Origin of the sequence: Clostridium thermopalmarium DSM 5974 (assembly GCF_002995795.1) — a bacterium.
Taxonomy (GTDB): domain Bacteria; phylum Bacillota; class Clostridia; order Clostridiales; family Clostridiaceae; genus Clostridium_H; species Clostridium_H thermopalmarium.
Map to the genome: position 1 here is coordinate 1 of NZ_PVXN01000004.1, position 57,671 is coordinate 57,671.

A 57,671-nucleotide genomic window follows, 5' to 3' on the forward strand; every position below is an offset into this window, starting at 1 on the left:
TTAATACTTATAGGTTTTATTATAGTATTAGCCTAAAACAGCCACTTTACAATATAAAAATATCATTAGAAAAATGTATGTATAAAAATCCTATATTCATAATAAAAAAATAGATTTCTAAGCTTAATTGGATTTTTTAATTCGACTTAAGCTCAGAAATCTCTATGCTATACTGCATTCTTATATAATTTTAAAAAAACTGTCTTTAGTATTTTGTAATTTCTAATTATCAAAACAACTTTAGTGTCTATTAAGATAGCTTAAACTTACTTGTTTCTTCATTAAGTTGCTTCACTACCTCATTTAATTTTTCTGCAAGCCTAGCAACTTCATATGTGGCTGCAGTCATTTCTTCTGAAGATGCTGAAATTTCTTCTGAAGAAGATGTGGTTTCTTCAACAATAGCACTTACCGATTCTATCTTACTCATAACTATATCTTTAGATTTTATTGTATTTTCTAATGATATATAAGTATCATCTACTAAAGGTTTTATGTTAGATACAGCTTCTAACATATTATTAAAAGATACTATTGTATTTTCTACTATATTAACCTGTTCCTCTATAAGATTATTTACACTATCAGATGTAATTAATACATCAGAGGTTTCGTCACTAATGGTCTTAATCAGCTTTTGTATTTCTTCTGTGGATTTTTTTGATTGTTCAGCAAGAGCTCTTATTTCTTCTGCAACTACTCCAAATCCTCTTCCTGCCTCTCCAGCTCTTGATGCTTCTATAGCTGCATTTAATGCTAAAAGATTAGTCTGCTCTGATATACCATTTATAACATCAGCTATATTTCCAATTTGCGACACACTTAAATTTAAGCTATTGGTCTTTTCATTTACAATTTTAAATGAATCCTTTATATTATCAATAGATTTTAAAAGAATATCTATTTGCTCTTTCCCAATAATAGCCTTTTCCTTTGTTTTATCTGAACTTTCTTTAACATTTAAAATTTTATTATTTATATTTTCAAGTTCCTTAGCTAAATCAGACATATTATCAACTGCTTCTGTCAAATCATTTGATTGCTGCGCTGAACCTTGTGCTACATCTTGAATTGCACTTGCAACTTCATTAGATATTCCATTCATTTGTTCTGCATCACCAGCTAATTCTGCTGCCATATTACTTACTTTGGCCGCTTCATCTTTTATTACTCCAATTGTTCGCCTTAAACTATTTGTCATATATTTAAAACTTGATGCTAATACTCCTATTTCATCATTGTTTTTAATGTTTATTTCATTATTAAATTCTCCATTTGCTATATTTTCAGAAACTACTACTAAATGTTTAAGAGGATTTATTATATTTGCAGCTGCTCTTACCATAATAAATGAAGCTACTACAAATGTTATTATAGCTATACCTACAATTCTCCATATCATATTTGTAATAGTCTTTGAAACATTATCAATATCAAGTCCTATATCCATTACTCCAATGTTAGTACTATCTTTATAAATGGGAACTATTACACTATGTATTCTTTTACCATTTTGTAAAACAGATTCTTGTGAATGAACCTTTTTACTTAATATACACTGCTTTATATTATCATTATCAATAGTTTTTCCTATTGATTCCTTATTGGTACTAGCTATTATACTCAAATTTTTATCTAAAAAATTTGCATAAGCTACACTTTTATCTTCCGTTAGTTCTTGAAATAAAGATTGAATATCTAGTTTCTCACTTAATTCTTGAATTTTATTAGAGAGTATTCCTATTTGCACCATTCCACCATCTTTTTTTCTTACATATCCATACTTATAATAATTATTAGTCTCCCTACTTTTTCTTATATTCTCCATAAGTGTAGACTTTTCACCCTTTAAGACTGAATATGAAATATGATCACTACCAAAAACTGCACCAATACTTGTAGGTAGGTTAGAGTAAATTACTTTCCCATGGGAATCTGTTACATTTATTTCATCTACCTCAAATTGTTTTGCTAATGCTGTTAAATAATTATTATCCCATTTGCTGCCATTAACTAAAAAGTTTCCTAAAGTCCTTATTCTGGCCTCTATAACTTCATTTAACATAGTTACTGCACTGCTACTTTTTTCTACTTGTTTGCTTATTTGATTAGCAAGATTAATTCCATTTTCATTTACCTGACTTGTCAATCTTGTTTTAATTAAGTTTATTGCAGCTATTGATATGGATATAACTATTGCAAGTATTATAATTATTGGAATCATAAGTATTTTAAATTTAATAGACTTCTGACTTGATTGTAATTTATGCTTCACTATAATCTCTCCTTTTGTAATATCATCTAATTGCCATCACAAACTCTTAACAGTTTAATATAGATACCTTATCTATAATATCACTTTTTGTAGTAAAATTCCAAATTTGGTATGCATATTTGACAATAATAAAATTACTTTATATCTTAAATTTTCTAGATTATATTCAAATAGCATACATATATTACATTATTTTTCTTATTTTTTGCTCAACTTTTTAGTTGAATGTTTATCTTAATCTTTAAAAATCATTGTTACCTTATATATAGATAGAACATAAAATATTATAGCCATAAATTTAACGGAGGTAAAATAATGTTTTATAACCATGAAATATCATCTTATTACCCTTATATTCATTCTAATCCTTATTACAATAATGTCTACTTTAGGAACTCACAACATAATTTTATTCGAGAAAACTGGGCAGTTGCAATTATAAAAGGAGGGCCTCTTGCCCCTAATATTAACGGTATAGTTTATTTCAGAGAGGTTTCTAACGGAACAGAAATTTATGTATATGTAACTGGCCTTCCAGAATATAAACCTGGAAAAGGAGATAAACCACCTATAGGTCCTCACGGATTTCATATTCACGAGAATGGTTCTTGTGAAGTAGGTAATGTAAAAGATCCTTTTAAAGCAGCCGGCGAACATTGGAATCCTACAAATCAACCTCACGGAAATCATGCGGGAGATTTGCCAGTTTTATTTTCTAATAACGGAATAGCTAGAATGAGTTTTTTTACTAATAAGTTTAAAGTAGATGATATAATAGGAAAATCTATTATCATACATGAAAACCCAGACGATTATAGAAGCCAGCCTTCAGGAAATGCTGGGAAAAGACTTGCATGCGGAGTAATAAGAGCAGTATAGAATTTACAAGAGCAATGGTGAAGTGGAAGAGTTTAGATCATGTTCTAAGGAATGAAATAATTGAGTAAAGCTCAGTTATTTCATTCCTTAAAACTTTATTTATTCTTTGTAATTAGTATCTATAGATTGTCCACTAGTTATTTCAAAATTAATACTACAGGACAATGATCTGAGCCCGTGACTTCATTTAAAATTTCAGCATCTAGTATGTCATCTTTCATATTGTCAGATACAAAGTGGTAATCAATTCTCCATCCCGCATTGTTTTTTCTTGCATTAAATCGATAACTCCACCAAGAATATTTAATTTCATCTGGATGAAAGTACCTAAACGTGTCTATATATCCTCTTTTTATGATATTATCTATCCATTCTCTTTCAATAGGTAAGAAACCTGAGGTCTTGCTGTTAGCTTTAGGGTTTTTTAAGTCTATTTCTTTATGAGCAGTATTATAATCTCCACATATTATAAGCTTTTTGCCCTTTTCTTTTAGATTATCGCAATATTTAAATAGAGCATCATAAAACTCTAACTTATAACTAAGCCTTTCTTCACTGCTTTGTCCATTAGGAAAGTATATATTAAATAACATAAAATTATCATATTCACATATTAGTATTCTGCCTTCATTATCAAACTTTTCTATACCAATGCCATAAGAAACGGAAATAGGTTCTTCTTTTGTGTATGTTGCCACCCCACTATACCCTTTTCTCTCAGCACATGAAAAATAAGATCTATAACCTTCTATATTATTTAACTTGTCATTTATTTGTTCCCTTTGAATTTTAGTTTCCTGTATACATAAAATATCTGGCTGTTCTTCTTTAATCCAATCTATAAATCCCTTTTTTTCTATGGCTCTAAGCCCATTAACATTCCAAGAATAAATTCGCACATATCTCTCCCCTTTGTTTTAACTTTTGTTAATTATATTGTACCCTTTTATAATATTTATTCAACCTTGGAGAAGATAGTTTAGAACCTAAGGATTATAGATTATCTTCTTATAACATTCATATAGCCTATTTGCATATTCTTCCCAGGAATAATTTTCTTTTACAAATTTTTTTAATTCTTTATTTTTAGGCTTTCTAAACCCTTCTTCTACAGCATTATATATGCTTTCTTCATCATATGGATCGCAGTACAAGGCCATATCTTTAAAGTATTCTTTTGCGCTTCCCTCCATAGTTGATACAATATTACATCCACTAGCTGCTGCTTCTAGTGAAGAAAATCCTGGAGTTTCTACATAACTTGGAAGTGCGTGAAGCTTAGCAAATCTATAGGCATTATAAATATTATAACTATCTATGAATCCTAGATACAAAACATTTTTATACTTTATACATTCCTTGTAATATTCTTCATCTTTTATTCTTCCAATAAGGACCAGTTGTATTCCTAAATTGCTACATACCTTTGCCAATGTAAGTTGATTCTTTTTAGGATGTATCTTTCCTACACATAAAACATATGAATTTAAATTATATCTTTCCCTAATGCCATATAAAGGAACGTTTTCATCTTCTATCTCTACTCCATTATAAATGACCTCACACATCTTATTTATATTAAAATCCTTCTTTATACTTTCACTTTCTATATAACTATTTGTTATAATGACATTGCTTCCTTTAAGAATTTCCCTTCTATATACGTTACTTCTTTCCCACAGTTTTAATTTTTCAATATTGTTTTTATACTTGAAATACTTAGTTAAATTATAGTATATAGGAGATACCACTATTTTATTTTTATATTTTTGGGCCATTCTAAAATAATTATATACATCCCATACTTTATTTATATTAAATAAATGAACTATATCATATCCAGAATAATCAAATATGTTTCCATTATTTATGCGAACCTCTGCTCCTAGCCTTTTTAGGTATTTTGCAGTATTTAAAACCTGAGAAGAATCTCCGCTGTAGTTTCTATAGTAATCCTGCCTTATGCATAAAAGTACCTTCATTTTTAACTTGTCCCCCTAAACTATTTTGTAAACCATTGTTTCTTAACTAATATATATCTATGCATAATATTTTAAATGTTGCACAAAATAAAAAACCTGCTTTAAACAGAGACTTTTACTTATAACTTGATGCTGTATAAGCTAAAGTCTCTGCCTTTTGCAGAGACTATTATTTATCTTATAGATTTATTTTTAGCATACTTTTCTACATCCACAAGTAAGTCTAAACTCTCCAGTAAAAATTATATTTTTAAAGTTTGGACCACATGGAACAATATTAGCAACAAAATTTCTTGGTTCTATGGTTACTCCTTCGATTTCTCCTCCGCATTCGCTGTCCTTTCCGCTGTTGAAACAACCACAAGGGTCTTCCTCTATAACGTCGCATGAGAAACATTCATCTACGCATACAGAGCCAACATAGGAAACATTACTAGCTCCTCCTGCACTTGAGCAAGCATCATTACCATTAACAGATTTGCTTACAATAAATTGTATACACCCAACTATTCTTTTTACACATGCATCTACAGTGCCACAAGGTCTATTTGAATTCGGACAAAATACATCTATTGGTTCGATTGATTCTACACATCTTAGGCAGTTTACCCATGCTACATTAGCATTTCCAGCTCCTGCAACAAATCCTGCTGGAACTGTAACTGTAGCGCAGACTGGAACTACTATTGGTTGTGGCTCTGGTTTGCATTTTGGTTTTATCTTAACTTTCTTTTCTTCTAATTGCTCTTTTCCTTCTAAGCTAGCTTCTTCCATTTCGTTTATTATATCATCTACAGCTATTTCTCTCCAATCGCTCATTTTTTAATTGCTTCCTATTAAAAATTTATAGATTTTTATAGTAAGTAATACCTTTCACTATCATGATATGAAGTGTACTAAAAAGTGTGATATATTATTAATTCTTTCAGCATATTTATATAATAATAACTCTGCGGGGAGGATCATTAAATGTCCTTAAATGAAGATTATAATAACGGCACATTTTACTTTAATGATTATTGGGATTCTATAAACAAAAAAATGATAATGTATGAAGAAGAATTAGAAAAAAAAGAAGAACTTATTAGTAAGTTTAAGCAAAGTCTTAATATAGAAAAAGCTAAATCTCATTCTTATGAAACGAAATTTAAAAATATAAAGGATCAATATGATAAATTTCAAGCAGGAAAAGCCAAATTAAATAATGCTATAAATCTTCTAAAAGAAAACTTACAATCTTATGAAGAAAAAATTAGGGAACTAGAAGAAATAAAACTAAACAATGAAAAAGAAATTAATAGACTGAAAGAGCAAATTAACAGCCTGACTTCACAGCTTAATATGGCAAATTCCAAATTATCTTCTATTATTTTAAATAAAACTTCACAAAATATAGGGAAAAAATTTCATATTTTAGATGAAACAAAAAAATCTCTAAAATTTTATAAAGTTTGATTTACTGAATAATAAATGAATATGCCTCAAAGTGATTTTATAATCTTTGAGGCATATTCATTTATTATTCGCAAATTGACCTATAGCACTTAAATTTTTATTAACGAATATAATAAATTGATAACTAATAAATGGAGGTGCTATTATGGAAACAGTTTATATAATAACTTTTACTTCTGCTAACAGCAGTTTAATGTTATATAAGATCCTAAAAGATGCTAGAATAAAAGTTACTATGATACAAACCCCTTGCAAACTATCAGCTGGATGTGCCAGATCTTTAGAAATTAAAAAGTCTGATTTTAATAAAGCAGTTGATATAATTAAAAATTCAAATATTAAAATCCAAAAGATTTATAAAAGATTCATAAATTCTAAGACAAGACGATATGAATATATAGAAGTCTCTTATTAATTATAGATAATGGAGGATATATGATGTATTTAGATAATGCAGCAACCTCATTTCCTAAGCCTTTGTGCGTATATGATGCTGTAAATGACTGCCTAAGAAATTATTGTGCAAATCCTGGCAGAGCATCTCACGCACTATCTCTTCAATGTGAACTTAAAATAATTGAATGTAGAGAAAATTTAGCAAAGCTTTTAAATATAGATAATCCAATGAGAATTGTTTTTACTTCAAATACTACTGAAGGGTTAAATATTGCCATTAAAGGTGTATTACACACTGGAGATCATGTTATAACTACAATGATTGAGCATAATTCAGTTTTACGCCCTTTAGAAAGTCTAAAAAAAATTGGTATTGAAGTTACAATGCTTCCCGTTGATTCAGATGGTTATGTATCTTTGTCTAAAATTAAAAGTTCTATAAAAAAGAATACTAAAGCTTTAATAATAAATCACGGTTCTAATGTTCTAGGTACCATACAAGATATTAAATCTATTGGTAATTTAACAAAATCTCTAGGCATACTACTAATTGTTGATGCTGCACAAACAGCAGGCTATGTAGATATAGATGTTAAGCAGATGAATATAGACTTGCTTGCTTTTCCTGGGCATAAATCTCTTTTTGGAATACAAGGTACAGGTGGATTATATATTAGTGGAGATTTAGATATTCCACCTCTTAAAGAGGGTGGCACAGGAAGCATATCTAATAGTCTTATTCAACCTGATTTTATGCCTGATAAAATGGAAAGTGGAACACTAAATACTCCTGGAATAGTAGGTTTATGTGAAGGAGTTAAATTTATTTTATCAAAAGGACTTATAAATATAAGAAATCATGAAATATCTCTAATGGAGCAACTTACTGAAGAATTATCAAAACTCCCATTCATTAAGCTTTATGGAGAACTAGATGCTAGTAAAAAAACTCCTGTTTTATCTTTTAATATGGACGGCTTTGACAGTTCTGAAGTAGGAAGATTACTTAACGATAAAAATATTTATATTCGATCTGGTTATCATTGTGCTCCTATGATTCACAAAATTATAGGTACAGAAAGAATAGGAACTGTACGAATTAGCCCTGGTTATTTTACTAATCATGAAGACATTGAAAATTTAGTTATAGCTATAAAAAACATCTATAGATTGCATTCTTAGTACTTTTCCTTTTTTAGTTGCTCTTAATAAAATATAAATTATTTACAAAAAACAAGCACTTATATTTATCATATTAAGTACTTGTTTTTTTTCATATCTTAAATTGCTAATCTGTAATTTTAAATAATTTTTTAATAAAAGATTCATTGTTTTTTTCTTTTAAAGCTGCAAATTGGTTTTTTAGATTCTCAACTTCTTCTGTCTTATCCTTTAAAATATTGTTCAAATTATCTATCTGATTTCTTAGTTCTTTTGTTTCATTTAAATAATTAATTTTTTCTGCATTACTTTGAGCTACAATTTGTTTTAATTCTAATACTTCAGCTTCTTTTTCTTCTAATTCATATTTTCGAGCTTCTAACTCTTTCATGGAATCCTTTAATTCTTTTATCTTGTTTTCATAAGATGCTATTAAACTCTGTTTCTCTCCAAGAGCTTTCTCTAATACATTAATTCTATTATACCTTTTAGTCATCTCTTCATGTAAAGATGCAATATTTAAACGCAGCTTATTCTTTTCCTTATCACTTTGCCTACTGCGCATAGAAACAATTTTAAATCTTTCTTCATACTGTTTTAGTCTTGCAGTTAACTCTTTGATAATTTTTTCTTGTAATATATTTGATCTTATATCTTCATTTAATATTTTATTATAAATATCCTCTTGTTCTATGGCTAGTAATCTTTCATCTAAAGATTTGTTTGGTGATATATGCTCCCTATTTCTATTATTTAAATATTCTTCATAAAAACAAGAATCTGTATAAATTATTTTTTCATCACATATAACTATAATTATAAAGTTTGTAGAAATTTTATTATCTGATTGAAATGGATATTTTTCTATATCTAAAACTTTTATAAGATTTAATTCACTAATGTTTCTTGTTTTTTTAAATAAATTCATTTCTTTTAATTTTATTGTATTATTCGCTATATATTCTACATTCATCTTATCATTAGAATATAATATTATATTGCTGCCATATATTGATTGATTTCTTTCTTCAATCATATCTCTTTTTATATCATCATTATCACCAAATCCAAATCTTATATACCAATTTTCATTTTTAAAAAATGTAAACGCATATGCTATAGTATCATTTAATGTAGCAAAACAATAATCTTCTATTTCATAATAAGATGAATCTAAAAGATAAAAATTGCTCCAACTATTTTTTTTACAATCAAACTTTCTATAGCCTATTAAATTTGGATATGAATTTTTAATGTAACAAACCGATAATTGATTATTATTTACACTTACTATAAACGGAAAATCTCCTTTTATATTTATTGTATCTAATATTAATGGTGGAGATAATACAAGTCTATTGTTTAGTATTCTAAAGCAAAGAACTGCTGTATTATTGCTATTATAAGTTACATAAAATATATTCAAAGAGTTATTAACTGAAGCTACTTCAATATACTTTGTATTTAATAAGGATTTCATTAGTGTAATCTTATTAGATATTTTCTCTTCAAACATTGTACAAAGAATTAGATTTCCTGTTTTATTAGTAAAAATAATAGATATGTTATTATCTTTGGTAAGAATCACATTATTTAAATAATAACAATTATTTAATATAGGCTTTTCCTCAACAATTTCCCTGTCCTTATACTTCACTAGAAAAACTTCTTCATCTTTTCTATAAAACTTAAGCAATTCGTTATTTATTTCAACGAAAAAATTTTCTCGTTTAAACGAATTCATACTATTCCTCCACAATATTACTAATATATACTATGCTTATTAAAATATGTATATGACCTTGGAAAATTGTTAAATATTAAGTAATTTAAATATTATTCTATCCTTCTCTTCAATGATATTCACTAAGTTATTTATAGTATTTAAATACTCTCTGCATATATCTTCATAATATATTTCAGTCCTTTGTATTTCTTCTAAGGCTTCTAATTTTAAATTTAAATATCTTTCTTTCAAAAACTTTGTTTTTAACTTATAGCAATTAATCTCATTCATTATATCATTTTTATTAGCAATGTTTTTATAATTGTCTGTGTTTCCTTCAAATATCTCATTTCTTTCATCATTATTACAAAGTTTGAATAATTTATATAACTGAGAAAAATTTATGTAGGTTTTAATGTTTTCACACTTATTATCAACTATTTTCATAATATTTGCTTTAACTAAATTTCGTGCATTCTTTTTACTTAAACAGCTAAATTTCCATGTATTCAAATCATTTGATAAAGCAATATTTACATTATTAGTATTGTTCCAAATTACATATACATTCCCCATATAAATTGATATTTGTGGCTTTATAATATTTTTAGGCAGCGGTAATTTATGCTCATTATCCAAATATCCATTACCCTCGTTAATGATAACATTTCTATATTTTATAGATAAATCTCTCTCAATTAATCCATTATAAAATATTAACGGTTTCTTATTATAATTTATAAAAGAAATATTGCTTATATTTGGCAAATAAAAATCGTTAATATGTTTATTAGTAAGTAGATCATATAAAACATATTCTCCTTCTTCAAAGTTCTTACATATGAGTATGAGATCTTCATTATCTGTTTTACAAATCTTAAAAGAACTATTATAATCACTGATGTCTATTATACTTGGACTAGTACACATATTTATATTGCTTTTAAAAATATATATTTTGCCGCTGTGCCTATCACATCCTCTAAAAATTATATCAATATGATTATCTTTTATAAGTAAACTTAAAGAATCTAAACTTTTTAGATTTTTATTGCAAAGAAATAATAAATTTGTTTCTATTTTCTTTCTTATTCCCACTTCTAGTTCTATCTTGCTAATAAAAACAGAATATTTTTCATCATAGTAACAAATCCATAAAGAATCTTCATAATATTCCATTGTGTAATATAAAACTCCACTATGAATTTTAATAATATTGTTGTTTTCACTAATAAACAATGTTCTATTATTAGTAAATAACCTATAACATTTATTTTTATAAATTATTATATTTAAATCTTTTATATTTAAATCTTTAACCATAAAATCACCTAAATACATTTTTTTATACATTATATAAATACTAAAGTAATTCTGATTAATATGTAAAATTTCTTAATTTTATTGAATATAAAATTTATCACAATTTCAATCACATCTCATATTATATTAATAGATAATTAGTAAACTAAAAAAGGAGGATGTCCTTATGCAAGACAATTTTGAAGTAAACAACAATGAAATACAACAAGTTAGAACTGATGAATGCATTATCGCGGGAAAAGTTTACGGAAAATGTAGACAACAAGATTGTTTAAGACCTATTGATGCAAATACTACTCCTACCCCTGGAATGATTCAAATTGACTCTTCTAGATTAGGAGAAACAGAAGAGATTTCAGGTGGACCTTTAACTGGAACAATTACGCCAAACAGCATAATCAGCTTTGATGACACAGTTGCCGGAGTTCAACTAGTCCCTAATACATTTAGACTTTCTGACATTAGACTACAAAGTATTCAACCTAGTATATTTTCACAAGATGGTTTCTATGATGTTACTATTAGATATACATTCTCATATCAAATTAACTTATTGGACGATAATGGAGATCCAATACCAGTAACACAAGGAACTGATGAAATAACTGATATTGCTGCTTATACAACTTATACAAAGACAGTTTCCTTATTTGGCGGTGAAGCTTCTACATCAACCATAGCTACTTTAAACACATTATATTCAGATACTGCATCTATTAATGAAGGAAATATACCTTATGTTTCTGTTCAAGGTATTGCAAATCCACTATCAATAAATATAGGAACTTATGTTGTTAATGGAGATACGGAATATCATGCTGATGTTACAATAGGATTATTTACTATAATTAAATTATTTAGACTAGTTAATATGCTTGTGGCTTCTGCTGGAGATTGTGATATACCGGTTTGCGAACCATTCCAAACTAGTGACCCTTGTGAATATTTTTCTAGTTTACCATTCCCATTTGATGACTTTAATCCACCAAGCAACGTTGTATAGTTTTAGATTCCAACATAAAAAATATGTTGGGCCTCAAAAAAATACTATGCTTAAAGCGTAGTATTTTTTTATATGCACTTTATAAAAATTAGCTTTATATTTTGGACAAGTATCGTCACCACTTATACATAGAGTCATATACTATATTAGGATTAATAAACCCAAAAAGGAGATGAATTTTTAATGGCTACAACACTTAATTTTGATGCACCTAAATCTAGTACCCAACGTGAAGTTGAAGTTACTGGACTTGTTGACGCTTATAGCTATGGTTATTTAACAATTAGACTTAATGTTACTAATCCTGATGATTCAGATAGAGATCGTTCATTTTATAGAGTAGTAGAATTTGATAATACAGGTAGCAGTACACCTTTAGAGGTTAATGACTCTTATACTTTGTCAATTGTACCAAAACTTTCAGGGGCAGATACCGTTACTGCTGTAGCTGCTTGGTCATATACTCCTAATGAATAATTCTAATTATTTTATATGGAGCCATTTATGGCTCCATGCTTTAAGTTAATGCTTTAGAAAGAGGTGGAAATTTGTCAATCATATTAATTCCTTCTACTAAAAGTCTCACAGTAACAAATAAGATTCCAAATGGAAATATAAATAATGATATTATAACTGTGGGCAGCGATGGAAAATATGACTATATTAGTTATTTATTTTTTGATATTTCCACTATACCCATTAATGTTTCCATTTTGGACGCAGAACTTGTATTATTTAAAGTTAACAATTTTTATAATAACCTCATGGAAGAATTCTGCATATATCCTATAAGTGATTACTTTAGCACTTATACAACTTTTAATAATCGTCCTAAAGTAAATACAATTATAAAAAAAGTTTTTCATCCAATAACTTCAAAGGTAGCCGTAACAATAAATTTGACTTCTTTTGTTTCATTATGGATAAAAAATCAGTTAAATATAACCGGCATAGCTCTATTAGGTAAAAACACTAATACTCTTGCAGAATTCGGCTCTTCCATATGCAAGGATAACTATCTTATTCCTTTTATTAAAATACTTGTTAATCCTATAAATTGTAACAATTATTCTAATAATACTTCTATAGAAGGGAGTATGAAACGAATTAAAGTTGTAGGAAAAGTAGCTCCAGAATCAAAATACGTTGCCATTGTAAATATTGGAGTTAAAAGAAAAAATACTGGTCATACAGATAACTATTATGTTGCAGATGAATACGATAATTCACAAAATCTAAATCCACTTAAAATTAATAAAACTTATAATATAGCTATTATTCCAAAGAAAAATCCAGGAGATATAGAAAATATTAGTTTTTATGGTTCTTATAAGGAATAAAATATTATGATATACAATTATTTTATATGGGAACAAAAAAATAGTAGTTAGTATGTGCTAATACTCTTTTTAAGTATTAGCACATACTATTGGAAAAAATTCTATTAATACTTTAGTATCTCTAATCCTTCTGAATCGTATACTTCAAATTCCTTTATTGATCTTATTATTTCTTTTTTAGCAAAATTAATATATCCATGCTTATAGTATAATTTCCCAAGATTGAGTAAGACAAATTTGTTATCTATTAAATTTAGCAAATTTAATGCTATTCCAAACTCATCAAATTTATCATTTACTAGTAATATTTCGCAAATTTCTAAGATTATTTGAAGATAATTATCTTCATTTTCTTTTTCAGATATTATTTGAGTAGGTCTTTTTATAAATAAATTTATAAGTTGTTTATATACTCTCACTAATTTTTTATTATAATCTGATAAATTATTTTCTTTAAAGCTGCTTAATAGTGATAATGCATTATCATAATCTTTAATCAATATACTACTTATAACTTTATACATTGTGAGATATACATAAGATGGACTTTTTTTATCCATACACTTTATATTAATACAATCATTAAATGCACCAATCATTACAAAACATTTAGCTTTAAGTCGTAAAAGTTCTGTTGTAGTTTCTCCTGCTTTTTCGCATTTATATATATATTCTAGAGATGTTTTATAATAACTTTCATTATAAAACAGGGTTGCAATAATAAAATCTGATTTTGTTGAATCTATGAAAAATTCTTCTATAATTTTCTTAAAATCACTTATAGGAGTATTTTTTATTTTTAATATATGAGCAATACAGTATACTGATTGGATAAAATCAGGCTTTGCCTTAATTGCTTCAATATAATAATTGTATGCAGTATCACAATCTTTAAGTTTCATGTATATGTTGCCTAATTCATAATATGCTTTAAAAGTACCTACACCATAAAAACACTTTAATTCAGAAGGCGCTTCTCCTAATTCAATGCATTTTTCTAATGCTTTTATCTGAAGCATAGGCATATCCATATCTCTAAATATAAGAGACTTTAAAAAATATAAATCAGTAAATTTAGGAAAGTGCTTAGTACCAATGTCTATAAACTTAAGTGCTGTATCATATTTTTTTATTCTATAATTTAAAATTGCTATTCTTAAGATGAGCAAAAAACTATATCCATTGCATGGGTCAAATTTTTCATAGGACTTATAATAGTGCTCTAAAGCCTTTTTTTCATCATTTAATATTGCATATTCAGTGCCAAGATTAAAATGGGCAAAAGCATCTTCTGGATTACTTTTAATTTGTTTATTTAGAATAGTTATATTTCTGTTTCTTTTGTTTTTATAATTTATATTATTATTCATATATCCATAATGGTGAATCTTAACATACTTGTAAATTACATTGTATATATCATTTGAATGAATTAACTGATTATGAATTTCTCCTTCGTAGTGAGTTCCACGATTATTCTTAAAAAGTCTAGGATTTAAATTTATGGTTACAGAATTTTCATCAATAGTACTGCCATAATAGTTTACTGTTTCAAAAAAATAAATAGCATTTTCATCTAATTGTTTATTTAATAATTCTTTAAGATTTTCTCTATCCTCAGGATATAATTCATCATCCGCATCTAAAATTAATATCCAATCTTTAGTTGCATACTTCAATGATTCATTTCTAGCTTGGCTAAAATTATTATTCCATGGAAAATAATAAACCTTAGCATTAAAGCTTTTAGCAATTTCTACAGTTCTATCTGTTGAGCCAGTATCCACAATAATTATTTCATCAACTATTTCTTTAACGCTATTAAGGCATCTTGAAAGATATTGTTCTTCATTTTTTACAATCATGCATAAACTTACTTTATTCTTCATAGCCTTGTCCTCCAATTATGTGACAGTAAAACTTTTACTATATATACTATGTAGAATAAAATAAAATGTGATATATGCTATAATGGCCTTCTTCATCTATTCTTATTGATAAAAAAAGTAGATATCATGTTAATACATGATATCTACTTTATGTTCAGCAATGGATTTTCCTTTTTTTTAATTTTTGCTAAATCAATCTGATTTTCGATTAATCTGTTTTGAAGATCCATTATCTTATACTTAGAAGACTGCACTTGGAATTTTAATTCCTTATTTTCTGATTTTAAATCACTTTTTTCCTTTAAGTGCTTTTTTATAGTTTCTCTCAAAATTTCAATTTCATCTCTTAAGGCTGAATTTTCTTCCTCAACCTGCTTTATATATTCTCCTCTCTTAGCACTCTCTAACTTATTTTGTAGTTCAGCATTATATTCCTCTAGATTTTTTATATGCTTTTTCAAGTCATCTATTTGAGTCTGGAGAGTTTTCTCTTTATTTTTAGCTTCATTAACTTCCTTTTGAAAAGTTTCACAGCATTCATCGCTTTTAAACTTTTCATCTACTATGTTTATAGCTGCTAAAACAGAAGCATCTGATATGCTAAGTCTGCTGTTTTTCTTTAATATTTCCGCTATTTTTTTATCTACATATCCTGCTACTTTATGTAAGTATTCTTCTTTTTCTTCACCCTTAAGATTATACTCTGAACCGTTTATCTTAACAGTTACTATATTCATTTGAACACCCTCTTAGATAAATTCCTTAATTATTACATACATTTTAACATATTTTTTTAATATATGAAACATGAATTTATCTAAATTCTAGTGATGTTTATTTATCTAAGTTCTGCTCCTAATTTTTGTTCAAGTGCTTTTATTATCTTATCATGTACTTTAGATACATCATTATCAGTCAAAGTTCTATTTTCTCCTCTATACGCTAGGGCGTAAGCTACACTCTTCTTTCCTTCTGGAACTTGTTTTCCTTTGTACACATCAAATAATTTTGCACTTTCTAAAATCTTTCCACCTTGGTTTTTAATAATATCTTCTATTTCCTGAACAAGAATACTTTCATCTACTAATATAGCTATGTCTCTTGTTACAGCAGGAAACTTTGGAAGAGGTGTATAGCTTTTCTCCATAACAGCATTTTTATATAATACATCAAGGTTAAGCTCTGCTATATAGCATCTTTCATCAATTCCATAATTTTCAGTTACATCTGGATGTACTTCACCGACTACTCCTACGTACTGTTTCTTTATATAAAGTGCAGCTGTCTTTCCTGGATGAAAACTTGGATTCTCACTTTCTCTTTGGAATTTAATTTTATTTACTCCTAAAGCATCTATTATGTTTTCAACTACTCCTTTTAAATCTAAATAGTCTACATTTCCATACATACCTATAGTAACTATATTTCTCTCTTCAGGAAGTTCATTTTCGTCTTCTGTTGGTATATATACTTTTCCTATTTCAAATAATCTAACTATTTCATTATTTCTTGAATAATTTCTAGCTAAAGCTTCCATCATTGAAGGTATTGATGTAGTTCTCATTATGCTGTAATCTTCTCCAAGAGGATTTTTTATAGCTACAGCCTTTCTTAAAATGCTGTCTTTTGGTATTAAAACTTTATCAAAGACCTTAGGACTTACGAATGAATATGTTATAGCTTGATTAAGTCCGCTAGATATTAAAGTTTGTAAAACTTTATCATCTAAAACTTGCTTTGTATTTTTTCCTCCTCTTATGTTTTCTACGCTTGGAATAGTAGATGAAATATTATTATATCCATAAATTCTTGCAATTTCTTCAGCTATATCTTCTCTTATGTTTATATCGCTTCTAAAAGTAGGAACATTTATAACTAATGTGTCTCCTTCAATATCAGTCTTTAATTCTAATCTATCTAGATACTTTTTCATATCTTCCTTTGTCATATCTGTTCCTAAGAACTTATTAATCCAGTTTGAATCTACCTTTAATACATGCGGTTCTACCTTCTCTGGATATATGTCAATAACACCTTCCATAACTTCCCCAGCACCTAATTCTTGAACTAGATGACAAGCTCTATTCATAGCAATTTCCACAAGGTTAGGATCTAAATCTTTTTCAAACTTGCTTGAAGCATCTGTTCTTAATCCCAGATTTTTAGAAGATATTCTAATGTTTGTTCCATCAAAATTAGCACATTCAAAAACTATTGCTGTAGTATCATCTTTAACTTCTGAATTTAACCCTCCCATAATACCAGCAAGACCAATAGTTCTATCTCCATCTTTAATATTTAACACTTGTGAGTTTAAAATTCTTTCCACACCATCTAGAGTTGTAAACTTTTCGCCTTCTTTAGCTCTTTCAACTACTATTCTATTAGAAGATATTTCTCTTCTATCAAAAGCGTGCATTGGTTGACCAAGCTCTATCATTACAAAGTTTGTTATATCAACTATATTATTTATTGGTCTAACTCCAGCTTCTATAAGTCTTTCCTGCATCCATTGAGGTGAAGGAGCAATTTTTATGTTTTTAACACCTTTTGCCATATATCTTCTGCATAATTTATCTTTTATCTCTACTTTTATATCGTCTTCTATATTATCTTTGCACTTTGAACTATACTCAAAATTTGGCATTCTATATTTTTTTCCTAAAGTTGCCGCTGTTTCTCTTGCTATACCAACTATGCTTAAACAATCTGGTCTATTTGAAGTTATTTCAAAATCTATAGTAGCTTTTTCTAAATCTATGACTTTCTTTATATCTTTTCCAATTGGTGTACCCTCTGGGAGAATCATAAGGCCATGCACTGGTTTATCCCCAGCAATTCCAAGTTCTTCTTCCGAGCAGAACATACCATTTGATACGGCTCCTCTTAACTTGCTTTTTTTAATCTTTGTTCCATCAGCTAAAGTGGAACAATGCAGTGCAGTTGGAACTACATCTCCTTCCTTCATATTTTTTGCTGCTGTAACTATTTGAATAGGCTCTTCTTCTCCTATATCTACCTGACATATAGACAATCTCTCAGCTTCTGGATGTGCTTCGATCTTTAGTATCTTTCCTGTGACTACCTTATCAACAATATCTCCAGTTACTATAATCTCTTCTACTTTTGAACCTGAAAGAGTTAAAGCATCACCTAATTCTTTAGGAGTTATATCTATATCAACATAATCTTTTAGCCAATTTACTGGTACTTTCATTAAAATTCCCTCCTATATCATTTAAAATTGATTTAAAAATCTCATATCACTTTCATATAATAATCTTATATCATCTAATTCATATTTTTGCATAACCATTCTATCTAGTCCAAATCCAAAAGCAAATCCGCTATATACCTCTGGGTCTATTCCACAATTTCTTAAAACATCAGGATGAACCATTCCACATCCTAAGATTTCAATCCATCCACTGTTTTTACAAACATTGCATCCCTTTCCTCCGCACACAAAGCAAGTTGCATCCACTTCAGCAGAAGGTTCTGTAAATGGAAAATGATGAGGTCTAAATTTAGTTTGCATTTTTTCTCCAAACATCTTTTTAATAAATAGTTCAAGGGTTCCTCTTAAGTCCGCAAATGTTATACCTTTATCTACTACCAGCCCTTCTACTTGGTAAAATATTGGTGAATGAGTAGCATCCACTGCATCTGAACGATAAACCTTTCCTGGAGCTATCATCTTTATCGGTGGTTTTTGATTTTCCATAGTTCTTACTTGTATTGGTGAAGTTTGAGTTCTTAAAACCACATTTTCATTTATGTAAAAAGTATCTTGTTCCCCTCTTGCAGGGTGATTTTTAGGAATATTTAAAGCTTCAAAATTATAATAATCCTTTTCTACTTCCGGCCCCTCTTCTACAGAAAAACCCATAGAAATGAATATATCAATTATGCTTTCTAAAGTAAGTTGAAGAGGATTTTTCTTTCCTATAAATTGCTTTCTCCCAGGCATGGATATATCTATTACTTCACTTTTTAACCTTGCCTCTTTTTCTTTATTCTTAATATTACTTGATGCAGCCTCAATTAAACTTTCTATATGTTCTCTTACCTCATTAGCAAGCTTTCCAACTATAGGTCTCTCTTCTGGAGACAATTTCCCCATTCCTCTTAAAATCTGAGTAAGTTCACCTTTCTTTCCCAAATATTTAACTCTAATGTTTTCAAGTTCTGTTTTGCTTGAAACTTTATTAAGCTCATCCAAAGCAGTATTCTTGATTTGCTCTAATTTTTCTCTCATATTTCTTCTCCTTTCATAACTTATATAAATAAAAAACTCCATCCCTTAAACTTAGGGACGAAGTTACTCCGCGTTACCACCCTTATTAGCTGCAAAAACTTACAGCTCTCTTATTAAAAGTTATCGGATTTACCGCTAATTGCTACTTTTAATTTTCACAATTAGAACTCCAGAGCGAACTTCGATATACTCCTTCTTAAAAAGGTTTCCAGCCTATGACCTTTTCTCTCTGCAAGAATTAGTCTATCTACTCTCTCCATCATAGTTTATCAATTTATTATTTTAATCTATATCTATAAACTTACATAATATTATAACCACAATAAATCAAAATTTCAAATATTTTTTTGTTTTTCTTTTTGTCTTACCGCTTCATACATCATAATGCTAGCTGCTACAGCTGCATTTAAAGACTCTGCTCCTCCAGGCATAGGAATTTTCACTTTCTCATCATTTAATTCGTATAATTCCTTACTTATTCCATTTCCTTCATTACCTACACATATTACAACCTTACCAGTTAAATCCACATCATAAAAGTTATTTTCTGTGTCCAATGAACTTACTATAATTTTAAAACCATTACTTTTTAAATCTTTTATAATTTTAAAATTATCGTCTTCAATAATAGGAATATTGAATATTGAACCCATTGTAGATCTTAGAGTTTTATCATTGTATACATCAACAGTTCCTTTAGTAACTATGACTCCTAAAGCTCCACTTGCATGAGCACTCCTAATGATAGTTCCCATATTGCCTGGATCCTGAACTTTATCAGCTAATACATAAAATCCTTCCTTATTAGCTATATTAACTTTTTTATTATTAACAACAGCTAAAATTCCCTGAGGGTTTTCTGTATTACATAGTTCTTTTAATAGTGATGCCTTTATACAATTTATCTTAGTATTATTCTGTATTAACTTATCAATGCCAAATTCTCTATATTTATCTAGTGCATTTTCACTTATAAAAATATATGGCACTTCAAAAGAAGACTTTAGAGCCTCTTCTACAAATCTAAAACCTTCTATAATAAATTGTTGATTTTCTATTCTATATTTTTTTTTATTTAATTTTTTTACTTCCTTGATTAGAGAATTATCTTTACTTTCAATAGTATCCACAAAGTCACCCTCTAACAATCTATTTTTTCCTGTATAATAAAATAAAATGCAGCTCTAAGGCTGCATTTTATTTTAAGCGTTTAATTGTTTTTTTGCAACTTCAACTAAATCAGCAAATGCCTTTGGATCATTTATAGCAATCTCTGAAAGCATTTTTCTATTCATGTTTATTCCAGCAAGCTTAATTCCATTCATGAATCTTGAATAAGAAAGACCATTCATTCTTGTAGCTGCATTTATTCTAGCTATCCAAAGTCTTCTAAAGTCTCTTTTCTTTAACTTTCTGCCAACGTATGCAAATGCCATTGCTCTCATTACAGTTTCGTTAGCAACTCTAAATGTCTTACTTCTTCTTCCATAATATCCTTTTGCAAGCTTTAATATTTTTTTATGTTTTTTACGAGCATGCATAGCTCTTTTTACTCTAGCCATTAGATAAACCTCCTTTTGTTACCATTACCACTATAGATATGGTAGTAATTTTTTCATTACTTTTTCTTGTGCTTCAGATACAAGTGCACCTTTTCTAAGATTTCTCTTTGTTTTAGAAGATTTCTTAGTTAATATGTGGCTCTTAAAAGCCTTAGCTCTCTTAAGCTTTCCACTTCCTGTTTTCTTAAATCTCTTTGCTGCACCTCTATGACTTTTCATTTTTGGCATAATAAAATTCCTCCTTTCAATTAAGCCTTTTTGGGAGCTAATATTAAAACCATATTTCTCCCCTCAAGTTTTGCAGGCTTTTCAATAACACAAACATCTTCTATCTTTGATACAAATAAATTTAATATGTCATTTCCTTTATAGGAATAATCAGCTTCTCTTCCTCTAAATCTTACTGTAACTTTAACTTTATCTCCATCTTTTAGGAATTTTTTTGCTCTGTTAGCTTTTATTTCAATATCATGTTCTTCAATTGTTGGACTTAATCTGATTTCCTTAATATTTACAACCTTTTGATTTTTCTTAGCTTCTTTGACTTTCTTAGTTTGCTCATATAGATACTTTCCATAATCCATTATCTTGCAAACCGGTGGAACTGCATTTGGGGATATCATTACTAAATCCAATTCTTTTTCTTCAGCTGCCTTCAAAGCCTCTTTAATGTTTACGATACCACACTGTTTTCCATCTTCACCTATAAGTCTTACTTCCTTTTCTCTAATTTGTTCATTAATAAGACACTCTTTTTTTATATTCTTTCACCTCCGAAATAACTTTAAAGCCTTTAAACATACATTTCTATATTTCTATCTTAAGAATTATAGACCATATTAAAATTGATTTAACAAATAAAAAGGGACAGCTCAAAGCTGTCCCATACATTTCATAATCTAAAAATGCTTAACATAGCATAATGAATGTATAACCTTACTAGCGATGCTGTAAGGTGAGAAACAGCTTAGTTTCTTCTTGACAAATAGTATTCTACTAGTATTAGCTCATTATGTCAATACTTTTTTATAAAGTATTAATTCTTTTTTCTATTTTATTCATAATATCCTCTACAAAAACATCTAAATTCATTGATCCTAGGTCTCCTTCATCTCTTGACCTTACTGATAAATTATTTTCATTCATTTCCTTTTCTCCAATAATCAACATATAAGGTACTTTTTCAAGTTGAGCTTCTCTAATCTTATATCCTATTTTTTCAGCTCTCTCATCCATTTCTACTCTAATTCCCTTATCAAATAGATAATTTCTAACCTTTGTTGCATATTCAATATATTTATCTGATATTGGGAGAATCTTAACTTGGACTGGAGCTAACCATACTGGGAATTTACCTGCATAATGCTCAATCAATATACCTATAAATCTTTCTATACTTCCAAAGGCAACTCTATGGATCATTACAGGTCTATGTTTTTCTCCATCCTTACCTACATAAGTTAAATCAAATCTTTGAGGCATTTGCATATCTAATTGAATAGTTCCGCATTGCCATGTTCTTCCTATGCAATCTTCTAAATGGAAGTCTATCTTAGGTCCATAGAAAGCTCCATCCCCCTCGTTTATTATATAATCGAGTCCTAAATCTTCTAAAGCCTCTCTTAATCCATTTTCAGCTCTTTCCCATTCTTCATCAGTTCCCATTGAATCTTCTGGTCTTGTAGACAATTCCACGTGATACTTAAATCCAAAAGTCTTATAGACTTCATCTATTAATTTTGCAACACCTTTTATTTCATCCTTTATTTGCTCTGGAAGCATGAATATATGAGCATCATCCTGGGTGAAAGCTCTTACTCTCATAAGTCCGTGTAACGCTCCTGAAAGTTCATGTCTATGAACTCTTCCCAATTCTGCATAACGTAGTGGTAATTCTCTATAAGAGTGAATTGCTGTCTTATAGGCAAGCATACCACCTGGGCAGTTCATTGGTTTTATTGCAAAATCTTGATCATCAATCTTTACTGTATACATATTATCTTTATAATGATCCCAGTGACCTGAGTTTTCCCAAAGATGCCTACTTAAAATAATAGGAGTTTCTATTTCAGCATATCCAGCTTCTCTATGAAGTTCTCTCCAATAAGCTAAAAGAGCATTTTTAAGTTCAATTCCTTTAGGTAAAAATAATGGGAAACCTGGTCCTTCATCTGGAATTATAAATAACCCTAACTCTTTTCCTAATTTTCTATGATCTCTTTTTTTAGCTTCTTCCATCATGCGAATATATTCATCTAACTCACTCTTTTTAGTGAATGCAGTTCCATATATTCTTTGAAGCATTTTGTTCTTTTCATTACCTCTCCAATAAGCTCCTGCAACTGAAAGCAATTTTACTGCTTTAACATCTTTAGTTGAAGGAACATGAGGACCTGCACAAAGATCAACAAATTCTCCCTGCTCATAGAAAGATATAAGTGCATCTTCTGGTAAATCTTCAATTAATTCAACCTTATAATCTTCATTTCTTTCTTTCATAAATTTTATAGCTTCTTCTCTTGGAAGTATAAATTTCTTTAACTGAAGATTTTCCTTAATTATCTTCTCCATCTCTTTTTCAATCTTTTCTAGTATTTCTGGAGTAAAAGAAAAATCAGCATCAAAGTCATAATAAAATCCGTTGTCTATTGCTGGTCCTATTGCAAGCTTTACATCAGGATACAATCTTTTTACTGCTTGAGCTAATATATGTGAAGCAGTGTGTCTTAGAGTAGCTCTTCCATCTTCGTCTTCAAAAGTTAGTATTTCTAAAGTACAATCTTCATTTACTTTATCCATAAGCTCAGCCTTGTTACCATTAATCTTTGCTCCTAAAGCCTTTTTTCTTAAAGAAGGGCTTATTTTAGAAGCTATTTCTCCAACAGTTAATCCTTCTTCAACCTCAAGAATCTTTCCATCTTTTAGTGTAATTTTAACCATAATTTTTCCTCCTTGTTCATATATTCATTTTATTTTCCCAAAAAATAAAACTCATCCCAAAATGGGACGAGTAATATCGTGGTTCCACCCAAATTAACAATAGAATATTAACAACAATATTCTAAAGTCATCTTGATAATTTTAACGCTTATTAAGCGGATAATATCTACTAAATTTAAATTATATTTCGATATTCAACTCAAAGGTGGTTTTCAATAGTACTTGCACAGAAAATCTTTCAGCCTACGGATTTTCCTCTCTTAGAACAGTATACTATCTACTCTTCCTTATCATCGTCTTTATCTTATCTTTATAACGTTTTAATGAGCATATCTCTATTTTTAGTAAATTATATTATTAAAAATTCTAAATGTCAACTACTTATACCTATATTTTTATAGCATTTTTTATTTTATTGCAGATTTCACAATTATTACATATTGTAACCCTGTTTTCGAATACCTTTTTAATAGTATCTATTAATTCTTTATTTCTGCAATTATCTTCGCAGTGAATTATTATTTTTTCTGGACAATATGTTATGAGTCCACTTATAATTAAATCCTCAGTACCCACATTTCCTATATATTTGGTTTGAGATAGATCATTTAATATTTCATCCATTATGTCACTGCCATTACCGTCTTGTATATTATAGCTTCCATCCTCTCTAATAGCTATATTAATTTCACTAATTTTACTTTCTTGAATTTCTACAAAGTACTTTAATAATTTTATAAATTCATTATATTCCTTTTCTGCCATGTACTTTTCTACTACTTTATTAACTATATCTTCTAAATCTTTACGAAGCTCTTTTACCCTAAAAGTAATAAATCCCTGTAGATTAAATTCACTATTTTCTTCAATACAGTTTTTTATTTTATCAATTATTTCATTTTTTTTATTCATACAAAAAACCATATCTTCATCAGTAATTCTTTCTTCATCATTTAGCACTCTAAAACTCCTATTTGCAATTTCTTTCATTTCATCATATCTTAGAAAAAAATAAACGTCCGCCAAATAATGGTACATTTCATCTTCATAGTATTTTTTTATAACAATTTTATATAATATATTAGCTATATATAAATTAAACCTATTTTTTAATTTTATACTAAAGTCATAATCATTACAAAATATTTTTACAAAATTAAATCCTGAATCTATGCTTTCAGAAATTCCAAGGAATACATTTTTCTGCTCAAAGTATTCTTTCATGTCACTTAAATATTCCATAATATCTTCATCCTCATTACTGTAAACCATCGTAAATAATAGCACATTACACACTCCTTCCTTGGATTAGTATGTGTTTAATTATAATGTCTATACAAAACATTAAAATATTTACATCTATCCAACATGGACATAAACTTTATACTAATGTTATATTATATTTAAAATTTAACATTATAAAGGTGATATTCATGAAAAAAATAATTATTGATCACAGAACTTCTTACGAAGAAAAAAATAATTTGTCAAGACTCAAATACAAAATTTTAGAATGCCCTCCCTGCTTAACTCTTTACCAGGCTGTTTGCGGTCATCCTGATATGCTTTTACATATTATAGATAATCAAAGGATAATTGTTCATAAAGATATGCCAGAAAGCTTTATAGAAAATTTAAAAAACTTAGGTTTAACCGTTATTTTATCAAATTCTTCTTTATCATCCAGTTATCCTTTTGATATTATATTGAATGCTGTTAGTATCTCAAATTTATTTATTCATTATACAGATTATACAGATAAAAATTTGTTGGATATAGTAAGTAAAAGTAAAAAATTAATTAAAGTAAAACAAGGATATACAAAATGCTCTACAGCTATTGTAAGTGAAAAAGCTGCAATAACCAGTGATGTTCCTATTGCAAAAGCCTTATATGACCAAAATATAGATGTATTGCTTTTGCCTCCTGGAGATATAGAACTGCCTGGTTTGGATTATGGATTTATTGGTGGAACCTGTGGTTTAATTGAAGAAAATGTTTTAGCCTTTTATGGCGATCTAAGCTGCTATGCCTATGGAAAAGACGTTTTAAGTTTTTTAAAAAAACACAATGTTGAACCATTTTTCTTACGCAAAGGCAAACTTATAGATAGAGGAAGCATTTTTACACTAGATTAGAGTTTAAGCATTGAAGTTTATACACTATATGATAAATTGAAGCGTAATAAAAGATTGGCCATAGCTCATTTTGAATTACTAGACTTTAAAGCCACATTATGGTAAAATATTTATATAGGGAATTATTGGGATACAAGAGGAGGATTCCTATGGTAAAACTTAAAAGCAAATATATTTTGCTTTCTTTAATTTTTAGCCTTATACTTCTAACTATAGGCTTTTTAGTTGCTCTACTAATATCCAGGTATTATAATAATATGAATATAGGAGATGTTATGTTTTTTATAGGTCTTGGAACTACTTCTTTAGGAGCTCTTACGATGCTTAATGGAAGCCCATCTGGAGCGGACATATCTAAAATGGGATGTAATACTTCACAATATGATGCATTCTATAATCTTGAATCCTTAAAAATTTCAAGAAAACCACTTGATTATATTAAAAACTTTAAACAAAATTCAGTCATAAAGCTTACCTTTAGCGGACTTACCATGATACTTGGAGGAATACTTTCAGTATTGTTTAGTACACTTTTAAATATGTAAGTTCAATTAGTAAAAATCAAATATTTTAGTGATTAAAGTGTATAAATTCTATTTGATAATCTTTTCTTGTAGCCTTTGTAATTTCTAAGATTTTAAGAAAATAAAAAAATAACCTTAATATGTATTAAGGTTATTTTTTTATTGGAGGCGCCACCCAGATTCGAACTGGGGAATCAGAGTTTTGCAGACTCGTGCCTTACCACTTGGCTATAGCGCCACATATTAAATTTTAAAATCTTATAATAAAACAGACATTTATTTTGTTAAATTTACTATTCACTAGCTTATCCTAATTTCTAACTAGTTTATTGGAGGCGCCACCCAGATTCGAACTGGGGAATCAGAGTTTTGCAGACTCGTGCCTTACCACTTGGCTATAGCGCCTCATTGGAGCGGAAGACGAGATTCGAACTCGCGACATTCACCTTGGCAAGGTGACGCTCTACCACTGAGCCACTCCCGCTTATTGGTGGCTGGACCAGGAATCGAACCAGGGACACGAGGATTTTCAGTCCTCTGCTCTACCGACTGAGCTATCCAGCCACAAGCAAAATATATATTAGTTATATTGGCGACCCAGAAGGGGCTCGAACCCTCGACCTCCGGCGTGACAGGCCGGCACTCTAACCAACTGAGCCACTGGGCCATATCATAGAAACTTTAATCACCAATGGTGGGCACAACAGGGATCGAACCTGTGACCCCCTGCTTGTAAGGCAGATGCTCTCCCAGCTGAGCTATGCGCCCACATCTTATTTTTACTATCGCTATCAGCGACAATAATTATTATATATATTTTTTTCATCCTTGTCAAGATGTTTTTTATCATTTATTTCTTAAGACCCTGATCTCTTTGACCGTGTCTCAAACGCATTACTATAATATAAAATCTACCGAACAATGTCAACAAATAAAAAAATAATTATGGGAAAATAGCTATATTTTTCTTTAATATATTCTATTTTCCTCATACTTTCTCATAGCAAAACAGATTAAATTTGTTCTAGAAGTTTTCCTATTTCATCATGAGTGAATTTATAGGAAGTATTACAAAACTGACATTTTATTTCTTCTGTTTTTCCTTCTTCATATATTTCTTGCAAGTCTTTTTTTCCTATGCTTATAAGAGCTCTTTCTACCTTTTCCTTAGAACAATCACATTTGTATGCCGGCTCCATTTCCTCTAGTATCTTCAAATCCATATCATCAAATAAAAAATTTACCATATCATATATAGTTTTTCCTTCACTTAAAAACTTAGTTATATGTCCCAAATCTTGAAGTCTATAGGTTATTAAATCTGCCAGCATATCATTAGCTCCTGGCATCAGTTGAATTATTATTCCTCCTGCTTCCTTTATGCTCAAATCCTTATCCACCAACACTCCTAGTCCAACCGCAGTTGGTGTTTGTTCTGAAACTGTGAAATAATATGCTATGTCATCCCCAATTTCTCCTGTATATATAGGTACCTGACCTACATATGGTTCCTTAAGTCCCAAATCTCTTATTACAACTAATCCTCCATTTTTACCTACAATTCCACTTACATCTAACTTTCCCAAATCATTTGCTGGTAAATCTGCAGAAGGATTTCCTATATATCCTTTGACATGGGCATCTGCATAGCTTGTAACTACAATTTCTTTTGCTGTTCCGCCCCCATCAATCTTCAAGGTGATTACATCCTTGTCGGATTTTAGCATAGCCCCCATTAATGTTCCTGCTATTAGCATTCTTCCAAGTGCAGCTGCTGCAGTTGGAGCACAATTATGCAATTTAACTCCATCGTTTACTAGATTTTTTGTTGATGCAGCTATAATTCTAACCTGTCCATCTTTAGCTATTGCTTTTATTAATTTATCTCCCATTATAAAATTACCTCCTATTTTTTACTAAGGACGTAAACAATTCTTTCTGTGTCCTCTTTTATGTTTTCACTTTCATAATTATTTAATTTTTTTAAAATAATAAATCCTATATCATTCAATATTTTGTCTAGAAAACTCATCTTGTAAGCTCTTTCTCTGTGTTCTTCATCAAATCTTCTGTAGAACTCTCCCTCTTTTATAAAAAAAGTAAGGTACATATCTACAATATTATCTTCTAGCACATTCTCCCATATATATACTACATCACCATCATCATAATTATATATATTATTTCCTAAAATTTTGGTCAATTTATAATATGAATTTATATCAAACACGAAGATTCCATCTTCATTTAAATGCTCATATACACATCGAAAATATTTTATCAAATCTTCATCACTTAATATGTAATTTGTTGAATCTAAAACACAGGTTATTAAGTCAAATTTCCTGTTTAATTTTAAGTCAACTATATTTTGACATACAAATTTTGCTTTTATCTTTTCACGTCTTATTTTATCTTCGGCTTCGGTGAGCATTTCTTGAGATATGTCTACTGCCCAAGTATGTTTAAATTCTTTTCCTAGTTCTTTTGTCATGTTTCCAGTTCCGCAGGCTAGATCTAAATAATCCTCCTTTTTTATATTATATTCATTACATATATTAAGTAAAATTTTTGCCCATCTTTTATAGTCTACATCTGCATATATCAGTTTATCATAAATATGTGCAAATTCTTTATAGCATTCCAATATTGCTCCCCCCCTCGCTTTTAGGCTATCCAATATTTATAATTCTTTTTAGTACTTGATTAATATAATATTTTTTATGTTAAAAATCAACAGAAATAAGTTATCATAAAGTGATTTATGTACTTATTCTATTTTCTTTGTAGCATCATCTTCCATTTCTTGTATAATATCATTCTTCGGTATTTTCAATTCTCTTTTCCTTTTGGTCATTATTCCCCCTATCCTTCCAGTCTCCTCTGCTGTAAGACCACCCCAACCATATTTGTCTACTTTATCTTTCAATCCTAGTTCATCGGCTATTTCATATTTTATTTTTTCTCTTAATTTTTCTAATTCTGTTAATTCTCTATTAGATTTTAATTTAGATTTTATAACCTTTTTTAAAGGTGTTTTCCCCATTTATATTCCTCCCATTTAAGTATAAATTAATAATATTATTTTCCACCTATCCAAAACTTTTATACCTTAAAGAGGATTTTGTTAATATATTAATTTTTTATCATATTGTTTACAGACTGCATATTATGATTAGTGTAAAAATCATTGTTTTTTATATAGCTTAAGTTGTATAATTATAATTAATATATTTGAAATTGAAATTGGACTAATTGATAAATTAATTCTAGGAGGATTTATTATGAAATACAATGTTGCTGTAGTAGGTGCTACCGGTATGGTAGGAAACAAATTTATTGAAGTCCTGGCTGAAAGAAATTTTCCAGTAGATAATCTATATCTATTTGCTTCTAAAAAATCAGCAGGCAAAATACTTAAATTTAAAGATATGGATTATATCGTAGAAGAACTTAAGGAAGAAAACATAAAAAATAAAAAAATAGATTTTGCACTTTTTTCTGCTGGAGCAACTGTAAGCTCGGAATATGCTCCGATTTTTGCAAAATATGGAGCTGTGGTTATCGATAACAGCAGTGCATGGAGGATGGATCCTGAAGTTCCTCTAGTTGTTCCTGAAGTGAATCCAGAAGATATTAGACTTCACAAAGGTATAATAGCTAATCCAAACTGTTCAACAATACAAGCTGTTGTAGCCTTAAAACCTTTATATGATAAGTATGGTATAAAAAGAATAGTATATTCCACTTATCAAGCAGTTTCTGGTGCTGGTGTTGGCGGATTTACAGATTTAAAGGAAGGATATAAAGGAAACCCACCTAAAAAATTCCCATATCCTATAGCTGGAAACGTACTTCCTCATATAGATGTATTTCTTGATAATGGATATACTAAAGAAGAAATGAAAATGATAGATGAAACTAGAAAAATTCTTCACGATAAAGATTTAAGAATAACTGCTACTACTGTTAGAGTTCCTGTATTCTATGGACATAGCGAAAGTATTAATGTAGAATTAGAAAAGCCTTTTAAAATCGAGGATATTTTCTCATTATACAAAAATTCAGAAGGAATAATATTAAAAGACGATGTTAAAAACTTAGAATACCCTCTTCCTATTGAAGTTGAAGGTCATGATGAAGTTTATGTAGGAAGAATACGTAGAGATTTTAGCTTGGAAAATGGATTAAATCTTTGGGTAGTTGCTGATAATATAAGAAAAGGTGCCGCTTTAAACGCTATTCAAATTGCAGAACATATGATTACCAATGATTAATTTTAAGGGGGATTTAAAATGAGTTTATTTAAAGGATCTGGAGTTGCCTTAGTGACTCCTTTTAAAAACGGAAGAGTTGACTTTGAGAAACTTGAACAACTTTTAAACTGGCATGTTGAATCTAAAACTGATGCTATTATTATCTGTGGTACTACTGGTGAAGCTTCAACTATGACCGAAAATGAAAGAAAGGAAACTATTAAGTTTACAGTAGATGTTATAAATAAAAGAATTCCTGTGATAGCTGGTACTGGAAGCAATAACACAGCAGCTGCTATAAGCATGTCAAGATGGGCTGAAAGCATAGGCGTAGATGGATTATTGGTTATAACTCCTTATTATAATAAAACAACTCAAAAGGGTTTATTTGAGCATTTTAAAGCCATTAATGACAGTGTTAATACTCCTATAATAATGTACAATGTTCCTTCTAGAACAGGACTTAATATATCTCCAAAAACTCTATTAAAACTGTGTGAACTTAAAAATATTGTAGCTATAAAAGAAGCCAGCGGAAATATAAGCCAGATTGCAGAAATGAAGGCATTATGTAGAGATAAAATAGATATTTATTCAGGAAATGACGACCAAATCATTCCTATACTATCTCTTGGTGGAATTGGTGTAATATCTGTACTTGCTAATGTTTATCCAAAGGAAACTCATGATATGTGCGAATTATATATGAATGGTAAACAAGATGAAGCTCTTAAACTTCAACTTGATCTGTTACCTGTTATTAACGCTCTATTTATCGAAACAAACCCTATACCTGTAAAAACTGCTATGAATTTAAAAGGAATGGAAGTTGGTGAATTGAGACTTCCTCTATGCAGTATGGAAGAAGCTAATTTAAACGTATTAAAATCATCATTAGAAAATTACCATAAGCTATCAAAGGGGGAATAATCCCATGACAAGGATTATATTAAATGGATGCTGCGGAAAAATGGGAAAAGTTATTTCTCAAAGCTCGCTAAACTTTCCAAATTTAAAAATTGTAGCTGGTGTAGATAAACTTGGTGAAAATTCACCACAGTATCCTGTATTTAAAAATATTGAGGAGTGTAATGTAGAAGCAGATGTAGTTTTAGATTTTTCAAGACCTGATGCCTTAAATTCTCTTTTAAATTACTGCAAAAATAAAAACTTGCCTCTAGTACTATGCACTACTGGGTATAGTGAAGAAGAACTAAATCTAATTCAGGAAGCCAGTAAAGAAATACCTGTATTTCGTTCAGCAAATATGTCCATAGGTATAAATTTAATAAATAATATATTAAAAGATATAAGCGCTATGCTTTATGAAAACTATGATATAGAAATAGTTGAAAAACATCATAATCAAAAGATAGATGCTCCAAGTGGAACTGCTCTTCTTTTAGCTAATACAATAAAAAATGCTATACCGGAAGAAACAGTATTTAACCAAGGTAGAAGCGGAATAGCCAAACGTGAGCACAATGAAATAGGTATTCATGCAATCCGCGGTGGCAGCATAGTAGGAGAGCATGAAGTCATCTTTGCAGGAGCTGGAGAAATTATAGAATTTAAACACACCGCTCTATCTCGTGAAGTGTTTGCTGTAGGAGCTCTTAAAGCGTGTGAATATATGTGTGGAAAAGAAATCGGAATGTACTCTATGGACAATGTCATAAAAGGTAATTGAGCAGCAGAATAGTCTAGGATTTTTAAGAGTTTAGTTTAGAGAGTGTAAGAAAGATAAAAAGGCAATCAGCATTTTTCGCTGGTTGCCTTTTTATTATTTTACCATGTGGCATGCTACAAAATGTGCCTCTCTTACTTCTTTTAAGTCTGGTCTTTCATTTCTACATTTTTCTGTAGCATATGGACAACGATCAACAAATTTACATCCTGGTGGAGGGTTTATAGGACTTGGAACCTCTCCTTCTAATGGAATACGATTTTTGCTTCTTTGTAAATCCGGATCAGGTATTGGAATAGCTGATAGCAACGCTTTTGTGTATGGATGCATTGGATTTTCGTATAATTCATCGCTTTCAGCAAGCTCCGCCATAGCGCCAAGATACATAACAGCAACACGATCTGAAATATATCTAACCATAGATAAATCGTGAGCTATAAATAAATAAGTTAACCCGTATTGTTTTTGAAGGTCTTGAAGCAAGTTTACAACCTGAGCCTGTACAGAAACATCTAGAGCTGAAATAGGCTCATCACAAACAATAAAATCTGGATTTAGAGCTAATGCTCTGGCAATGCCTATTCTCTGCCTTTGACCGCCACTAAATTCATGTGGAAAGCGGTTAGCATGTTCTTTATTTAGGCCAACTAACTCTAAAAGTTCATATATACGTTCTTGTCTTTCCTTGCCTTTTAAAATACCATGAATATCTATTCCTTCAGCTATTATATCTCCTACAAGCATTCTTGGATTTAAGGAAGCATAAGGATCTTGAAAAATCATCTGAGCTTTTTTATTAAATTCCTTTTTATCTTTAGCACTCATCTTATGAACATTCTTACCGTTAAACTCAACTATTCCATCTGTTGCCTTATAAATATTTAAAATAGTTCTTCCTGTAGTTGATTTCCCACATCCTGATTCTCCTACAAGTCCTAAAGTTTCCCCTTTATATATATCAAAACTGACGTCATCAATAGCTTTTAAAAAAACTCCCTTTTCCACTTCAAAATACTTTTTTAAGTTTCGAACTTTAACTAGTACTTGTTTTTCACTATTTGTATTACTCATTACTCAATTACGCCTCCTTCCTCTTTAGTTTTGTTTTTGTTAGAGTTAATAATAGGAGATTCTACTTTAGGCGCATATGGATGATTCAACCAACATGCTGATTCATGACCTTCTCCAATATTAAACATAGGAGGCATTTGCTCTCTACATATTTTCATAGCGTACTCACATCTATCCGCAAAGGGACATCCTTTTGGTGGTGCAAACAAATCCGGAGGAGTACCTTCAATAGATGATAGCCTTTCCTGCTTTTTATCTATATCTAGTCTAGGAACTGAGTTTAAAAGTCCCCATGTATATGGATGTCTAGATTTATAAAATATATCATCTACATTGCCTTTTTCTACAATTTTTCCTCCATACATAACCATAATTCTTTGTGCTATATCTGCAACAACTCCTAAATCGTGAGTAATCATGATTATAGAAGTATTTATCTTCTTTTGAAGATCTTTCATAACATCCAAAATCTGAGCTTGTATAGTAACATCCAAGGCAGTTGTAGGTTCGTCAGCTATCAAAAGTTTAGGATTACATACTAGTGCTACTGCAATCATAGCACGCTGACGCATACCACCTGAAAATTGATGAGGATATTCTTCAAATCTCTTTTCCGGATTAGGAATTTGAACTAATTTTAGCATTTCTATAGCTCTCTTTTTAGCTTCTTCATCTGAAACATTTTGATGTTTCTTAAGTCCTTCCATGATTTGTTTTCCAACAGTCATAGTTGGATTTAATGAAGTCATAGGATCCTGAAAAATCATGCTAATTTTTTTCCCTCTGATTTTTGTCATTTCCTTTTCTGACTTCTTAACTATATCTTCTCCATCAAATATTATTTCTCCACCTTTAATCATTGCTGGCGGCTCTGGATTTAGTCTCATTATTGTCTTTGATGTAACTGATTTTCCACAACCTGACTCCCCTACTATAGCAATAGTTTCCCCTTCATATAAATCAAAGGACACTCCACGCACTGATTGTACTTCACCAGCATAAGTTTTAAAAGAAACTTGCAAATTTTTTACATCTAGTATCTTCTTCTTCACTTTATTTCACTCCCTACGTTCTTAGTTTAGGATCTAGCGCGTCTCTTAAACCGTCTCCAAGTATGTTGAATGCTAACATTGTTAAACTAAGTGCTAATGCTGGTACTAAGAGCTGCTGCGGATATTGAGTAAATACCTTAGCTCCGTCATTAACTAATGATCCCCATGATGCCATAGGTGCTGGTATACCTAATCCTATAAAGCTTAAAAATGCTTCTGAGAATATCATTTTTGGAATCATCATTGTCATATTAACTATAATAGGTCCCATTGTATTTGGAATTAAGTGCTTAAATATAATTCTCTTAGGGTCTGCGCCTAAAACTTCAGCAGCTATAACATATTCTGAATTCTTTAATCTTAAAACTTCTCCACGTACAATCATAGCTGTTTGCATCCATCCTGTAGCTGCAAGTACTATTATTATTGGTCCAAGTCCAGGTTTCATAACTGTAAGAAGTAAGATTATATATAGAAGGTCTGGCACAACCATTATTATCTCTACAAAACGCATCATCAGAATATCAACATTTCCTCCTAGATATCCTGCAACTCCTCCATAGATAATCCCAATAAATATAGTTATAAACACTGCTACAAACGCTATTAAGAAAGATGTTCTGCCGCCTTTCCAAAGGCGAGTAAATAAGTCTCTACCGAACTCATCTGTTCCAAGCCAGTATTGCTTATTAAACCATTTATCTCCTTTAGTCTCAACAACTAAGTTATTTCCACTTTTTTTGAATTTAATTCCTCTAAAATCAGGATCTTGACTTAACAATTCTTCTGATTTAGCATTTAGCTTATCCACAACACTTTTCCATGTGTCATCTGCCTCTACTGTTATAGCTAATGAAAATTCCTTTTTATCTCCTTGATAAGAAGATTCTGCTTGATTTCCAATTTTAAATTCTAAATCTCCTGTGCCTTTAAATTGTACATTTCTAAATACAATCTTTGTCTTTCTTAGGTTAGGTTTATAAGTCTTATATTTAAAAACCTGATTTTTTACTGCAGTTATACTTCTTTGATTACTCATTATAGAAGTTTGATTTTGGTTAGCTAAATTTTGTTTACGATAATCATGTCCTTGTACCTTAGCCGAAATAATAGGACCAATTAAAGACATTACGATTAAAACCACTAAAATCCAGAAGGAAATAATGGCAGGTTTATTTTTCTTAAGTCTTCTCATAGCGTCTTCTAAATAAGACATACTTGGACGCTTAATTGATTGGGCTTCTTGTAAATTTTTACCTACATGTTCAAACATTGATTTGTCTATCTTTTCCATACTGCCTATTTTCCTCCTTTTCCTGAAATTCTAAGTCTTGGATCTATAAATCCATACGCTATATCTACTACCAATACTGATAAAATAATCAATACGGCATAAAAAATGGTAATACCCATTATCATTGAATAATCCTGCTCTAATATGGAACTAACAAAAGACCCTCCAAGTCCTGCTACTGCAAAAACCTGTTCTATTACTATAGAACCAGTAATTATACCTGCAAATAGTGGTCCAAGCACCGTTACAACTGGCATTATGGCATTTCTAATTACATGTTTCCATACTATTTGAGTTTTATTAAGTCCTTTTGCTTTTGCTGTTTGAATATAATCTTGTCCTAAAACTTCTAATGTTGTGGTACGCATAAGTCTTGATATAAAAGCTAGAGTTCCAAGGCCTAAAGTAAGAGATGGCAATAAAAGGGATATCTGGCTATTATCTACTGTTACTGGAAGCCATCCTAAATTAACTCCAAAGGTATATGCAAGAAATGGCCCCATAACTATGCTGGGTACCGATACTCCTATAATAGCTATGAATATTACAAAATAGTCTAATATTTTTTCATGATTTAAAGCTGCAATTATGCCAAATATTAAACCGAACACAACTGCAAATACCATAGCTCTCCAACCTATTGCAAAAGACTTTGGAAAACCTTCTGCTATAATCTGGTTTACAGACCTTCCAGGATATTTTATTGATGTTCCTAAGTCACCTTTTAATAAATTTCTCATGTATATACCATATTGTTCAATTACAGGTTTGTCCAATCCATATTTATGCGTTAAAGCTTCTTTTACTGCCGGTGACATTTTAGGATTATGGAATGGATCACCTGGAAGTGCTTTCATAAGCCCAAAAGTTAGAGTTGCTATTACCCAAAGGGTTATGATAGCATAACATATACGTTTAAAAATGTATTTTAACACACTACCTTCCTCCTATTTTCTTTTGCCATTATTTCTACTAAATAAAATATGTTATATTTAAATTATAAAATTCAGTAGCTTTCTTAATATATATTTTCATAAGTAAAAAGGTATACGCGAAAACATATACCTTTTCACTTACTTTTATATTTTTACATTTTTATATTTCCAAACTACTTCTGTGCTTGTGCTTCCTTAGCATCCATGTCTATATCTGCCCAATAGAAATCAGTTGTTGGACCTGCTCCTCTATTAACTACGCCTGTTAAGTAGTCTTTAAATACCCAGTGACTAATTCTGAAATATTGTGGAGCAACAGCAGCCTTATCTATAAGTATTTTTTCTGCTTCGTAGAACATCTTCATACGTTTTGCTGGATCCTTTTCTACTCTAGCATCATTTATTAATTTATCATACTGTGCATTGCTGAATTTTCCATAGTTATTTCCATTACCAGTTTGGAATAAATCTAAGAATGTCATTGGATCCATATAGTCTGGTCCCCATCCATTAGCAGCTATAGCAAATTCTCCTGCTTTTAATCTTCTTAATTTTTCACCCCAAGGTACTGGTACAAGATTTACTGTAACACCGATTTCTTTCCAATCTTGTTGGAACTTAACTGCTATTTTTTGAGCTATATCAGTATCCTCAATAACCATATCAATAGCTGGTAATTGTTTAAGTCCTAATTCTTGAAGTCCTTTTGCTAACAATTGCTTTGCTGTTTCTTTATCATTATCTTTTATTAATTCCATTCCATTTTCTTCTCTAAAGGATTTATTTAATCCTGGGAAGCTTTCAGGAATTAAAGCTAATGCTGGTCTATCTCCTAAATTGATTTTTTCTACAAAACTAGTTCTATCCATGGCAAGCATTAAAGCTTTTCTTATATTTTCATTCATTGTGTATTTATTGTTAAATTGATTGAATTCCATATAGAATACACTATAGTCTGGCATATCAACCATATCTTGAAGATGATACTGCTCACGAGTTGCAAGGTCTTGGAACTCTGGAAGGTCTTTTGCCTGTATCGCTGATCCATCAAGTTTTCCAGTTTTTAATAGATTGGTTCTTGTTTCAACCTTATCAACTATCTTTATATTCATTTCATCTATTTTTATATTATCCTTATTCCAGTAGTTATCATTTTTAACTAATTTAAAGCTGTCTTTATGATTCCATTCTTTTACTACCCATGGACCATTTGAGTATAATCCAGCAGCTTCTAGCCCGTAACTGTTATCAGCTTTGTGCTTTTCATAGAAGTCTTTATTCATTGGATAGTATACTGGGAAGGCTGTTAACCCAACAAAATATGGAGTAGGACCTGATAATTCTATTTTTATGCTGTCTCCTTCAGCTTTTGCTCCAACCTTTGCCCATAAGTCATCTTTTATTTTTTGATATTCAGACTTTTCTGCATCTGTCATAGATTCTATACGTTTTGCTATTTGGCTGTTAATTTCTTTCTTCTTAGCATCATCTTTTTCATTTTCAGCTTTATCTAATAACGCCTTAAATGAAGGGTCTTTTTCAGCTAGGAAACTTTTTTGAGTTACAGCAGCATATGCATCTGCGCCCTTTATATATTGACTAATCATAAAGCTATATACTGTTTGCTCATCCATTGCTAATCTCCAAGCAAAGAAGAAGTCATCAGCAGTTACTGGTTTTCCATCGCTCCACTTAGCATCTTTTCTTAATTTGAAAGTATAGGTATTAGTTGCTTCATCATAGGTATATGATTCTGCCACACCTGGCTCATATTTACCTTCTTCTTTTCCAAAACGCATTAATCCTTCAATGAACATGTTAGCAATAATCATATCAGGCTGTCCTGAAATTTGTTGTGCGTCTAGCGTTTCTGGCTCAGCACTTGAATAATAATCAAGAACTTTTTTCTTTCCACTTGATGCAGAGCCACCTGCTTCAGTGTTTTGCTTTGCTCCACCAGCTGTATCGCTTCCACTATTTTGGCCGCATCCAGTTAATGCTGCACCCAATAACATTGCCCCGGCAAGAATCAAAGCTGTCAATCTTTTTTTCTTCATTAATACTCCCCCTTATATTAACTTAATAATAATATCCAATAAGATTTTCCACCTAATAACTATATGTAAATATATAACAGGTCGAAAACTAATTGCAATATCTAATTAAAATAAATTCATATATCATTATTTTTTGTTAATTATTAATAATATATAATTTATCATTTATTTTTTTAAAATAATATCATGTTTTTAATCATTAGTCAATATTTTTAATATTTAGTTAAATGTTTAACTTATATGTAACGAGAATTTCGGTATTTTAATATAATTTTTTAATTAAAATATATTGTAATATGAAATTAAGGTACACTAAAGTTTCTAAATTATTAAATTATTGAATATTTTTATTAATTATATTCATTAACTCCATAAATATATGATAGTTTTTTGTTATATTTTTTTAATCCAAGTTTCTAATCTACTTGTGGCTTTATATAGATCCTCTAAACTATAACAGTAGGACAACCTAACATATCCTTCTCCTCCTATTCCAAAGGCAGAACCAGGTACTATAGCTACCTTAGCTTCATTTAGTGCTCTTTCACAAAATTCATCACTGCTCATATTAAAGTTCTTTATACTTGGGAACATATAAAATGCACCTTTAGGAAGATTAACACAAAATCCCATAGAAATTAATCTTTCATATAAATAATCTCTTCTTTTTATAAACTCATTTTTCATAACTTCAACTTCAGATAAACAAGTTCTAATTCCTTCATAGGCTCCCCATTGAACAACAGAAGGAGCACAAGATACAGCATATTGATGAACTTTTATTATACTACTTATTAAATCAGTATGAGCGCAAACATATCCTAATCTTAATCCCGTCATTGAGAACATCTTTGAAAATCCACTAACAAAAATAACCTTATTTTTTATATCTTCATACTGAGCTACAGAATGATATTCATCTTCAAATACAAGAGAGCTATATATTTCATCAGTTATAACTAAAATATTTTTATTTTTTATTAAGCCATGAAGTTTATCTTTATCATTTTTAGTTAAAACTGCACCTGTAGGATTGCAAGGATAGGATAATACCATTAGTTTAGGATTTTCTTTATCTATAACTAATTCTAAATTTTCATGATTTATAGAAAAATCATCATTTAACTCATAGTTTACAACTCTTCCACCTAAAAGTTTTACACAGCTTTCATATGCTGGATAAGCTGGAGTTGGTATTAAAACTTTATCCCCTTTATTAATAAAAGCGGCAAAAACAGCTAACAGTCCTTCACTTCCTCCTACTGTTATGCAAATTTCATCTTTGTCATAATCAATATGAAAATACTTTTTTAAATATTTGGATATCTCATTTCTTAACTCTTCTATACCGGCATTAGAGGTATACTCTGTTTTATTATCATTAATAGCTTCTATCATAGCCTCTTTTATTCTTTGAGGTACTGGAAAGTCTGGTTGTCCTACAGTAAGAGAAATCGCATCGGGTATCTTAGCTACTTTATTAAAAAATTTTCTTATACCTGATATTTCTATGTTTTGAACATTTTCAGAAATAAAGTCTTTCATATTTAGCCTCTCCAATTCTACAATATTTTGTCTATATAATAATAATATAAATTGTACTCCATTGACAAGCAAGTGTCTATACAAAACATAATACAGTATATAAAAAATTTTCCTTTTTTAAAATTATAATTTTCCTACATATTTTTACTTTAAATTACAATTAATATTTATTATAATATACATTATATTTTAAATACAAAGAGGAGGATATAGAATGCATTACGATTTAACAGATCCATATGAAATTGCAAAATACATAAAAGAAGCAAAAAAGTCTACTCCGCTTAAAGTGTATGTAGATGGTAACCTAGAAGAGTGCAATTCTACTGGCATTGAGTGTTATGGTAACAATGGTTTTTATATTTTATTTGGCGAAAGCTCTGAAATATTAGATTTCTTAGAGAAAAATAAGAAAAATATAAAAAAGTACAAAATAGAGCAAGATAGAAGAAATTCCGCTATTCCTATGTTAGATATAAAGAATATAGATGCTAGAATAGAACCAGGTGCAATAATTAGGGATATGGTATCTATTGGTAAAAACGCTGTGATTATGATGGGGGCAGTCATAAATATAGGCTGCGAAATCGGTGAAGGTACTATGGTTGATATGAATGCAGTTTTAGGTGCTCGTGCAAAACTTGGAAAGAATGTTCACTTAGGAGCTGGTGCAGTGGTTGCAGGAGTGCTAGAGCCACCAAGTAAATCTCCTTGCGAAATAGGTGACAATGTTTTAATAGGTGCAAACGCTGTAATATTAGAAGGAGTAAAAATTGGTGACAATTCTGTAGTTGCTGCTGGCTCAGTAGTAGTAGATGATGTACCTTGCAATGTAGTTGTAGCTGGAAGCCCTGCTAAAATAATAAAACATGTAGATGAAAAGACAAAAGATAAAACAAAACTAATGGATGACTTAAGAAAATAGACGCTTGGCAGTTTTACCAAGCGTCTTTTACTATTCTGCTAAATCCTTTTGTTCCTCATCTTCAACCTTATTATTTCCACGTCCATCGGCATATTCTAGCTTAGAAATGGAAACCTCATAGGCAGTTTTAACTACTACTTCATCTCCTATCTTCTTTTGATATTGTCTGCTCTGTAATCTTCCCCATACTTTTATGTTATCTCCAACATTTAAAGTCTTACAAAATCTTGAATTTCTTCCCCAGGATATTGTAGGTATATAGTCAGATTTATTATAAGGTCTATTGACTGCCAATAATATATCCGATATTTCCCTTCCAAATGGGGTAGTCCTATAAACAGGCTCCTTGCATATATATCCATTTAGAAATATTTGGTTTGGGTTTTTACTCTTTTCAATACATGGTTGTATGTCTCTTGCAAATACAGTAAGTATTAATCTGTTAGCTCCATCTATAAATTTGTTATATGATCTAAGTTGCCCTTCTACTACTAGTTCTACCCCCTCCTTTATTTCTATTTCAGTAAGCAACCTTTCTGAAACAGTTACAGGCAAAATATCCTTTGTGTCACTAAGTCTATTTACAGCAAGCTTAAATGTATAAAATCCTTCCCCATACATTTCATGGCTGAATTCAAGCTCCGTTACGCAAGTGCCCTCCAAATAAATTTTGTTGTTTAACATTAGATTGTCCATCTTAACCCCTCTCTCCCTTAGTTTTCTTTTTTACTTATCTTACTGAAATATAATTATTCAAATAATCCTAAAAATATAACATATATTTAGAAAATTATTTTGAATATTGCTCATTTTTGTCTTTTGAAATCCTTTAAAACTTTCTCATTAATTATTTCCATTATAATACAATTAAGAAGTATATTTCAATATAATTTTTTATTTTCCTATAGTTCGTATATTTTTTATTTTGATATTTGTTTTCCTGAGTAATCTATGTAGTAGTCTTTCTTATATATCAAATCTGACACTTTTACAAATTCATATCCTTTGGATTTTAAGCCCTTAATTATCTTTGGCAGAGTTTCTGGAGTGTACTTGGCTCCATTATGAAATAATAAAATAGAACCTGGCCTTGTTTTCTTCATTACTCTATTATACTCTATATCAGCTCCATGCTCCTTCCAATCAATACTATCCACATCCCATTGAATGCAAAAGTGGTTGGTACTTTCCACTATCTTCACAGCCTCTTCATTATATGAACCGGATGGAAATCTAAATATGCTGGTACCAACTCCTATGAGTTTCATAAGCTTTGCATCTGTTGTAGCTATCTCTTGTATTGCTCTATCTTTAGATATATATGTAAAATCCGGGTGATTATTGGAATGGTTTCCTATTTCATGTCCCCTTTTATAAATTTCCTTAACCATATCTGGATATTTATCCACCCAAATCCCAAGTATAAAAAAAGTTGCTTTAACATTATTTTCATCAAGTATATCAAGTATTTTTATTATATTGTCATCTCCCCAATTTGTATCAAATGTAAGAGCTATTTTTTTCTCTTTAGTATCTACACAATATATGGGCAGAGCTTTTTCATTCTCTGTAAAAACTGCAGAGGCTCTAAAAACTGTTATTGCTAAAAATAGTGTAAGAAAAATGCAAGCTACAGTTATTAAAAATATATTTTGTCTTTTAGATCTTTTAAAAAATATTATTATTTTCATATATCTCCTCCTGTTTTTTACAATTGTTCTACTGCATTTATATATAAATAGGAGATGAAATATTACTTGAATTATTGCTTTATTCATAATGTCTTATTGTTTATAGTATAAATAAATATTTTAAGCACCGATTTATTTCGGTGCTTTTTATGATATAATAAAAAAGATATGTTTTAAGAAAACAGACTTTTAAAGGAGTGAGAGATTAGTGTTTAGCAGCACATCTGATTTAGCTGAAGATAAGCTTCTTTTACTTTATTTATTAGAAAAAATAAAACTTCCTATTTCTAATAATCAAATTACTCAAATTATATTAGAGAATAATTTTATCAATTATTTTGCCCTACAGCAATATATAGCAGAACTCATAAATTCTAATTTTATAGACTGTATAGAACAGGATGATAAGCATAGAATAGTCATATCACCTAAAGGATTAAAAGTTTTATCTTTATTTAGAAATAGAATCTCTAAAGATAAAATAAAAGCTGTAGATGAATATCTTATAAAACAGCTTGAAAGTATAAAAAAAGAAATTACCATTTCAGCAGATTATACCATAGAAGGTGACAATTATATAGTTAATTTAAAAGCAATTGAAAATGACTCTATTTTAATCGATCTAAAACTAAACGTAGCCTCAAATAGCCAAGCAAAAGCATTATGTTCCAAATGGAAACAAAATTCTTCAGACATTTATGGTAAGCTTATTAAAGTGCTAATAGACAGTTAAACATATGTCATACCAGTGGGTTCTCCCCCTATGGATATGACTCTTTTATTCTCCTTTTCTACATGAGCTCTTATTAATAAATTATTATAATTATCTCCTACATATATATATTCTCCCACATTTATAATTCCTCTTGGCATTCCTCCTACATTAATTTTTCTTATTTCTTTGTAATTGTTAATATCAACTTTGCTTACGCTTCCGTCCCCAAAATTTGATACAAAACAATATGAAGTGTTTAAATACATGTCTACAGGATATTTACCTACTAGGATTTTATTAAGTAGCCTAAAATTTTTTAATGATAAAACGCTTATATTTCCCCTTATATCAGCCCCCATATTACTCTCGCACACAAGAATATGTTCCCCGTCTACCGTGAATAAAGCCTTAGTTGGATAAGCTCCTACTCTTACTTGAATAATATTTTTTTTATCCTCCAAATCAAGTACAGTTATACTATCGCTTTCAAAATTTGATATAAGCATTAACTTCTTCTTTTTATTAATATCTATGCTGTGAGGTAGATTGCCGCAGGGAATTTCCTCTTCCAATTTCCTGCAACTCAAATTAAATACCATTACATAATTTAACTCGCCGCATATAACATATGCTTTATTTTCATAAACTACTGCATCATTACAGTGCATGCCTATAAAATGGCTTTCTATTTCCTTGCCTTCTTTTATATCAACTATAGAAATTGTATTGCTGTAGTTATTAGATATAATTAACTTATCGTTGTAAGTACATATTCCATGAGGTCCAACTTTATCCATACCGGATAACTTTAAAGAGATTTTATTCTCTTCTTTAAACTCGCTTATATTTACCACAGATATATTATCTGAAGATGTATTGCACACAAATAAGCGACCCATATTCTCACCCCCTCACAGTATAATATGTAACTTCTTATAAATGTGAGATTAAAGGCATTTAACTTTCAAAAAATTTTTATTATGACTATATCTTTATTACCCCTACAATATATGGATGATATAACTTTCCTCTATTTTTTAGAAATATATTTACTGCCTTCTATATAAAATCTCCATAAATAATCCTTTGCCTCCTCCGCATAATCAATGTTTATTCGCTTTGAATACACTGTATTAAACTTTTCTTTATTATCTAATATATATAATCTACTGCCGCATAAGTCCTCTCCATTTAATGTTTTGTCTATGTTCATGGCCATACATAGTTTTCCTGGTCCGTTGGTTAAATTCTTCTTTTGATAAGCAGTAAGTTCTTCATAACTCTTTTTATACCTATTTCTGCTCATCTCTTCTAATCCCTCTATAGGTTCTAATGCTCTAATAAGAACAGCCTGTGGTATGTCCATCTCCGAAGTTACTACATTTACGCAATAGTACATTCCATATATCTGAAATACATATGTATATCCCCCTTCTTTGTACATAACTTCCGTTCTTACTGTTCTTCTTCCTCCATATGAATGTGCTGCTTTATCCTCTATCCCCATATAAGCTTCTACTTCTACTATTCTGCCAATAAGTTTATTTCCTTTATACTCATGAACAAGATATTTTCCCAATAATTCTTTTGCAACCTCTATTGCACTTCTTTTATAAAAGTTTCTTTCTAACTTTTTCATATGTGCTATCCTCCAATTTATACCAAACTTTCTAAACTCTCTAAACTCTTACTCTGCTCTTTATAGCATTGGATTTTCATAATAAAAATTCTCTAAAAATGAACTATTTTTCTTTAACATTTGTTTATTATTTTACATATTATATAGTGATAGGACAAGCCGAGTGTACTATCTCCATAATTATCTCCTAAAAAAAGAAAGGAGGTCTATATATGTCTGACTTACGCCCATACTCATGTTTTGATGATACTCTTTGGATAATAATTTTATTAATCATATTATTCTGCTGCTGTGGCGGCTTTGGTCTAGGATTTGGCAGCTTCTGCGGATTTGGTTCATTTGCTCCAATCTTCTGCTGTTGCTGCTAGTAATCTAATTCAATCTTTAAGCGGTATATTTATATAATATACCGCTTATCTATATATTTTTAAACTTAAATCATTTTATTTAAGTTTAAGATACTAGAAGAATAGCTTTTTTGGTGATATAATCAATTCAAATAGTAATTAGTTAAGGAGTGATGTATTTCTTGTTTAAAAATAAAAAAATACCTTATTTAAGCTTAATACCCATAATTTTAATCACAGCATTGATTTTTAAACTCATCAATAATATTGAGTTTTTAGTCCAAAATTTACGGCTTATTATATCCATTTTAAGCCCATTTTTTTGGGCATTTGGCATAGCATACATATTAAATCCTTTAATGACCTATATTGAGAAAAAGGCTAAATTTAAAAGACCACTGAGCATACTTTTAGTATACTTAATAGTTATTGGTTTTATAACACTTACAGTAACCATTGTTTCTCCTGCTATAGTTAATAATTTAGGGGACTTAGCTCAAAATATGCCTAACTATGTTAGAAAAACTCAAAACTGGTTTGATAACAATCTTTCAAGATTTAATTTGTATAATAATCAAAATTTGATAGACTATGCTCATAAAATTTTAGATGATATAACAGGCAAATTAACTACATCCTTAAATTCTATTTTGAATTTAGCCTTAAATAAAGCTATTGATTTTACTTCATCATTTTTAAAAATGATATTTGGATTTATAATAGCCATATACATATTAAAAGATAAAGAGATTTTTAAAATTAATTCAAAAAAGTTTTTATATGCAACTTTTAATGCTCCTTCAGTTAATTCCTTTTTAATTTTCCTTAATGAAGTAAACACTATATTTTCTAAATATATTATTGGAAAATTTATTGACTCGTTAATAATAGGTATTCTATGTGCTATTGGTCTCAGCATACTTAGAATCCCTTATGCATTGCTAATAAGTTTAATAGTTGGAGTAACAAATATGATACCTTATTTTGGACCATTTATAGGAATGATACCTGGAGTTTTAATAACCTTGTTCTATAGTCCTATAAAAGCACTGTGGGTTCTTATATTTATTTTTGTTCTTCAACAGTTTGACGGCTGGTATCTTGGACCAAAAATACTAGGGGAACAGGTAGGTGTAAGTCCGTTCTGGATTATACTTGCTATAACTCTTGGTGGAGGTACATTTGGTGTACTTGGAATGTTCCTTGGAGTTCCATTTATAGCAATAGTTAAAACAATGGTTGAAAGATTTGTAGATAAACGACTAAACAACAGAAATGCAAAAGATAAGTTAGAAATACGTAATAAATAATCTCAACTATTTTAAATGCACAATGGACAATATATAAATTTCACCAATTTATCATTGTCAATTGTGCATTATTAATTATTTCATTCTTTCTTTTTTAAGCTAAAAACCTAACATTCTAACTTCTGACATTTAGCTCCCTTGGTTTGTTGTTATGATTTTTCTCATGTCCCCTATCATATAAAGAGAACCTGATATTAAAAGCAAATCTCCTTCATTACAATAGTCAATTCCTATTTTATACGCTTCTTCATAGTTTTCAACTGCTTCACAGTTTTCATTGTACTTTTTTACAACCCCCATAAGCTCTGAAGCAAGTTCTGCTCTATCACTATGAGGTGTAACACATATAACTTTTTTAGCCATAGGTGCAATAACTTTTACCATATCTTCCACTTGCTTATCTGATAATATTCCTAAAATTAGTACCATATTTTTATATGATAAATAAGCATTTATACTTTCTTTTAGCTTTTTTATACCATCTATATTATGAGCCCCATCTATTACTACTAAGGGTTCTCTATTTAGGATTTCAAATCTACCTTTCCACTGAATATGTCTTAAAGCACTTAATATAGCCTTTTTTTCTATTTTTATACCCATTTTTATTAATTCTTCAACAGCATAAACTACAGTTGCACAGTTCATAACTTGATGCTTTCCTAAAAGTGACAACTCTATATCATACTGTGAAACGTCTGTATTCACTATTACATTTTGCGTTATGTATTTATCCACCTTAGAATCTATTTTACTTGAAATAATGGCCCTTACATTTTCTCTATATACCTTTACAAGTCTTGATTGCCTCTCTATGCAAATTTTCTCTATTACATCTTCTGCTTCTTTTTCCTGTGGATAGAGCACTATAGGAATTCCTTTTTTTATTATACCAGCTTTTTCATAAGCTATTTTTGATAGAGTATCTCCTAAAATACCCGTATGATCATAACTTATAGAAGTAATTATGCTGAGTACTGGTGTTATCACATTCGTTGAATCTAACCTTCCTCCAAGACCTACCTCAATTACTGCAAAATCTACCTTCTTTTCATAAAAGTACAAAAGTCCTGCACAGGTTATTATTTCAAATTGAGTAGGATTATCATATCCAAGCTCTAGGACTTTATCTACAGCCTCAGAAACCTTTGTAACAACCTTTGCTAAATCATCTTTAGGTATATTAACTCCATTTATCTGTATTCTCTCTTCAAATTCTTCAATATAAGGAGATGTATACATACCAACTTTATATCCAGCTTCTTTTAATATAGATGAAATCATAGCAGTAGTAGAGCCTTTTCCATTAGTTCCTGCAATATGTATGCATTTTAAATCTTTATGAGGGTTTCCTAAAAGCTCAAGTATTTTTTCTGTTCTAGAAAGTCCAAGCTTCATGCTGAATTTAGCTGCGTCTTCAATATAATCTCTAGCCTCTCTATAGTTCATTCCACTTCTCCCCAATTCTTTATTTAATCTCTAACTTTATTTTTTAAAAAACGCCAGCACCTTATCCTCATGCTGACGTTTTTATTGATCTAAGCTATTTTTTAAGATTTTCTATTCTCTTTATAACAGCTTCATACATTTCTTTATACTTTTTACCTTTTTCTCTTTCCTCATTGACAACAGCTTCTGGAGCTTTACTTACAAACTTTTCATTTGCAAGTTTCTTTTCAACTCTAGCTATTTCCTTTTCTAGTTTTTCTTTTTCTTTATTTAATCTTTCTAATTCTTTTTCTATATCTACTAAATCTAAAAGAGGCATAAACATTTCTGCTCCTTTTGTAACTGCAGAAACTGAATTCTCTGGAACTTCATCTTTAGAATCTATAAATACAACTTCAGATGCTGAAGCTAGCTTTTCAAAGTAAATCTTTCCTTCTTCAAAAGCTTCTTTTCCTTCTGATGCATAAATTATAACCTTAGCCTTTCTTGAAGGTGGAACATTCATTTCTGCTCTTACATTTCTTAAAGCCTTAATAGCTTCTATAATGTAATTCATTTGTTCTTCTGTTTTGTCATCCTTTAACTCTCCCTTATATAAAGGCCAAGCAGCAGTTACTATAGTCTTTTCTGAGTTTGGTAAATTTGTATATATTTCTTCAGTTATATAAGGCATTACAGGATGTAATAATTTTAGTCCTGTTTGTAATACTTCATTTAGTACGTTTAGAACTATTCCCTTTGCTTTCTCATCTTCTCCATATAAAACTGGTTTTACAAGCTCAATATACCAATCACAGAATTCATTCCACATAAAGTCATATATCTTTTGTGCTGCAATACCAAGTTCAAATTTATCTATGTTCTCAGACACTTCTTTTACAACTGTATTAACTCTTGACAATATCCACTTATCAGCTATTGTATAATCTTTGCTGTCCTTATACTTATTCATTAATTCTTTATCAAGATTCATCATTACAAATCTTGATGCATTCCAGATCTTATTAGCAAAATTTCTAGCAGCCTCAACCTTTTCTTCATAATATCTAATATCATTTCCTGGAGCATTTCCTGTAATAAGCATAAATCTTAGTGCATCTGCTCCATATTTTTCAATTACTTCAAGTGGGTCAACTCCATTTCCAAGAGACTTAGACATTTTTCTTCCTTGACTATCTCTAACTATACCATGGATTAGAACTGTATCAAATGGTATCTCCCCCATGCTGTGAAGTCCTGAGAATATCATTCTAGCTACCCAGAAGAATATGATATCATATCCAGTAACTAAAGTATTTGTTGGATAAAAATATTTCAAATCCTCTGTTTTTTCTGGATAACCTAAAGTTGAAAATGGCCATAATGCTGAGCTAAACCATGTGTCTAGAACATCTTCATCTTGCTTTAATTTTTCACTATTACATTTACTGCACTTTGTTGGTTCATCAATAGATGCAATTACTTCTCCGCAATCTTGACAATACCAAACTGGGATTCTATGTCCCCACCAAAGCTGTCTTGAAATGCACCAGTCTTGTATGTTCTCCATCCAATTAAAATAGATTTTTGAAAATCTCTCTGGAACAAACTTTATCTTTCCTTCTTTTACAGCCTTTATAGCAGGTTCTGCAAGAGGTTTCATCTTTACATACCACTGCTTAGAAGTTACAGGCTCAATTACTGTGCCGCATCTATCATGAGTTCCAACATTATGAGCATGTTCTTTTACTTTTACTAAATATCCTTGATCTTCTAGGTCTTTTACAATAACTTTTCTTGCTTCGTATCTATCAAGTCCTGAATACTTCCCATAACCATCAGCTATAGTTCCATCTTGATTCATAATAACTATCTGTGGAAGATCATGTCTCTTTCCTACTTCGTAGTCATTAGGATCATGAGCCGGTGTTATCTTAACTGCTCCTGTTCCAAATTCCATATCAACATACTCATCTGCAATTATAGGAAGTTCTCTTCCTACAAGAGGTAATGTTAACTTCTTGCCTATTAAATGAGCATATCTTATATCGTTAGGATTAACTGCAACTGCTGTATCTCCAAGCATAGTTTCTGGTCTTGTTGTAGCAATTTCCAAATACTCGTTACTATCTTTAACAGGGTATTTTATATGCCAGAAATGTCCATTCTTCTCTTCATACTCTATTTCTGCATCTGAAATAGCAGTTTGACACTTAGGACACCAGTTAACTATTCTATTCCCTTTATAAATTAATCCTTCATTATATAAATCAACAAATACCTGTCTAACTGCTTTACTTAGTCCTTCATCCATAGTGAATCTTTCTCTAGTATAGTCAGCAGAAATTCCAAGTTTTTTGTATTGTGTCTTTATTCTTTCTCTATACTTATCTGACCATTCCCATACTTTTTCTAGGAAAGCTTCTCTTCCCATCTTTTTCTTCTCTAAACCTTGTTTTAAAAGTTCTTTTTCAACTTTAACTTCAGTTGCAATACTTGCATGATCTTCTCCTGGAAGCCATAATGTGCTGTAGCCCTGCATCCTCTTTGTTCTTATTAAAAAGTCTTGAAGTGTACCATCTAAAGCATGCCCTAAGTGAAGCTGTCCTGTTATATTTGGCGGTGGCATCATTATTGTATAAGGCTTTTTATTTTTATCCACTTCTGGAGTAAAGTATTTATTTTCTTCCCAATTTCTATAAATTCTCTCCTCAAATTCTTTAGGATCGTACGTTTTTGCAATGTTTACTTCCGACATGATTTATCCTCCTTTAATGTGTTATATAAATTTCTTATTTAAAATACACTCAAAATAAATTTAGTTTAAAGTCTATACCCTTTCTGCCTTAACCTTATTTTAGTGTTGTGTATACATTTTTTATAAAACAAAAAAGCACTGTTCATCCTAAAGGACGACAGTGCGCGTTACCACCTTAATTCTTGAAACATTTAAATATTCAAGCACTCATTAAATTAACGATGTGATCCACCGTCTTTATCTACTCCTATTTCGATAAAGAAGCTCCAAAGCTACCTTCAAGATAATTCGTATGGAAAACTTTTCAGCCTACGAGTTTTCCTCTCTTTATAATACTCCTATATCTTTACTCCTCTTCTTCTTTGCTTTTTACATAAATTTAATTATTTTTTATTATACCTTTATTTTTTTAACTGTCAAGACTTTTCCTTATCTTTCACTTATTCAATTCAAAAAGAATATTGTAATAATAGGAAAAAATTTTTTATAAATATATACTATCTCTCAATTCAGCTTCTTAAAATAACTAAAAAATGGGGTTATCGTTATGAAAGACAAAGATATAGATCTCTTAGGGTTAGACCTTCAAGGCTCTAAATTAATTCATCGTGGCAAAAAAGAATTAATTTACCTAATGCCCGATAATAAAATAATAAAGTTCTGCAAAAATGTTGATGAATGCAGACGTGAATATCTTATATTGAGGTACTGTCAAAATAATAAATACTTTCCCAAAGTTTATTCATATAGAATGGGTTATATAATAAGAGAATATATAGATGGAGTGTGCTTGATTGATTATATAAAGAAAAACAGTTTAGATGAATCATTAGCCCTCTCATTAGTGGATCTTATTGAAAACTTTCAACTCCTTGGCTTTACACGTCTGGATACCGGCATTTCACATATATTCATAACCGAAAATGGGCAGTTAAAAGTGATTGGACTAAAAAACAATTATCATAGAAAAGAAAAATATCCTAAGCACATGATTTCAGGCCTTAGAAAACTTAAGGTTTCTAAAAAATTTTTTAAAATATTAAAACATTCTAGGCCTGAATTATACGAAAAGTGGAAAAAATAAGGAAGCTATTTTAACTTCCTTATTTTACTTCAAATCATCAAGTCTAACTCATTTATACTATACTTTGCACTTTAGAACTTACTCCAAGTGAAGTACTTTTCAACACAATTATTATTAAATTAAAAAGCAGCATGACTACTCACCCCTTTTAATCATATAACATATATTATTTTATAACATAAAATATTTATTTAAGGGGGGAATAAAATTGAAGAAAAAATTGCTAAATATATTCTTAACAATAATACTAATAATAAGTTCCTTAGGATTAGCTGGATGCGGTAAAGATAGAAACTCAGGTTTGCAAAAGGTTAGATTAAATGAAGTTGTTCGTTCTACTTTCTATGCTCCTATGTATGTAGCATTAAGCAAAGGTTTCTTTGAAGAAGAAGGATTAGAGATTGAACTTTCTACAGGACAAGGAGCAGATAAGACAATGCAGCAAGTTTTATCTGGCGCAGTTGATATTGGCTTTAGTGGACCAGAGCAAGTAATTTACATTTATAATCAAGGCAGAGAAGATATGCCTATAGTGTTTGCTCAATTAACTCAAACTGATGGATCCTTTCTAGTTGGTAGAAAGCCTGAAGAAAACTTTGACTGGAAATCTCTAAAGGGTAAAACCATTATTGGAGGAAGGCCGGGAGGAGTTCCTCAAATGGCTCTCGAATATGCATTAAAGTTAAATGGTTTAGATCCTAATAAGGATGTAAAATTTGTAACTAACTTAGACTTTACTGCTACATCTGGAGCCTTTAAATCAGGTACTGGAGATTATGTAGCTTTATTTGAGCCTACTGCAAGCATGCTTGAAAAAGACAAATCAGGATATATAGTAGGATCTATAGGAAAAGAAGCCGGAAATATTGCATATACCTGCTTCTATGCAACAGAATCATATATAAAGAAAAATCCTGAAATAATACAAAAATTCACTAATGCAATTTACAAAGGTCAACAATGGTTTGCTTCCCACAGCGATAAAGAAGTGGCTGAATCCATTATTTCCTTCTTCCCAGGAAGTGACATTGATATTGTTACTAATGTTATAAAAAATTATAGGAAAATAAATGCTATTGCATCTGATCCGACTATAAATGAAGCAGATTTAAATAAATTGATGGATATTATTCAAGGATATAAAGCAGACCTAATAAAAGTAAGACCTGCTTTTAATGAAATTGTTGATAATTCATTTGCTGAAAAGGCAATGAAAAATAAGTAAAGTTAAGCCCTACATCTAAGTATGTAGGGCTACTTACTTTGTATATATTTTAACAAATACGTGGTAAACCTTCACCATAAAGCACATCTAAAACCCTGTTGCCATTTAAGGTTGTAATCATATTTACCCCTTTTCCTTCTACAATGCTTCCAATAATTTTTGCATTTTCACCATATTTACTTCCTCTTATCACATCTAAAGCTCTTTTTGCTTCATTTCTTGGCACTACTGCAATCATTTTACCTTCATTAGCCATATAAAGTGGATCTAATCCTAAAATACTGCAAAAACCTTTAACCTCACTGCTAACAGGAATATCTTTTTCATATATTTCAACTGCACAAGAGGAGCTTTCTCCAATTTCATTTAATACTGTGGCAAGGCCGCCACGGGTTACATCTCTCATACAATGAATATGTATACCCTCATCAATTAAATTTTTAACTATGGTATGTAATGGAGCACAATCGCTGGCTATATTATTCTCTATTCCCATTCTGCTGGATATTATTGCTGCATGATGTTCGCCTAAGTTCCCAGAGAGTATTATAGCATCACCTATATTACAATTTGAAGAACTGATACCTTTCTGTATAATCTCGCCAATACCAGATGTGTTAATATAAATTCCTCCATTGCCTTCGATAACCTTTGTATCTCCTGCAACGATTTTAATTCCTGCTTCTTCCCCTGCCATCTTCATAGAATAGGCAATTTTTTCAATAGTTTCTATTTCTGCTCCTTCCTCAATAATAAAACCAGCTGTAAGATACTTTGGAACTGCTCCCATCATAGAAAGATCATTTACTGTTCCACAAACAGCAATCTTTCCTATGTCTCCTCCATTAAAAAATAAGGGTGTTACTACAAATGAATCAGTAGTATAGGCTATATTTCCTTTTATATTGATCACTGCAGCATCTTCTAATTTATTTAGTATTTCATTATCAAAATGTCTTAAAAATATATCATTGATTAATTTACTTGTTTGCTTTCCTCCGCTTCCATGAGACATATCTATCTTCATCATTAGTCCCCCCTATTTCTGTACCAAATTCCACAGGCACCTTCTGATGATACCATGCAAGGTCCTATGGCATTTAGTGGTGTGCAAACCTTACTAAACAAAGGACAATCCACAGGATTAATTCGTCCTAATATAACATCTCTACATCTGCATCCATTTGGTATAATCTCAAATTCTTCCTTAAAATCACCTTCTATTCCAAAGTGAGCATATTTCTCTTTAAGCTTGAAACCGGAATCTTTTATTATACCAATGCCTCTCCAATAATCATCTGATATTTCAAAGTATTTGTTAATTAAAATCTTAGCCTTTATATTTCCTTCTTCAGATACAGCACTTATGTACATATTCTTCATGTTATATTTATCAGTTGAAAGTTGATGAACTATTTCATAAATAGCAGCTAATATATGTTCTCCTTCAAATCCAGACACTACAAAGGGTTTACCATATTTATTTGCTAAATCTTTATAGATAGATGCACCTGTAATAACAGTAACATGTCCCGGGCATAAGAAAGCATCTATATCCTTTTCATTTTCACAAATATAATTCATGGCTGGAATTATTGTTTTAATTGACGTTAAAAGCTTTAGATTATTTATTTTTTTATTTATAATTTCCTCAATTAATAATGCATATATTGGCGCTGTAGTTTCAAAGCCAACGGCTGCAAAAACAAAGTTAGTGTCCCTATTCTCCATAGCAAGGTTAATAGCCATAAGCGGTGAATATAGTATTTTTACTTTACCGCCTAAAGCCTTAGCTTCAGTTAGTGATAGTCTACTTCCTTTTACTTTCATCATATCTCCAAATGTTAAAACACACCAATTCTCTTTTAGAGAATAATCTATTAGCTTGTCTATATATGCAGAAGAAGTTACACATACAGGACAACCTGGTCCTGAAATCAACTGTATTTTAGGAGATATTAAACTTCTAATTCCATTCTTAAATATGCTGGAGGTATGAGTTCCACAAACCTCCATAATTTTAATTTTCTTTCCATCATAGTTCTTTAATTCATTTCTAACTTCTTGGAGAGTCTTCATATGTAATCTCCTCCAGCTCCCTAAATAATTCTATCATCTCCTGAGCTAAATCTTTCTTTAGGACTTCGATTACACATCCTGCATGAACCAAAGCATAATCTCCTACCTTAGCATCAACCAATTGAATATTAGCCTCACATATATTTCCCATAACTTCAACTTTAGCTCTACTGCCATTAATCTCTATAACCTTTCCTGGTACTGCAACGCACATATTTTTCACCTCATCAATCCAATAAAGGTTTGTCCCAAGCTAATGCATCCATCATTAGGTGGAACTTTTCTATTTATGTAAACATTAAAGCCTTTTTCTCTTAAAATTTTTAATGCTTCTTCTAATAAAATTGTGTTTTGGAATACTCCTCCGCTTAAAGCAACAGTATTTACCTTTTCCTCATCCCTTATAATTTGGCAGACATTTAATATTAAGTCCGCAACAGCATAATGAAATCCAAGAGCTAAAGAACCTTTGTCTTCATTTTCCCTCAATCTGCATATATCTTCTAAAACTGGTTTTGGATCTATTTCTATAATTCTGCTATTTTCCTTTATAGAAAATTGAAATCTCTGAATTTTAACATTTTTCTTTTTAGCCAAAAAAGCTTCCTTTTCCAATTCAATAGCACATTGTCCCTCATAATGATTTTCATGCTGTATATTTAAAATAGATGAAACTGCATCAAATAATCTTCCCATGCTTGAGGATAAAACAGTATTTATATTATTTTTTATTGCTGCCTCTATTATATCACTTCTGTCATCCTTTATATATTCTCTCAGATCCGAACTTATGAGAAAGCAGGTAGCTGTCTTTCTCCCATCCTTCATAGAATCATCGCCGCCTAATATAGGTGTATAACTTAAATGTGCTTTTCTTTGAAAATCAGAACCATTACAAACTAAAAATTCTCCTCCCCAGATATTGCCGTCTGTTCCATAGCCTGTACCATCAAAGGCAACTCCTATAACCCTTTCTTTTAAATTATGCTCTGCCATTACTGATGCAATGTGGGCATGATGATGCTGAACATATACTAAAGGAATTCTAAGTGTTTTTGCATACTTTGATGAAAAATAATTAGGATGTAAGTCGCAAACAGCCATATTAGGTTGGATTTTCATTAGTTTTGATAGATCTTTAACTGATTCCTTATATCTATCTAAAACTGTTTTCTCCTCTAAATCGCCAAAATATTGTGATACAACAGCACTACCATTTTTATAAAGACAAAAGGCAGCTTTTAAATCACTACCGGCAGCAAAAATCTGTAATTTCTTATTCTTGGGAAGAAAGATAGGGTAAGGAACGTATCCTCTACTTCTTCTGATTAGCTGAGGCTTTTTATCAATAATCTTTGATACAGAATCATCTACAGAACGTAGAATTTTTCTTTTATTATACAATACTCCTTGCAAATATGGTGAATCTATATGCAAAATTTCAGAATCATCCTTTATTATAGATTTTCCTGATATATTTGCACTGGTCATAATAAGCGGACCACATTTTTTTGTAAGCAGTATATGTAAAGGTGTATAAGGTAAAAAAGCACCACAATATATACTACCCTTATTTGTTGAGTATGCCATACTTTCATCTTTTCTATAGAGTAACACAATAGGTCGTGCCTTGGACTGTAACAGATCTTTTTCCTCATTAGATACAAAACAATATTTTTCTATAGAATTTATATCTGGAAACATTACTGCAAATGGTTTCTC

General features: G+C 30.1%; 53 protein-coding genes, 6 tRNA genes and 3 other annotated features (1 of these 62 running past the window's edge). Of the genes, 18 read left to right on the forward strand and 41 right to left on the reverse strand.

Annotation, left to right across the window (positions count from 1 at the left end; translation table 11 throughout):
* Positions 1-250: 250 nt before the first annotated feature.
* Positions 251-2,275: a methyl-accepting chemotaxis protein gene (locus CPAL_RS00250; RefSeq protein WP_242976269.1), complete on the reverse strand. Its 2,025-nt coding sequence runs from the start codon at positions 2,273-2,275 to the stop codon at positions 251-253.
* A gap of 315 nt (positions 2,276-2,590) precedes the next feature.
* On the opposite strand from CPAL_RS00250, the gene CPAL_RS00255 reads away from it, so the two are divergent.
* Entirely contained in the window at positions 2,591-3,154 is a 564-nt protein-coding gene (locus CPAL_RS00255) for a superoxide dismutase family protein (RefSeq protein ID WP_082787790.1), read from the forward strand.
* A gap of 137 nt (positions 3,155-3,291) precedes the next feature.
* Here CPAL_RS00255 and CPAL_RS00260 read toward each other — a convergent pair whose 3' ends face one another.
* The 3 genes from CPAL_RS00260 to CPAL_RS00270 form a co-directional block, all read right to left on the reverse strand.
* Positions 3,292-4,053, reverse strand: a complete 762-nt coding sequence (locus tag CPAL_RS00260; protein WP_061857062.1) for an exodeoxyribonuclease III — start codon at positions 4,051-4,053, stop codon at positions 3,292-3,294.
* A gap of 87 nt (positions 4,054-4,140) precedes the next feature.
* Complete coding sequence (locus tag CPAL_RS00265; RefSeq protein ID WP_061857063.1) at positions 4,141-5,136, reverse strand: glycosyltransferase family 4 protein; 996 nt, start codon at positions 5,134-5,136, stop codon at positions 4,141-4,143.
* Positions 5,137-5,328: 192 nt separating this feature from the next.
* Positions 5,329-5,955, reverse strand: a complete 627-nt coding sequence (locus CPAL_RS00270; protein ID WP_061857064.1) for a hypothetical protein — start codon at positions 5,953-5,955, stop codon at positions 5,329-5,331.
* Positions 5,956-6,105: 150 nt separating this feature from the next.
* Here CPAL_RS00270 and CPAL_RS00275 point away from each other — a divergent pair, with 150 nt between their 5' ends.
* The 3 genes from CPAL_RS00275 to CPAL_RS00285 all read left to right on the forward strand — a co-directional run bounded on the left by CPAL_RS00275 (position 6,106) and on the right by CPAL_RS00285 (position 8,169).
* Positions 6,106-6,591 carry a hypothetical protein gene (locus CPAL_RS00275; protein WP_106023836.1) on the forward strand — a complete coding sequence of 162 codons (486 nt, stop codon included), beginning with the start codon at positions 6,106-6,108 and terminating at the stop codon, positions 6,589-6,591.
* Between the two features lie 145 nt (positions 6,592-6,736).
* Positions 6,737-7,006 carry a putative Se/S carrier protein gene (locus CPAL_RS00280; protein ID WP_061857066.1) on the forward strand — a complete coding sequence of 90 codons (270 nt, stop codon included), beginning with the start codon at positions 6,737-6,739 and terminating at the stop codon, positions 7,004-7,006.
* A gap of 20 nt (positions 7,007-7,026) precedes the next feature.
* Positions 7,027-8,169: an aminotransferase class V-fold PLP-dependent enzyme gene (locus CPAL_RS00285; RefSeq protein WP_061857067.1), complete on the forward strand. Its 1,143-nt coding sequence runs from the start codon at positions 7,027-7,029 to the stop codon at positions 8,167-8,169.
* A 106-nt stretch (positions 8,170-8,275) separates the two neighbouring features.
* On the opposite strand, the gene CPAL_RS00290 is transcribed toward CPAL_RS00285, so the two are convergent.
* Together CPAL_RS00290 and CPAL_RS00295 are read right to left on the reverse strand one after the other, a co-directional pair.
* Positions 8,276-9,892 carry an ATP-binding protein gene (locus CPAL_RS00290; protein WP_106023837.1) on the reverse strand — a complete coding sequence of 539 codons (1,617 nt, stop codon included), beginning with the start codon at positions 9,890-9,892 and terminating at the stop codon, positions 8,276-8,278.
* A gap of 69 nt (positions 9,893-9,961) precedes the next feature.
* Positions 9,962-11,053, reverse strand: a complete 1,092-nt coding sequence (locus CPAL_RS00295) for a hypothetical protein (RefSeq protein WP_165815369.1) — start codon at positions 11,051-11,053, stop codon at positions 9,962-9,964.
* A 310-nt stretch (positions 11,054-11,363) separates the two neighbouring features.
* On the opposite strand from CPAL_RS00295, the gene CPAL_RS00300 reads away from it, so the two are divergent.
* The 3 genes from CPAL_RS00300 to CPAL_RS00310 all read left to right on the forward strand — a co-directional run bounded on the left by CPAL_RS00300 (position 11,364) and on the right by CPAL_RS00310 (position 13,540).
* Positions 11,364-12,200 (forward strand): hypothetical protein, encoded by an 837-nt coding sequence (locus tag CPAL_RS00300; RefSeq protein WP_061857070.1) that lies wholly within the window; start codon positions 11,364-11,366, stop codon positions 12,198-12,200.
* A gap of 183 nt (positions 12,201-12,383) precedes the next feature.
* Positions 12,384-12,677, forward strand: a complete 294-nt coding sequence (locus CPAL_RS00305; RefSeq protein ID WP_061857071.1) for a hypothetical protein — start codon at positions 12,384-12,386, stop codon at positions 12,675-12,677.
* Between the two features lie 71 nt (positions 12,678-12,748).
* The gene (locus tag CPAL_RS00310; RefSeq protein WP_061857072.1) at positions 12,749-13,540 is read left to right on the forward strand and encodes a DNRLRE domain-containing protein; all 792 of its coding nucleotides are present in this window, start codon (positions 12,749-12,751) and stop codon (positions 13,538-13,540) included.
* 104 nt (positions 13,541-13,644) lie between these two features.
* Here the strand turns inward: CPAL_RS00310 and CPAL_RS00315 are convergent, their stop codons facing one another.
* The 10 genes from CPAL_RS00315 to ytxC all read right to left on the reverse strand — a co-directional run bounded on the left by CPAL_RS00315 (position 13,645) and on the right by ytxC (position 25,476).
* Positions 13,645-15,429, reverse strand: a complete 1,785-nt coding sequence (locus CPAL_RS00315; protein WP_106023838.1) for a glycosyltransferase — start codon at positions 15,427-15,429, stop codon at positions 13,645-13,647.
* A gap of 143 nt (positions 15,430-15,572) precedes the next feature.
* Complete coding sequence (locus tag CPAL_RS00320; protein ID WP_106023839.1) at positions 15,573-16,166, reverse strand: cell division protein ZapA; 594 nt, start codon at positions 16,164-16,166, stop codon at positions 15,573-15,575.
* A gap of 101 nt (positions 16,167-16,267) precedes the next feature.
* Entirely contained in the window at positions 16,268-18,646 is a 2,379-nt protein-coding gene (gene pheT / locus CPAL_RS00325; RefSeq protein WP_106023840.1) for a phenylalanine--tRNA ligase subunit beta, read from the reverse strand.
* A gap of 21 nt (positions 18,647-18,667) precedes the next feature.
* Positions 18,668-19,687, reverse strand: a complete 1,020-nt coding sequence (gene pheS, locus CPAL_RS00330) for a phenylalanine--tRNA ligase subunit alpha (RefSeq protein WP_106023841.1) — start codon at positions 19,685-19,687, stop codon at positions 18,668-18,670.
* A 50-nt stretch (positions 19,688-19,737) separates the two neighbouring features.
* Positions 19,738-19,959: a binding site (T-box leader), on the reverse strand.
* 63 nt (positions 19,960-20,022) lie between these two features.
* Positions 20,023-20,817, reverse strand: coding sequence for a TrmH family RNA methyltransferase (locus CPAL_RS00335; protein WP_061857077.1), 795 nt, complete (start codon positions 20,815-20,817; stop codon positions 20,023-20,025).
* 72 nt (positions 20,818-20,889) lie between these two features.
* The gene (gene rplT, locus CPAL_RS00340; RefSeq protein ID WP_061857078.1) at positions 20,890-21,249 is read right to left on the reverse strand and encodes a 50S ribosomal protein L20; all 360 of its coding nucleotides are present in this window, start codon (positions 21,247-21,249) and stop codon (positions 20,890-20,892) included.
* A 30-nt stretch (positions 21,250-21,279) separates the two neighbouring features.
* The gene (gene rpmI, locus CPAL_RS00345) at positions 21,280-21,477 is read right to left on the reverse strand and encodes a 50S ribosomal protein L35 (protein ID WP_061857079.1); all 198 of its coding nucleotides are present in this window, start codon (positions 21,475-21,477) and stop codon (positions 21,280-21,282) included.
* Positions 21,478-21,497: 20 nt separating this feature from the next.
* Positions 21,498-22,010, reverse strand: coding sequence for a translation initiation factor IF-3 (gene infC / locus CPAL_RS00350; RefSeq protein WP_106023842.1), 513 nt, complete (start codon positions 22,008-22,010; stop codon positions 21,498-21,500).
* Between the two features lie 265 nt (positions 22,011-22,275).
* The gene (gene thrS, locus CPAL_RS00355; protein ID WP_061857081.1) at positions 22,276-24,189 is read right to left on the reverse strand and encodes a threonine--tRNA ligase; all 1,914 of its coding nucleotides are present in this window, start codon (positions 24,187-24,189) and stop codon (positions 22,276-22,278) included.
* A gap of 59 nt (positions 24,190-24,248) precedes the next feature.
* Positions 24,249-24,492: a binding site (T-box leader), on the reverse strand.
* An 84-nt stretch (positions 24,493-24,576) separates the two neighbouring features.
* Entirely contained in the window at positions 24,577-25,476 is a 900-nt protein-coding gene (ytxC, locus tag CPAL_RS00360) for a putative sporulation protein YtxC (RefSeq protein ID WP_061857082.1), read from the reverse strand.
* 146 nt (positions 25,477-25,622) lie between these two features.
* Between ytxC and CPAL_RS00365 the strand changes: the two genes are divergently transcribed.
* A complete protein-coding gene (locus tag CPAL_RS00365; RefSeq protein ID WP_061857083.1) occupies positions 25,623-26,327 on the forward strand; it encodes a DUF6873 family GME fold protein in 705 nt (234 codons plus the stop codon).
* 149 nt (positions 26,328-26,476) lie between these two features.
* Complete coding sequence (locus tag CPAL_RS00370) at positions 26,477-26,872, forward strand: hypothetical protein (RefSeq protein ID WP_061857084.1); 396 nt, start codon at positions 26,477-26,479, stop codon at positions 26,870-26,872.
* Between the two features lie 142 nt (positions 26,873-27,014).
* On the opposite strand, the gene CPAL_RS00375 is transcribed toward CPAL_RS00370, so the two are convergent.
* The 9 genes from CPAL_RS00375 to CPAL_RS00415 form a co-directional block, all read right to left on the reverse strand.
* Positions 27,015-27,089: transfer RNA gene (locus CPAL_RS00375), tRNA-Cys, on the reverse strand.
* Positions 27,090-27,181: 92 nt separating this feature from the next.
* Positions 27,182-27,256: transfer RNA gene (locus CPAL_RS00380), tRNA-Cys, on the reverse strand.
* Positions 27,257-27,260: 4 nt separating this feature from the next.
* A tRNA-Gly gene (locus tag CPAL_RS00385) sits at positions 27,261-27,335 on the reverse strand.
* 4 nt (positions 27,336-27,339) lie between these two features.
* Positions 27,340-27,415 (reverse strand) — tRNA-Phe (locus CPAL_RS00390).
* A gap of 26 nt (positions 27,416-27,441) precedes the next feature.
* Positions 27,442-27,518, reverse strand: a tRNA-Asp gene (locus CPAL_RS00395).
* Between the two features lie 25 nt (positions 27,519-27,543).
* A tRNA-Val gene (locus CPAL_RS00400) sits at positions 27,544-27,619 on the reverse strand.
* Positions 27,620-27,864: 245 nt separating this feature from the next.
* The gene (gene hslO, locus CPAL_RS00405; protein ID WP_061857085.1) at positions 27,865-28,743 is read right to left on the reverse strand and encodes an Hsp33 family molecular chaperone HslO; all 879 of its coding nucleotides are present in this window, start codon (positions 28,741-28,743) and stop codon (positions 27,865-27,867) included.
* Between the two features lie 14 nt (positions 28,744-28,757).
* The gene (locus CPAL_RS00410; RefSeq protein ID WP_061857086.1) at positions 28,758-29,498 is read right to left on the reverse strand and encodes a class I SAM-dependent DNA methyltransferase; all 741 of its coding nucleotides are present in this window, start codon (positions 29,496-29,498) and stop codon (positions 28,758-28,760) included.
* A 123-nt stretch (positions 29,499-29,621) separates the two neighbouring features.
* Positions 29,622-29,897, reverse strand: a complete 276-nt coding sequence (locus CPAL_RS00415; protein WP_061857087.1) for an alpha/beta-type small acid-soluble spore protein — start codon at positions 29,895-29,897, stop codon at positions 29,622-29,624.
* Between the two features lie 238 nt (positions 29,898-30,135).
* Here CPAL_RS00415 and CPAL_RS00420 point away from each other — a divergent pair, with 238 nt between their 5' ends.
* From CPAL_RS00420 to dapB, 3 genes are read left to right on the forward strand one after another with little or no spacing between them, the layout of a single operon-like run.
* Positions 30,136-31,128: an aspartate-semialdehyde dehydrogenase gene (locus CPAL_RS00420; protein WP_106023843.1), complete on the forward strand. Its 993-nt coding sequence runs from the start codon at positions 30,136-30,138 to the stop codon at positions 31,126-31,128.
* Between the two features lie 18 nt (positions 31,129-31,146).
* On the forward strand, positions 31,147-32,037 hold the full coding sequence (gene dapA / locus CPAL_RS00425) for a 4-hydroxy-tetrahydrodipicolinate synthase (protein WP_106023844.1): 891 nt from the start codon (positions 31,147-31,149) through the stop codon (positions 32,035-32,037).
* Between the two features lie 4 nt (positions 32,038-32,041).
* The gene (gene dapB, locus CPAL_RS00430) at positions 32,042-32,797 is read left to right on the forward strand and encodes a 4-hydroxy-tetrahydrodipicolinate reductase (RefSeq protein ID WP_106023845.1); all 756 of its coding nucleotides are present in this window, start codon (positions 32,042-32,044) and stop codon (positions 32,795-32,797) included.
* Between the two features lie 93 nt (positions 32,798-32,890).
* Here dapB and CPAL_RS00435 read toward each other — a convergent pair whose 3' ends face one another.
* The 6 genes from CPAL_RS00435 to CPAL_RS00460 form a co-directional block, all read right to left on the reverse strand.
* Positions 32,891-33,865 (reverse strand): ABC transporter ATP-binding protein, encoded by a 975-nt coding sequence (locus CPAL_RS00435; RefSeq protein WP_106023846.1) that lies wholly within the window; start codon positions 33,863-33,865, stop codon positions 32,891-32,893.
* Positions 33,865-34,917, reverse strand: a complete 1,053-nt coding sequence (locus CPAL_RS00440) for an ABC transporter ATP-binding protein (protein WP_061857092.1) — start codon at positions 34,915-34,917, stop codon at positions 33,865-33,867. Before CPAL_RS00440 ends, CPAL_RS00435 begins: the two co-directional genes overlap by 1 nt.
* 13 nt (positions 34,918-34,930) lie before the next feature.
* Entirely contained in the window at positions 34,931-36,211 is a 1,281-nt protein-coding gene (locus CPAL_RS00445; protein WP_106023847.1) for an ABC transporter permease, read from the reverse strand.
* Positions 36,212-36,216: 5 nt separating this feature from the next.
* Entirely contained in the window at positions 36,217-37,146 is a 930-nt protein-coding gene (locus CPAL_RS00450) for an ABC transporter permease (protein WP_061857094.1), read from the reverse strand.
* A gap of 173 nt (positions 37,147-37,319) precedes the next feature.
* On the reverse strand, positions 37,320-39,203 hold the full coding sequence (locus tag CPAL_RS00455; protein WP_061857095.1) for a peptide ABC transporter substrate-binding protein: 1,884 nt from the start codon (positions 39,201-39,203) through the stop codon (positions 37,320-37,322).
* Between the two features lie 393 nt (positions 39,204-39,596).
* Complete coding sequence (locus CPAL_RS00460) at positions 39,597-40,748, reverse strand: pyridoxal phosphate-dependent aminotransferase (RefSeq protein ID WP_061857096.1); 1,152 nt, start codon at positions 40,746-40,748, stop codon at positions 39,597-39,599.
* Positions 40,749-40,962: 214 nt separating this feature from the next.
* Here CPAL_RS00460 and dapD point away from each other — a divergent pair, with 214 nt between their 5' ends.
* The gene (dapD, locus tag CPAL_RS00465) at positions 40,963-41,673 is read left to right on the forward strand and encodes a 2,3,4,5-tetrahydropyridine-2,6-dicarboxylate N-acetyltransferase (protein ID WP_061857097.1); all 711 of its coding nucleotides are present in this window, start codon (positions 40,963-40,965) and stop codon (positions 41,671-41,673) included.
* Between the two features lie 30 nt (positions 41,674-41,703).
* Here dapD and CPAL_RS00470 read toward each other — a convergent pair whose 3' ends face one another.
* Both CPAL_RS00470 and pdaB read right to left on the reverse strand, forming a co-directional pair.
* Complete coding sequence (locus CPAL_RS00470; protein ID WP_061857098.1) at positions 41,704-42,369, reverse strand: single-stranded DNA-binding protein; 666 nt, start codon at positions 42,367-42,369, stop codon at positions 41,704-41,706.
* 224 nt (positions 42,370-42,593) lie between these two features.
* The gene (gene pdaB / locus CPAL_RS00475; protein ID WP_061857099.1) at positions 42,594-43,364 is read right to left on the reverse strand and encodes a polysaccharide deacetylase family sporulation protein PdaB; all 771 of its coding nucleotides are present in this window, start codon (positions 43,362-43,364) and stop codon (positions 42,594-42,596) included.
* A gap of 208 nt (positions 43,365-43,572) precedes the next feature.
* Between pdaB and CPAL_RS00480 the strand changes: the two genes are divergently transcribed.
* Positions 43,573-44,097, forward strand: a complete 525-nt coding sequence (locus CPAL_RS00480; protein ID WP_106023848.1) for a DUF4364 family protein — start codon at positions 43,573-43,575, stop codon at positions 44,095-44,097.
* Here CPAL_RS00480 and CPAL_RS00485 read toward each other — a convergent pair.
* Together CPAL_RS00485 and CPAL_RS00490 are read right to left on the reverse strand one after the other, a co-directional pair.
* The gene (locus CPAL_RS00485; protein WP_106023849.1) at positions 44,094-44,978 is read right to left on the reverse strand and encodes a YncE family protein; all 885 of its coding nucleotides are present in this window, start codon (positions 44,976-44,978) and stop codon (positions 44,094-44,096) included. The genes CPAL_RS00480 and CPAL_RS00485 overlap by 4 nt on opposite strands.
* 131 nt (positions 44,979-45,109) lie before the next feature.
* A complete protein-coding gene (locus CPAL_RS00490) occupies positions 45,110-45,718 on the reverse strand; it encodes a DNA-3-methyladenine glycosylase (RefSeq protein WP_106023850.1) in 609 nt (202 codons plus the stop codon).
* 212 nt (positions 45,719-45,930) lie between these two features.
* Here CPAL_RS00490 and CPAL_RS13795 point away from each other — a divergent pair, with 212 nt between their 5' ends.
* Together CPAL_RS13795 and CPAL_RS00495 are read left to right on the forward strand one after the other, a co-directional pair.
* Entirely contained in the window at positions 45,931-46,086 is a 156-nt protein-coding gene (locus tag CPAL_RS13795; RefSeq protein WP_165815370.1) for a hypothetical protein, read from the forward strand.
* Positions 46,087-46,247: 161 nt separating this feature from the next.
* Positions 46,248-47,375 (forward strand): AI-2E family transporter, encoded by a 1,128-nt coding sequence (locus CPAL_RS00495; protein ID WP_106023851.1) that lies wholly within the window; start codon positions 46,248-46,250, stop codon positions 47,373-47,375.
* A gap of 129 nt (positions 47,376-47,504) precedes the next feature.
* On the opposite strand, the gene CPAL_RS00500 is transcribed toward CPAL_RS00495, so the two are convergent.
* Positions 47,505-48,824 (reverse strand): bifunctional folylpolyglutamate synthase/dihydrofolate synthase, encoded by a 1,320-nt coding sequence (locus tag CPAL_RS00500; RefSeq protein WP_106023852.1) that lies wholly within the window; start codon positions 48,822-48,824, stop codon positions 47,505-47,507.
* A 94-nt stretch (positions 48,825-48,918) separates the two neighbouring features.
* Positions 48,919-51,561 carry a valine--tRNA ligase gene (locus CPAL_RS00505; protein WP_106023853.1) on the reverse strand — a complete coding sequence of 881 codons (2,643 nt, stop codon included), beginning with the start codon at positions 51,559-51,561 and terminating at the stop codon, positions 48,919-48,921.
* Between the two features lie 147 nt (positions 51,562-51,708).
* Positions 51,709-51,933, reverse strand: a binding site (T-box leader).
* Between the two features lie 175 nt (positions 51,934-52,108).
* Between CPAL_RS00505 and CPAL_RS00510 the strand changes: the two genes are divergently transcribed.
* Positions 52,109-52,645, forward strand: coding sequence for an RIO2 family protein (locus tag CPAL_RS00510; RefSeq protein ID WP_061857106.1), 537 nt, complete (start codon positions 52,109-52,111; stop codon positions 52,643-52,645).
* A gap of 208 nt (positions 52,646-52,853) precedes the next feature.
* Positions 52,854-53,870: an ABC transporter substrate-binding protein gene (locus tag CPAL_RS00515; RefSeq protein ID WP_106023854.1), complete on the forward strand. Its 1,017-nt coding sequence runs from the start codon at positions 52,854-52,856 to the stop codon at positions 53,868-53,870.
* Between the two features lie 49 nt (positions 53,871-53,919).
* Here CPAL_RS00515 and hypE read toward each other — a convergent pair whose 3' ends face one another.
* The 4 genes in view from hypE to hypF are tightly spaced (at most 5 nt apart) and all read right to left on the reverse strand, a layout consistent with a single transcriptional unit that may run on beyond the window.
* Positions 53,920-54,897 carry a hydrogenase expression/formation protein HypE gene (gene hypE / locus CPAL_RS00520; protein WP_061857108.1) on the reverse strand — a complete coding sequence of 326 codons (978 nt, stop codon included), beginning with the start codon at positions 54,895-54,897 and terminating at the stop codon, positions 53,920-53,922.
* Positions 54,898-54,899: 2 nt separating this feature from the next.
* On the reverse strand, positions 54,900-55,949 hold the full coding sequence (gene hypD / locus CPAL_RS00525) for a hydrogenase formation protein HypD (RefSeq protein ID WP_061857109.1): 1,050 nt from the start codon (positions 55,947-55,949) through the stop codon (positions 54,900-54,902).
* Positions 55,927-56,163, reverse strand: a complete 237-nt coding sequence (locus tag CPAL_RS00530; RefSeq protein WP_106023855.1) for a HypC/HybG/HupF family hydrogenase formation chaperone — start codon at positions 56,161-56,163, stop codon at positions 55,927-55,929. The genes hypD and CPAL_RS00530 overlap by 23 nt, the downstream gene beginning before the upstream one ends.
* A 5-nt stretch (positions 56,164-56,168) precedes the next feature.
* Positions 56,169-57,671, reverse strand: the 3' portion of a protein-coding gene (hypF, locus tag CPAL_RS00535; protein ID WP_106023856.1) for a carbamoyltransferase HypF. It continues 738 nt past the right edge of the window; 1,503 of the gene's 2,241 nt are visible here — the last part of the coding sequence; its start codon lies off the right edge, out of view — the gene reads right to left on this strand; the stop codon is at positions 56,169-56,171.

What these genes read in the sequence shown, in the direction of transcription:
- CPAL_RS00365 (WP_061857083.1), top strand. Translation starts at nt 25,623, where the DNA reads ATGAAAAAAATAATTATTGATCACAGAACTTCTTACGAAGAAAAAAAT.
- CPAL_RS00470 (WP_061857098.1), bottom strand. Translation starts at nt 42,369, where the DNA reads ATGGACAATCTAATGTTAAACAACAAAATTTATTTGGAGGGCACTTGC.
- CPAL_RS00460 (WP_061857096.1), bottom strand. Translation starts at nt 40,748, where the DNA reads ATGAAAGACTTTATTTCTGAAAATGTTCAAAACATAGAAATATCAGGT.
- hypE (WP_061857108.1), bottom strand. Translation starts at nt 54,897, where the DNA reads ATGAAGATAGATATGTCTCATGGAAGCGGAGGAAAGCAAACAAGTAAA.
- CPAL_RS00295 (WP_165815369.1), bottom strand. Translation starts at nt 11,053, where the DNA reads ATGGAATATTATGAAGATTCTTTATGGATTTGTTACTATGATGAAAAA.
- dapB (WP_106023845.1), top strand. Translation starts at nt 32,042, where the DNA reads ATGACAAGGATTATATTAAATGGATGCTGCGGAAAAATGGGAAAAGTT.
- CPAL_RS00315 (WP_106023838.1), bottom strand. Translation starts at nt 15,429, where the DNA reads ATGAAGAATAAAGTAAGTTTATGCATGATTGTAAAAAATGAAGAACAA.
- CPAL_RS13795 (WP_165815370.1), top strand. Translation starts at nt 45,931, where the DNA reads ATGTCTGACTTACGCCCATACTCATGTTTTGATGATACTCTTTGGATA.
- CPAL_RS00415 (WP_061857087.1), bottom strand. Translation starts at nt 29,897, where the DNA reads ATGGGGAAAACACCTTTAAAAAAGGTTATAAAATCTAAATTAAAATCT.
- CPAL_RS00305 (WP_061857071.1), top strand. Translation starts at nt 12,384, where the DNA reads ATGGCTACAACACTTAATTTTGATGCACCTAAATCTAGTACCCAACGT.
- CPAL_RS00490 (WP_106023850.1), bottom strand. Translation starts at nt 45,718, where the DNA reads ATGAAAAAGTTAGAAAGAAACTTTTATAAAAGAAGTGCAATAGAGGTT.
- CPAL_RS00500 (WP_106023852.1), bottom strand. Translation starts at nt 48,824, where the DNA reads ATGAACTATAGAGAGGCTAGAGATTATATTGAAGACGCAGCTAAATTC.
- CPAL_RS00300 (WP_061857070.1), top strand. Translation starts at nt 11,364, where the DNA reads ATGCAAGACAATTTTGAAGTAAACAACAATGAAATACAACAAGTTAGA.
- CPAL_RS00420 (WP_106023843.1), top strand. Translation starts at nt 30,136, where the DNA reads ATGAAATACAATGTTGCTGTAGTAGGTGCTACCGGTATGGTAGGAAAC.
- hslO (WP_061857085.1), bottom strand. Translation starts at nt 28,743, where the DNA reads ATGGGAGATAAATTAATAAAAGCAATAGCTAAAGATGGACAGGTTAGA.
- CPAL_RS00280 (WP_061857066.1), top strand. Translation starts at nt 6,737, where the DNA reads ATGGAAACAGTTTATATAATAACTTTTACTTCTGCTAACAGCAGTTTA.
- CPAL_RS00290 (WP_106023837.1), bottom strand. Translation starts at nt 9,892, where the DNA reads ATGAATTCGTTTAAACGAGAAAATTTTTTCGTTGAAATAAATAACGAA.
- CPAL_RS00505 (WP_106023853.1), bottom strand. Translation starts at nt 51,561, where the DNA reads ATGTCGGAAGTAAACATTGCAAAAACGTACGATCCTAAAGAATTTGAG.
- CPAL_RS00435 (WP_106023846.1), bottom strand. Translation starts at nt 33,865, where the DNA reads ATGAGTAATACAAATAGTGAAAAACAAGTACTAGTTAAAGTTCGAAAC.
- CPAL_RS00510 (WP_061857106.1), top strand. Translation starts at nt 52,109, where the DNA reads ATGAAAGACAAAGATATAGATCTCTTAGGGTTAGACCTTCAAGGCTCT.
- pheS (WP_106023841.1), bottom strand. Translation starts at nt 19,687, where the DNA reads ATGAGAGAAAAATTAGAGCAAATCAAGAATACTGCTTTGGATGAGCTT.
- CPAL_RS00270 (WP_061857064.1), bottom strand. Translation starts at nt 5,955, where the DNA reads ATGAGCGATTGGAGAGAAATAGCTGTAGATGATATAATAAACGAAATG.
- CPAL_RS00320 (WP_106023839.1), bottom strand. Translation starts at nt 16,166, where the DNA reads ATGAATATAGTAACTGTTAAGATAAACGGTTCAGAGTATAATCTTAAG.
- CPAL_RS00255 (WP_082787790.1), top strand. Translation starts at nt 2,591, where the DNA reads ATGTTTTATAACCATGAAATATCATCTTATTACCCTTATATTCATTCT.
- CPAL_RS00370 (WP_061857084.1), top strand. Translation starts at nt 26,477, where the DNA reads ATGGTAAAACTTAAAAGCAAATATATTTTGCTTTCTTTAATTTTTAGC.
- rpmI (WP_061857079.1), bottom strand. Translation starts at nt 21,477, where the DNA reads ATGCCAAAAATGAAAAGTCATAGAGGTGCAGCAAAGAGATTTAAGAAA.
- CPAL_RS00285 (WP_061857067.1), top strand. Translation starts at nt 7,027, where the DNA reads ATGATGTATTTAGATAATGCAGCAACCTCATTTCCTAAGCCTTTGTGC.
- CPAL_RS00275 (WP_106023836.1), top strand. Translation starts at nt 6,106, where the DNA reads ATGTCCTTAAATGAAGATTATAATAACGGCACATTTTACTTTAATGAT.
- CPAL_RS00455 (WP_061857095.1), bottom strand. Translation starts at nt 39,203, where the DNA reads ATGAAGAAAAAAAGATTGACAGCTTTGATTCTTGCCGGGGCAATGTTA.
- pheT (WP_106023840.1), bottom strand. Translation starts at nt 18,646, where the DNA reads ATGAAAGTACCAGTAAATTGGCTAAAAGATTATGTTGATATAGATATA.
- dapD (WP_061857097.1), top strand. Translation starts at nt 40,963, where the DNA reads ATGCATTACGATTTAACAGATCCATATGAAATTGCAAAATACATAAAA.
- thrS (WP_061857081.1), bottom strand. Translation starts at nt 24,189, where the DNA reads ATGGTTAAAATTACACTAAAAGATGGAAAGATTCTTGAGGTTGAAGAA.
- hypD (WP_061857109.1), bottom strand. Translation starts at nt 55,949, where the DNA reads ATGAAGACTCTCCAAGAAGTTAGAAATGAATTAAAGAACTATGATGGA.
- CPAL_RS00445 (WP_106023847.1), bottom strand. Translation starts at nt 36,211, where the DNA reads ATGGAAAAGATAGACAAATCAATGTTTGAACATGTAGGTAAAAATTTA.
- CPAL_RS00485 (WP_106023849.1), bottom strand. Translation starts at nt 44,978, where the DNA reads ATGGGTCGCTTATTTGTGTGCAATACATCTTCAGATAATATATCTGTG.
- rplT (WP_061857078.1), bottom strand. Translation starts at nt 21,249, where the DNA reads ATGGCTAGAGTAAAAAGAGCTATGCATGCTCGTAAAAAACATAAAAAA.
- CPAL_RS00265 (WP_061857063.1), bottom strand. Translation starts at nt 5,136, where the DNA reads ATGAAGGTACTTTTATGCATAAGGCAGGATTACTATAGAAACTACAGC.
- pdaB (WP_061857099.1), bottom strand. Translation starts at nt 43,364, where the DNA reads ATGAAAATAATAATATTTTTTAAAAGATCTAAAAGACAAAATATATTT.
- CPAL_RS00530 (WP_106023855.1), bottom strand. Translation starts at nt 56,163, where the DNA reads ATGTGCGTTGCAGTACCAGGAAAGGTTATAGAGATTAATGGCAGTAGA.
- dapA (WP_106023844.1), top strand. Translation starts at nt 31,147, where the DNA reads ATGAGTTTATTTAAAGGATCTGGAGTTGCCTTAGTGACTCCTTTTAAA.